Annotated in this window: 47 protein-coding genes, 1 tRNA gene, 2 rRNA genes and 1 pseudogene (2 of these 51 only partly in view); 24 read left to right on the top strand and 27 right to left on the bottom strand. The window is 72.1% G+C overall.

Annotation, left to right across the window (positions count from 1 at the left end; genetic code table 11):
* A 23S ribosomal RNA gene (locus BR98_RS11190) occupies positions 1-2619 on the top strand (it extends 497 nt beyond the left edge of the window).
* A gap of 86 nt (positions 2620-2705) precedes the next feature.
* Positions 2706-2822 (top strand): 5S ribosomal RNA (gene rrf, locus BR98_RS11185).
* Between the two features lie 83 nt (positions 2823-2905).
* On the opposite strand, the gene BR98_RS11180 is transcribed toward rrf, so the two are convergent.
* Together BR98_RS11180 and BR98_RS11175 are read right to left on the bottom strand one after the other, a co-directional pair.
* Positions 2906-3358, bottom strand: coding sequence for a GNAT family N-acetyltransferase (locus BR98_RS11180; protein WP_035842248.1), 453 nt, complete (start codon positions 3356-3358; stop codon positions 2906-2908).
* Positions 3359-3386: 28 nt separating this feature from the next.
* A complete protein-coding gene (locus tag BR98_RS11175; RefSeq protein ID WP_035842245.1) occupies positions 3387-4178 on the bottom strand; it encodes a VOC family protein in 792 nt (263 codons plus the stop codon).
* A 140-nt stretch (positions 4179-4318) separates the two neighbouring features.
* On the opposite strand from BR98_RS11175, the gene recD2 reads away from it, so the two are divergent.
* The 3 genes from recD2 (at position 4319) to BR98_RS11160 (ending at position 9265) form a co-directional block, all read left to right on the top strand.
* On the top strand, positions 4319-6574 hold the full coding sequence (gene recD2 / locus BR98_RS11170; protein WP_051969565.1) for an SF1B family DNA helicase RecD2: 2256 nt from the start codon (positions 4319-4321) through the stop codon (positions 6572-6574).
* A 196-nt stretch (positions 6575-6770) separates the two neighbouring features.
* A complete protein-coding gene (locus BR98_RS11165; protein ID WP_035842242.1) occupies positions 6771-8060 on the top strand; it encodes a citrate synthase in 1290 nt (429 codons plus the stop codon).
* A 485-nt stretch (positions 8061-8545) separates the two neighbouring features.
* A complete protein-coding gene (locus tag BR98_RS11160; protein ID WP_051969564.1) occupies positions 8546-9265 on the top strand; it encodes an SDR family NAD(P)-dependent oxidoreductase in 720 nt (239 codons plus the stop codon).
* 34 nt (positions 9266-9299) lie between these two features.
* On the opposite strand, the gene BR98_RS11155 is transcribed toward BR98_RS11160, so the two are convergent.
* Positions 9300-11600: a heavy metal translocating P-type ATPase gene (locus tag BR98_RS11155; protein WP_051969563.1), complete on the bottom strand. Its 2301-nt coding sequence runs from the start codon at positions 11598-11600 to the stop codon at positions 9300-9302.
* 68 nt (positions 11601-11668) lie between these two features.
* Positions 11669-11887 carry a heavy-metal-associated domain-containing protein gene (locus BR98_RS11150; RefSeq protein WP_035842236.1) on the bottom strand — a complete coding sequence of 73 codons (219 nt, stop codon included), beginning with the start codon at positions 11885-11887 and terminating at the stop codon, positions 11669-11671.
* A gap of 214 nt (positions 11888-12101) precedes the next feature.
* Between BR98_RS11150 and BR98_RS11145 the strand changes: the two genes are divergently transcribed.
* Positions 12102-13271: a PP2C family protein-serine/threonine phosphatase gene (locus tag BR98_RS11145; protein ID WP_232247323.1), complete on the top strand. Its 1170-nt coding sequence runs from the start codon at positions 12102-12104 to the stop codon at positions 13269-13271.
* 31 nt (positions 13272-13302) lie between these two features.
* Here BR98_RS11145 and dhaL read toward each other — a convergent pair whose 3' ends face one another.
* Both dhaL and dhaK read right to left on the bottom strand, forming a co-directional pair.
* A complete protein-coding gene (dhaL, locus tag BR98_RS11140; RefSeq protein WP_198042155.1) occupies positions 13303-13941 on the bottom strand; it encodes a dihydroxyacetone kinase subunit DhaL in 639 nt (212 codons plus the stop codon).
* Between the two features lie 41 nt (positions 13942-13982).
* Positions 13983-14978, bottom strand: coding sequence for a dihydroxyacetone kinase subunit DhaK (dhaK, locus tag BR98_RS11135; protein WP_035842234.1), 996 nt, complete (start codon positions 14976-14978; stop codon positions 13983-13985).
* Positions 14979-15052: 74 nt separating this feature from the next.
* On the opposite strand from dhaK, the gene dhaM reads away from it, so the two are divergent.
* Positions 15053-15448, top strand: a complete 396-nt coding sequence (dhaM, locus tag BR98_RS11130; protein WP_035842231.1) for a dihydroxyacetone kinase phosphoryl donor subunit DhaM — start codon at positions 15053-15055, stop codon at positions 15446-15448.
* 7 nt (positions 15449-15455) lie between these two features.
* On the opposite strand, the gene BR98_RS11125 is transcribed toward dhaM, so the two are convergent.
* Positions 15456-17156 carry a bifunctional 3'-5' exonuclease/DNA polymerase gene (locus BR98_RS11125; RefSeq protein WP_051969561.1) on the bottom strand — a complete coding sequence of 567 codons (1701 nt, stop codon included), beginning with the start codon at positions 17154-17156 and terminating at the stop codon, positions 15456-15458.
* Positions 17157-17260: 104 nt separating this feature from the next.
* Here BR98_RS11125 and BR98_RS11120 point away from each other — a divergent pair, with 104 nt between their 5' ends.
* Both BR98_RS11120 and BR98_RS11115 read left to right on the top strand, forming a co-directional pair.
* Positions 17261-19291, top strand: a complete 2031-nt coding sequence (locus BR98_RS11120) for a M3 family metallopeptidase (RefSeq protein WP_083976276.1) — start codon at positions 17261-17263, stop codon at positions 19289-19291.
* A 127-nt stretch (positions 19292-19418) separates the two neighbouring features.
* A complete protein-coding gene (locus BR98_RS11115) occupies positions 19419-20387 on the top strand; it encodes a LuxR C-terminal-related transcriptional regulator (protein ID WP_035842226.1) in 969 nt (322 codons plus the stop codon).
* On the opposite strand, the gene BR98_RS11110 is transcribed toward BR98_RS11115, so the two are convergent.
* Both BR98_RS11110 and BR98_RS11105 read right to left on the bottom strand, forming a co-directional pair.
* Positions 20384-20923, bottom strand: coding sequence for a hypothetical protein (locus BR98_RS11110; protein ID WP_051969560.1), 540 nt, complete (start codon positions 20921-20923; stop codon positions 20384-20386). The two genes, BR98_RS11115 and BR98_RS11110, sit on opposite strands and share 4 nt — an antisense overlap.
* Before the next feature lie 10 nt (positions 20924-20933).
* Positions 20934-21578: a TetR family transcriptional regulator gene (locus BR98_RS11105; protein ID WP_051969559.1), complete on the bottom strand. Its 645-nt coding sequence runs from the start codon at positions 21576-21578 to the stop codon at positions 20934-20936.
* A 110-nt stretch (positions 21579-21688) separates the two neighbouring features.
* Between BR98_RS11105 and BR98_RS11100 the strand changes: the two genes are divergently transcribed.
* Positions 21689-22930, top strand: coding sequence for an acyl-CoA dehydrogenase family protein (locus BR98_RS11100; protein ID WP_035842224.1), 1242 nt, complete (start codon positions 21689-21691; stop codon positions 22928-22930).
* Positions 22931-22966: 36 nt separating this feature from the next.
* On the opposite strand, the gene BR98_RS11095 is transcribed toward BR98_RS11100, so the two are convergent.
* A complete protein-coding gene (locus BR98_RS11095; RefSeq protein ID WP_035842221.1) occupies positions 22967-23161 on the bottom strand; it encodes a DUF1918 domain-containing protein in 195 nt (64 codons plus the stop codon).
* Positions 23162-23237: 76 nt separating this feature from the next.
* Positions 23238-24107, bottom strand: coding sequence for an enoyl-CoA hydratase/isomerase family protein (locus BR98_RS11090; protein WP_083976274.1), 870 nt, complete (start codon positions 24105-24107; stop codon positions 23238-23240).
* 92 nt (positions 24108-24199) lie between these two features.
* Between BR98_RS11090 and BR98_RS11085 the strand changes: the two genes are divergently transcribed.
* The 3 genes from BR98_RS11085 to BR98_RS11075 are packed head-to-tail and all read left to right on the top strand — an operon-like array spanning position 24200 to position 25779.
* Positions 24200-24691 (top strand): NUDIX domain-containing protein, encoded by a 492-nt coding sequence (locus tag BR98_RS11085; RefSeq protein WP_035842219.1) that lies wholly within the window; start codon positions 24200-24202, stop codon positions 24689-24691.
* 1 nt (position 24692) lies between these two features.
* Positions 24693-25499 carry a 4'-phosphopantetheinyl transferase family protein gene (locus BR98_RS11080; protein ID WP_063774741.1) on the top strand — a complete coding sequence of 269 codons (807 nt, stop codon included), beginning with the start codon at positions 24693-24695 and terminating at the stop codon, positions 25497-25499.
* 55 nt (positions 25500-25554) lie between these two features.
* Positions 25555-25779 carry a hypothetical protein gene (locus tag BR98_RS11075; RefSeq protein WP_035842216.1) on the top strand — a complete coding sequence of 75 codons (225 nt, stop codon included), beginning with the start codon at positions 25555-25557 and terminating at the stop codon, positions 25777-25779.
* Between the two features lie 15 nt (positions 25780-25794).
* On the opposite strand, the gene BR98_RS11070 is transcribed toward BR98_RS11075, so the two are convergent.
* Both BR98_RS11070 and BR98_RS11065 read right to left on the bottom strand, forming a co-directional pair.
* The gene (locus BR98_RS11070) at positions 25795-28146 is read right to left on the bottom strand and encodes an FtsX-like permease family protein (RefSeq protein ID WP_083976271.1); all 2352 of its coding nucleotides are present in this window, start codon (positions 28144-28146) and stop codon (positions 25795-25797) included.
* Positions 28143-28835 (bottom strand): ABC transporter ATP-binding protein, encoded by a 693-nt coding sequence (locus BR98_RS11065; RefSeq protein ID WP_035842214.1) that lies wholly within the window; start codon positions 28833-28835, stop codon positions 28143-28145. Before BR98_RS11065 ends, BR98_RS11070 begins: the two co-directional genes overlap by 4 nt.
* A 142-nt stretch (positions 28836-28977) precedes the next feature.
* On the opposite strand from BR98_RS11065, the gene BR98_RS11060 reads away from it, so the two are divergent.
* The 4 genes from BR98_RS11060 to infA all read left to right on the top strand — a co-directional run bounded on the left by BR98_RS11060 (position 28978) and on the right by infA (position 32320).
* Entirely contained in the window at positions 28978-30186 is a 1209-nt protein-coding gene (locus BR98_RS11060; RefSeq protein ID WP_051969558.1) for a sensor histidine kinase, read from the top strand.
* A gap of 68 nt (positions 30187-30254) precedes the next feature.
* Positions 30255-30965, top strand: coding sequence for a response regulator (locus BR98_RS11055; RefSeq protein ID WP_232247322.1), 711 nt, complete (start codon positions 30255-30257; stop codon positions 30963-30965).
* Between the two features lie 237 nt (positions 30966-31202).
* A complete protein-coding gene (locus BR98_RS11050) occupies positions 31203-32000 on the top strand; it encodes a GNAT family N-acetyltransferase (RefSeq protein ID WP_035842212.1) in 798 nt (265 codons plus the stop codon).
* A gap of 95 nt (positions 32001-32095) precedes the next feature.
* Entirely contained in the window at positions 32096-32320 is a 225-nt protein-coding gene (infA, locus tag BR98_RS11045; RefSeq protein ID WP_035842209.1) for a translation initiation factor IF-1, read from the top strand.
* Positions 32321-32501: 181 nt separating this feature from the next.
* Here the strand turns inward: infA and BR98_RS11040 are convergent, their stop codons facing one another.
* The 6 genes and pseudogenes from BR98_RS11040 to BR98_RS11015 form a co-directional block, all read right to left on the bottom strand.
* Positions 32502-33353, bottom strand: coding sequence for an STM4011 family radical SAM protein (locus tag BR98_RS11040; protein ID WP_035843982.1), 852 nt, complete (start codon positions 33351-33353; stop codon positions 32502-32504).
* A gap of 79 nt (positions 33354-33432) precedes the next feature.
* Complete coding sequence (locus BR98_RS11035) at positions 33433-34794, bottom strand: STM4012 family radical SAM protein (protein ID WP_035842206.1); 1362 nt, start codon at positions 34792-34794, stop codon at positions 33433-33435.
* Positions 34791-35615 carry an STM4013/SEN3800 family hydrolase gene (locus BR98_RS11030; protein ID WP_035842203.1) on the bottom strand — a complete coding sequence of 275 codons (825 nt, stop codon included), beginning with the start codon at positions 35613-35615 and terminating at the stop codon, positions 34791-34793. The genes BR98_RS11035 and BR98_RS11030 overlap by 4 nt, the downstream gene beginning before the upstream one ends.
* 20 nt (positions 35616-35635) lie before the next feature.
* Positions 35636-36754 (bottom strand): STM4014 family protein, encoded by a 1119-nt coding sequence (locus BR98_RS11025; protein ID WP_035842200.1) that lies wholly within the window; start codon positions 36752-36754, stop codon positions 35636-35638.
* Positions 36755-36761: 7 nt separating this feature from the next.
* Positions 36762-37730: an STM4015 family protein gene (locus BR98_RS11020; RefSeq protein ID WP_035842198.1), complete on the bottom strand. Its 969-nt coding sequence runs from the start codon at positions 37728-37730 to the stop codon at positions 36762-36764.
* A 91-nt stretch (positions 37731-37821) separates the two neighbouring features.
* A pseudogene (locus tag BR98_RS11015) lies at positions 37822-38133 on the bottom strand (STM4015 family protein); the annotation flags it as partial.
* 220 nt (positions 38134-38353) lie between these two features.
* Between BR98_RS11015 and BR98_RS11010 the strand changes: the two are divergent.
* Together BR98_RS11010 and BR98_RS11005 are read left to right on the top strand one after the other, a co-directional pair.
* Entirely contained in the window at positions 38354-38680 is a 327-nt protein-coding gene (locus BR98_RS11010) for a hypothetical protein (RefSeq protein ID WP_035842194.1), read from the top strand.
* 59 nt (positions 38681-38739) lie between these two features.
* Positions 38740-39972, top strand: a complete 1233-nt coding sequence (locus BR98_RS11005; protein WP_051969557.1) for a DUF6745 domain-containing protein — start codon at positions 38740-38742, stop codon at positions 39970-39972.
* 63 nt (positions 39973-40035) lie between these two features.
* Here BR98_RS11005 and BR98_RS11000 read toward each other — a convergent pair whose 3' ends face one another.
* The 5 genes from BR98_RS11000 to BR98_RS10980 all read right to left on the bottom strand — a co-directional run bounded on the left by BR98_RS11000 (position 40036) and on the right by BR98_RS10980 (position 44836).
* Positions 40036-41436 carry a hypothetical protein gene (locus BR98_RS11000; protein ID WP_035842192.1) on the bottom strand — a complete coding sequence of 467 codons (1401 nt, stop codon included), beginning with the start codon at positions 41434-41436 and terminating at the stop codon, positions 40036-40038.
* A 356-nt stretch (positions 41437-41792) separates the two neighbouring features.
* The gene (locus tag BR98_RS10995; RefSeq protein WP_035842191.1) at positions 41793-42812 is read right to left on the bottom strand and encodes an NADPH:quinone reductase; all 1020 of its coding nucleotides are present in this window, start codon (positions 42810-42812) and stop codon (positions 41793-41795) included.
* Positions 42813-42838: 26 nt separating this feature from the next.
* A complete protein-coding gene (locus BR98_RS10990; protein ID WP_035842190.1) occupies positions 42839-43732 on the bottom strand; it encodes an aldo/keto reductase in 894 nt (297 codons plus the stop codon).
* A complete protein-coding gene (locus BR98_RS10985; protein ID WP_051969556.1) occupies positions 43729-44286 on the bottom strand; it encodes a TetR/AcrR family transcriptional regulator in 558 nt (185 codons plus the stop codon). The genes BR98_RS10990 and BR98_RS10985 overlap by 4 nt, the downstream gene beginning before the upstream one ends.
* A gap of 474 nt (positions 44287-44760) precedes the next feature.
* Positions 44761-44836, bottom strand: a tRNA-Arg gene (locus BR98_RS10980).
* Positions 44837-45424: 588 nt separating this feature from the next.
* Here BR98_RS10980 and BR98_RS39180 point away from each other — a divergent pair.
* From BR98_RS39180 to BR98_RS10955, 5 genes are all read left to right on the top strand, one after another.
* Positions 45425-46231, top strand: coding sequence for a single-stranded DNA-binding protein (locus BR98_RS39180; RefSeq protein WP_063774739.1), 807 nt, complete (start codon positions 45425-45427; stop codon positions 46229-46231).
* A gap of 425 nt (positions 46232-46656) precedes the next feature.
* Positions 46657-48099, top strand: coding sequence for a thioester domain-containing protein (locus BR98_RS10970; RefSeq protein ID WP_035842188.1), 1443 nt, complete (start codon positions 46657-46659; stop codon positions 48097-48099).
* 440 nt (positions 48100-48539) lie between these two features.
* Positions 48540-50204, top strand: coding sequence for an energy-dependent translational throttle protein EttA (gene ettA, locus BR98_RS10965; protein WP_035842186.1), 1665 nt, complete (start codon positions 48540-48542; stop codon positions 50202-50204).
* A 159-nt stretch (positions 50205-50363) separates the two neighbouring features.
* A complete protein-coding gene (locus BR98_RS10960; RefSeq protein WP_035842184.1) occupies positions 50364-50810 on the top strand; it encodes an acyl-CoA thioesterase in 447 nt (148 codons plus the stop codon).
* The gene (locus BR98_RS10955; RefSeq protein ID WP_051969554.1) at positions 50807-51628 is read left to right on the top strand and encodes a hypothetical protein; all 822 of its coding nucleotides are present in this window, start codon (positions 50807-50809) and stop codon (positions 51626-51628) included. Before BR98_RS10960 ends, BR98_RS10955 begins: the two co-directional genes overlap by 4 nt.
* A 103-nt stretch (positions 51629-51731) precedes the next feature.
* Here the strand turns inward: BR98_RS10955 and BR98_RS10950 are convergent, their stop codons facing one another.
* From BR98_RS10950 to BR98_RS10940, 3 genes are all read right to left on the bottom strand, one after another.
* Positions 51732-52667, bottom strand: coding sequence for an ABC transporter ATP-binding protein (locus tag BR98_RS10950; RefSeq protein ID WP_035843972.1), 936 nt, complete (start codon positions 52665-52667; stop codon positions 51732-51734).
* Positions 52668-52756: 89 nt separating this feature from the next.
* Complete coding sequence (locus BR98_RS10945) at positions 52757-55729, bottom strand: hypothetical protein (RefSeq protein WP_035842181.1); 2973 nt, start codon at positions 55727-55729, stop codon at positions 52757-52759.
* 125 nt (positions 55730-55854) lie between these two features.
* Positions 55855-57520, bottom strand: partial view of an FtsX-like permease family protein gene (locus BR98_RS10940; protein WP_035842178.1) — the 3' end only. Its footprint extends 1799 nt past the window's final position; the window shows 1666 of its 3465 coding nt (coding positions 1800-3465); the start codon falls outside the window, past its right edge — the gene reads right to left on this strand; its stop codon occupies positions 55855-55857.

Here is a 57520-nt window from a genome sequence, read left to right as displayed (position 1 = left end):
GGACCACCCGCTAAGCCTAAATATTCCCTGGTGACCGATAGCGGATAGTACCGTGAGGGAATGGTGAAAAGTACCGCGGGAGCGGAGTGAAATAGTACCTGAAACCGTGTGCCTACAAGCCGTGGGAGCGTCGTTGGTCTTCGGACCAGCCGTGACTGCGTGCCTTTTGAAGAATGAGCCTGCGAGTTTGCGGTGTGTAGCGAGGTTAACCCGTGTGGGGTAGCCGTAGCGAAAGCGAGTCCGAATAGGGCGTTTGAGTTGCATGCCCAAGACCCGAAGCGGAGTGATCTAGCCATGGGCAGGTTGAAGCGCGGGTAAGACCGTGTGGAGGACCGAACCCACCAGGGTTGAAAACCTGGGGGATGACCTGTGGTTAGGGGTGAAAGGCCAATCAAACTCCGTGATAGCTGGTTCTCCCCGAAATGCATTTAGGTGCAGCGTCACGTGTTTCTTGCCGGAGGTAGAGCACTGGATAGGCGATGGGCCTCACCGGGTTACTGACCTTAGCCAAACTCCGAATGCCGGTAAGTGAGAGCGTGGCAGTGAGACTGTGGGGGATAAGCTCCATGGTCGAGAGGGAAACAGCCCAGAACACCGACTAAGGTCCCTAAGCGTGTGCTAAGTGGGAAAGGATGTGGAGTCGCAGAGACAACCAGGAGGTTGGCTTAGAAGCAGCCACCCTTGAAAGAGTGCGTAATAGCTCACTGGTCAAGTGATTCCGCGCCGACAATGTAGCGGGGCTCAAGCACACCACCGAAGTCGTGTCATTCACAGAATACGTCCAACGACGCTGTGGATGGGTAGGGGAGCGTCGTGTTCCGGGTGAAGCGGCCGAGGAATCGAGTCGTGGACGGGATACGAGTGAGAATGCAGGCATGAGTAGCGATACAAGAGTGGGAAACTCTTGCGCCGATTGACCAAGGGTTCCTGGGTCAAGCTGATCTGCCCAGGGTAAGTCGGGACCTAAGGCGAGGCCGACAGGCGTAGTCGATGGACAACGGGTTGATATTCCCGTACCCGCTTTGAAGCGCCAACGCTGAACCTCTGAATGCTAAGGCCGTGAAGCCGGCCCGGAGTCTTCGGACAAAGGGACGTGGTGGAGCCGCTGATCCGACAGGGTATTAGGTGAGCGATGGGGTGACGCAGGAAGGTAGTCCAGCCCGGGCGGTGGTTGTCCCGGGGTAAGGGTGTAGGCCGAGTGGTAGGCAAATCCGCCACTCTTTAAGGCTGAGACCTGATGCCGAGCCGATTGTGGTGAAGTGGATGATCCTATGCTGTCGAGAAAAGCCTCTAGCGAGTTTCATGGCGGCCCGTACCCCAAACCGACTCAGGTGGTCAGGTAGAGAATACCGAGGCGTTCGGGTGAACTATGGTTAAGGAACTCGGCAAAATGCCCCCGTAACTTCGGGAGAAGGGGGGCCGGAACTGGTGGAGGCACTTGCTGCCCGAGCTGGGGCCGGCCGCAGAGACCAGCGAGAAGCGACTGTTTACTAAAAACACAGGTCCGTGCGAAGCCGTAAGGCGATGTATACGGACTGACGCCTGCCCGGTGCTGGAACGTTAAGGGGACCGGTTAGCTCCATTTCGGTGGGGCGAAGCTGAGAACTTAAGCGCCAGTAAACGGCGGTGGTAACTATAACCATCCTAAGGTAGCGAAATTCCTTGTCGGGTAAGTTCCGACCTGCACGAATGGCGTAACGACTTCTCGACTGTCTCAACCATAGGCCCGGTGAAATTGCATTACGAGTAAAGATGCTCGTTTCGCGCAGCAGGACGGAAAGACCCCGGGACCTTTACTATAGCTTGATATTGGTGTTCGGTTCGGCTTGTGTAGGATAGGTGGGAGACTTTGAAGCCTTGACGCCAGTCTTGGTGGAGTCGTCGTTGAAATACCACTCTGGTCGTGCTGGATGTCTAACCTGGGTCCGTGATCCGGATCAGGGACAGTGTCTGGTGGGTAGTTTAACTGGGGCGGTTGCCTCCTAAAGGGTAACGGAGGCGCCCAAAGGTTCCCTCAGCCTGGTTGGCAATCAGGTGTTGAGTGTAAGTGCACAAGGGAGCTTGACTGTGAGACCGACGGGTCGAGCAGGTGCGAAAGCAGGGACTAGTGATCCGGCGGTGGCTTGTGGAAGCGCCGTCGCTCAACGGATAAAAGGTACCCCGGGGATAACAGGCTGATCTTCCCCAAGAGTCCATATCGACGGGATGGTTTGGCACCTCGATGTCGGCTCGTCGCATCCTGGGGCTGGAGTAGGTCCCAAGGGTTGGGCTGTTCGCCCATTAAAGCGGTACGCGAGCTGGGTTTAGAACGTCGTGAGACAGTTCGGTCCCTATCCGCTGTGCGCGTAGGAGTGTTGAGAAGGGCTGTCCCTAGTACGAGAGGACCGGGACGGACGAACCTCTGGTGTGCCAGTTGTCCTGCCAAGGGCATGGCTGGTTGGCTACGTTCGGGAGGGATAACCGCTGAAAGCATCTAAGCGGGAAGCCTGCTTCGAGATGAGCACTCCCACCTCCTTGAGAGGGTAAGGCTCCCAGTAGACGACTGGGTTGATAGGCCGGATGTGGAAGCCCAGTAATGGGTGGAGCTGACCGGTACTAATAGGCCGAGGGCTTGTCCTCAGTTGCTCGCGTCCACTGTGTTGTTCTGAAACAACGACCCCATCCCGTTTGGTCACGGGGATGGTGCGGCGACAGTTTCATAGTGTTTCGGTGGTCATAGCGTGAGGGAAACGCCCGGTTACATTCCGAACCCGGAAGCTAAGCCTTACAGCGCCGATGGTACTGCAGGGGGGACCCTGTGGGAGAGTAGGACGCCGCCGAACAATCATTCAGAAGAAGCCCCCACCGTACTGTGTTTAATTAAACGCAGTCGGTGGGGGCTTCTTCGCGTTTGCACGTCATCTGTTCACAGCGTCATCTTGAATCCGATGTGGGACCCCACGAAGCCCAGCCGCTCGTAGAACCGGTGGGCGTCCGTCCGCACGCTGTCGGAGGTCAGCTGGACCAGGCCGGCGCCGAGTTCACGCGACCGGTTGATCGCCCACTCCATCAGCAGCGTGCCGAGGCCCTGGCCCCGCTCGCCGGCGTGCACCCGTACGGCCTCGACGATGACGCGGGTGGTGCCGGCCCGGGAGAGCCCCGGGATCACGCTGAGCTGGAGCGTGCCGACCACTCGTCCGTCGCGGACCGCGACGGTGGGGTGCTGGTGGGGGTCGGCGGCGATCCGCTCGAAGGCGGCGTAATAGGGCGTCAGATCGTCGGGGGACTCCCGCGAGACGGCCACCGAGTCGGCGACGAGCAGGGCCACGATGGCCGGGATGTCCTCCGGGGTGGCCGGCCGGATCACAAGATCGTTCATGCCGGCCACCCTACTGACGCTGCCGGCCCTACTCCCCGGCCGGGGCGCTGGCGATCACCGCGAAGACGGCGCCCTGCGGGTCGGTGAGCTGCACGAACCGCCCGACCCCGGGGGCGTCGACCACGTCGCCGCGCCGGCCACCGCCGAGCTCCGCGGCCCGGGCGACGGCGGCGTCCACGTCGGCGACCTCGAAGTAGGGCAGCCAGAACGGGCCGGAGTGGGCCGCCTTGTCCTCCTCGATCAGGGTGACGATGCCGCCCTGACTGGAGTCGGTGCCGCCGGCGGTCGGGGTGATCACGGTGTAGGTGAAGTCGCCGAACGGGACGTCCTGCTCCATCCAGTTGAAGACCGCCCGGTAGAACGGCTTGGCCGACTCCGGATCGCTGGTGTGCAGCTCGGTCCAGCAGAGCGTGCCGACCGAGGTGACGGCGTCCAGCCCCTTGGTGGTGCCGGGCTGCCAGACGGCGAACTGCGCGCCGGTCGGGTCGGTGTATCCGGCCATCCGGCCGGCGGTGAAGACGTCGAACGGGCCGAACCGGACCACGCCGCCGGCCTGCTCGACCAGCTTGCTGGTCTGGTCGGCGTCGTCGGTGCGGAAGTAGACCGTCCAGGCGGACCTGGCGCCCTCCTCGGTCAGTGGGCCGACGGCCGCCACGGTCTTGTCACCCTGACGGAAGAAGCCGTAGCCGCCGGCCTCCGGCCCGGCCGAGGTGAAGGTCCAACCGAAGAGTCCGCCGTAGAAGGCCTGGGCCGCCTCGGTGTCGGGGCTGCCGAGGTCGATCCAGTTCGGGGCGCCGGGGATGAAGTCGGTGGTCAACATAGTGTTCTTCCGCTTCTGTCGAACGGGGGTCTCCACTTGCCATCGTCAGCCTTGCACCGAGTGGTGACAATCGCGTCCCGGCCTGTCAGTACGGAGCGGTACGGTTCATCACGCAGGGAGTACCGTCGAGGGGGTTCCGGATGACCGGACAGCAGGCCCAGGCCCAGGCCGCCGTACCGCGCCAGCTCGCCCAGGTGGAGGGGGTGCTGGAGCGGATCACCTATGCCAACGAGGAGACGGGCTACACCGTCGCCCGGGTGGACACCGGGCGCGGCAGCAACGACCTGCTGACGGTGGTCGGCGCGCTGCTCGGCGCCCAGGTCGGCGAGTCGCTGCGGCTGCACGGCCGCTGGGGCTCGCATCCGCAGTACGGCCGCCAGTTCACCGTCGAGAACTACACCACCGTGCTGCCGGCCACGATCCAGGGGATCCAGCGCTATCTGGGCTCGGGGCTGATCAAGGGGATCGGGCCGCGGTTCGCCGAGCGGATCGTGGAGCACTTCGGGGTCGACACGCTGACCGTGATCGAGGAGCAGCCGTCCCGGCTGGTGGAGGTCCCGGGGCTCGGTCCGAAGCGGACCAAGATGATCGCCGCGGCCTGGGAGGAGCAGAAGGCGATCAAGGAGGTGATGGTCTTCCTCCAGGGGGTCGGCGTCTCCACCTCGCTCGCCGTGCGGATCTACAAGAAGTACCAGGACGCCTCGATCGGCGTGGTGAAGAACGAGCCCTACCGGCTGGCCTCCGACGTCTGGGGCATCGGCTTCCTGACCGCCGACCGGATCGCGCAGTCCGTCGGCATTCCGCACGACAGCCCGGAACGGGTGAAGGCCGGTCTGCAGTACGCGCTCTCGCAGAGCAGCGACCAGGGCCACTGCTACCTGCCCGAGGAGCGGCTGATCGCCGACGGGGTGAAGCTCCTCCAGGTGGACATCGGCCTGGTGATCGAGAGCCTGGCCGCGCTGATCGCCGAGGAGGGGGTGGTGCGCGAGCTGCTGCCCAGCCCGGACGGACCCGGCGGTGACCCGGTGTCGGCGATCTATCTGGTCCCGTTCCACCGGGCCGAGGTCTCACTGGCCAACCAGCTGCTGCGGCTGCTGCGCTCCGACACCGACCGGATGCCGGCCTTCGCCGACGTGGACTGGCCCAGGGCCCTGGCCTGGCTGGCCGAGCGGACCGGGGCCGAGCTGGCACCCGAGCAGGAGCAGTCGGTCCGGCTCGCGCTCACCGAGAAGGTCGCGGTGCTGACGGGCGGTCCGGGCTGCGGCAAGTCCTTCACCGTCAAGTCGATCGTCACCCTCGCGCTGGCGAAGCGGGCCAAGGTGCTGCTGGCCGCGCCGACCGGACGGGCGGCCAAGCGGCTGGCCGAGCTCACGGGTCATCAGGCCGCCACCGTGCACCGGCTGCTCGAGCTGCGGCCGGGCGGCGAGGCGGCCTTCGACCGGGACCGGCCGCTGGACGCCGACCTGGTGGTGGTGGACGAGGCCTCGATGCTGGACCTGATCCTGGCCAACAAGCTGGTCAAGGCGGTGGCGCCGGGGGCCCACCTGCTCTTCGTCGGGGATGTGGACCAGCTGCCCTCGGTGGGGGCCGGCGAGGTGCTGCGGGACCTGCTGGCGGACCGCGGCCCGATTCCGTCGGTCCGGCTGACCAGGATCTTCCGGCAGGCCCAGCAGTCCGGCGTGGTGGTCAACGCGCACCGGATCAACGAGGGGCAGCCGCCGCTGACGGACGGCCTGCCCGACTTCTTCCTCTTCGTGGAGGACGACACCGAGCGCGCGGCCGGCCTGGTGGTGGACGTGGTGGCCCGCCGGATCCCGCAGCGGTTCCGGTTGGACGCCCGGCGGGACGTGCAGGTGCTGGCCCCGATGCACCGCGGTCCGGCGGGCGCCGGCAATCTCAACACGCTGCTCCAGGCGGCCGTCACCCCCGGTCGGGAGGGGCTGGCCGAGAAGCGGTTCGGCGGGCGGACCTTCCGGGTCGGCGACAAGGTCACCCAGATCCGGAACAACTACGAGAAGGGTCAGAACGGCGTCTTCAACGGGACGGTCGGCGTGGTGACCGCGCTCAGCGTGGAGGACCAGCGACTCACCGTGGTCACCGACGAGGACGAGGAGGTGCCGTACGACTTCGACGAGTTGGACGAGCTGCAGCACGCCTACGCGGTGACCATCCACCGCTCCCAGGGCAGCGAGTACCCGGCGGTGGTGATTCCGGTCACCACCTCGGCCTGGACCATGCTGCAGCGCAATCTGCTCTACACGGCGGTCACCCGGGCGAAGAGGCTGGTGGTGCTGGTCGGCTCGCGCAAGGCGATCGGCCAGGCGGTGCGGACGGTCAGCGCGGGTAGGCGGCACTCCGCGCTCGATCATCGCCTCGGCGGGGGTATCTTGACGTGAAGAAATTGATGGACCAGCCTAGTCTTGCCGTGATCTTGTCCGGTTCGTACCGGCTGGAGCATCGGGTTTTGTAGGGCAGGGCTCTAGGGCAAGGTCCTTTTGGGCCACCCCGGGTGCGCGGCCGTCCTCCGCATGGGGGAGGGTGGACGAGTCAGGGCACTCGGAAGAGGATTTTCATTTCGTCGGTGAGGAAGACGTGAGCGACAAATCGGTAGTACTGCGGTACCAGGACGGCGAGTACGAGTACCCCGTCGTCGAGAGCACTGCGGGTAACTCCGGCTTCGACATCTCGAAGCTGCTCCCGCAGACCGGCCTGGTCACCCTGGACAACGGCTTCGGCAACACCGCTGCCTACAAGTCCGCGATCACCTTCGTGGACGGCGACAACGGCATCCTCCGCTACCGCGGCTACCCGATCGAGCAGCTGGCCGAGCAGGGCAGCTTCATCGAGACCGCGTACCTCCTGATCAACGGTGAGCTCCCCACCGCCGACCAGCTCGCGGAGTTCAGCAACGAGATCACCCAGCACACCCTGCTGCACGAGGACGTCAAGCGCTTCTACCAGGGCTTCCCCCGGGACGCGCACCCGATGGCGATGCTCTCCTCGGTGGTCGGCGCGCTGTCCACCTTCTACCAGGACAGCCACAACCCCTTCGACGCCGGCCAGCGCCACCTGTCGACGGTCCGACTGCTGGCCAAGCTGCCGACCATCGCGGCCTACGCCTACAAGAAGTCGGTCGGCCAGCCGTTCGTCTACCCGCGCAACGACCTCAGCTACGTCGAGAACTTCCTGCGGATGACCTTCGCCGTCCCGGCGCAGGACTACGAGCTCAACCCGGTCATCGTCAACGCGCTGGACAAGCTGCTCATCCTGCACGCGGACCACGAGCAGAACTGCTCCACCTCCACCGTGCGCCTGGTCGGCTCCAGCCACGCCAACCAGTTCGCCTCCATCTCGGCCGGTATCTCGGCGCTCTGGGGCCCGCTGCACGGCGGCGCCAACCAGGCGGTGCTGGAGATGCTGGAGCAGATCCAGAAGGACGGCGGCGACGTCGACGCCTTCATCCGCAAGGTGAAGAACCGCGAGGACGGCGTCAAGCTGATGGGCTTCGGCCACCGCGTGTACAAGGCCTTCGACCCGCGCGCCGCGCTGGTCAAGGGCCTGGCGCACGATGTGCTGGCCCAGCTGGGCAAGTCGGACGAGCTGCTGGAGATCGCGCTCAAGCTCGAGGAGCACGCGCTCAGCGACGACTTCTTCGTCTCGCGCAAGCTCTACCCGAACGTCGACTTCTACACCGGCCTGATCTACCGCGCGATGGGCTTCCCGACCAGCATGTTCACCGTGCTGTTCGCGCTGGGCCGGCTGCCGGGCTGGATCGCCCACTGGCACGAGATGATCAACGACCCGACCAGCCGGATCGGCCGCCCGCGGCAGATCTACACCGGGACCGCGATCCGCGACTACGTCGAGCTCGACAAGCGCTGACCCTCCCGCCTGACACGTCGAAGGCCCCGCGTGTGCTGCGGGGCCTTCGACGTGTCGGAGCGACAGCGCACGGCGTCCGGGGAGCGGGTGAGCCCGGGAACGGCCGCTCAAAGCGTTCCCGATCCACACCACTGCCCGGCGCCGTGCGCGAGGGCCGTCGCCGCAGCGACAGCCGTCCCGGGGCCCGCCGGAGCCCCGTCGGCGGCCGGCTGACCGCGGGTGCCCGGGCCACCCCAGGGGGGAAGGGGTGGCACGCACACGCCGTTCCGCAGTCGATCGGCCGCACCTACAAGGTAAGACGTACGGGGGCCGGCAAAGTTACGTCGGGAGGGTGTGAGTTGGCTCTCGCTACGGTGCGCGTATCGGCTTTCACCCGCCCATACCACATGATCCCCGGCAGGCTACGTCACCCTCCCCGCAGCGATGGCAACCCAGCGTGATAGGAATCGTGTCAATCCGGTACGGACAGGGCGGGAGTGACACAGATGGCCAGGAACGTTGTCGTCACCGGTGGTGGCACCGGGATCGGCCTGGAGATCGCCCGACGGTTCGTCGAGGTGGGCGAGCAGGTGGTCATCGTGGGCCGCCGCCGCGCCGTGCTGGAGTCGGCCGTCGAGCAGCTCGGCCACTCGGTCACCCCGCTGGTCTGCGACCTCGCCGACCCCGACGAGGTGGAGGCGGCGCTGCGGGTGCTGCCGGCCCGGATCGATGTGCTGGTCAACAACGCGGGCAGCCGGGAGACCGGCTTCGGGGTCGGCCCGCACGCGCTGCTGGCCCGCTGGCGCGGCGACTTCGAGCGCAATGTGCTGACCGCGGTGCTGCTCACCGAGTCGGTCCGGGACCGGATCACCCCGGGCGAGGGCCGGGTGGTCACGATCAGTTCGATCGCCGCGCTGCGCGGGGCCGGCTCGTTCGGGGCGGCAAAGGCGTCCCTGCACGCCTGGAACCACTTCCTGGCCGCGCAGCTGGGCCCGTCCGGGATCACCGCGAACATCGTGGCGCCCGGCACGGTGGCCGGCACCGAGTTCTTCGGCCCCCGGCTGGACGAGGCGGAGGTCTCGCGCCGCGCCGCCCGCACCCTGCTGGGCCGGATCGGCGAGACCGGCGAGGTGGCGGCCGCGGTGTACTTCCTGGCCTCGCCGGAGGCCGGGTTCATCACCGGCGAGATCCTGCACTGCAACGGCGGGGAGCTCCTCGGACGGTAGCCGGCGGTCCGAGGAGCTCTGGGCCGACGGACCGTCAGGCGCCGAAGCGGCGCAGCCGCAGGCTGTTGCTGACCACGAAGACCGAGGAGAAGGCCATCGTGGCGCCGGCCACCACCGGGTTGAGCAGGCCCGCCGCGGCCAGCGGGATCGCGGCCACGTTGTAGGCGAAGGCCCAGAACAGGTTGCCCTTGATGGTGCCCAGGGTCCGCCGGGAGAGCCGGATCGCGTCGGCCGCCACCCGCAGGTCCCCGCGGACCAGGGTCAGGTCGCCGGCCTCGATCGCCGCGTCGGTCCCGGTGCCCATCGCCAGACCCAGGTCGGCCTGGGCCAGTGCGGCCGCGTCGTTGACGCCGTCGCCGACCATCGCCACCGAGTGGCCCTGCTCCTGCAGCCGCCGGACCTGGGCGACCTTCTCCTCGGGCAGCACCTCGGCGATCACGTCCTCGGGGGCGATGCCGACCTCGGCCGCCACCGACTCGGCCACCGCCCGGTGGTCGCCGGTCAGCAGCACCGGCCGCAGGCCCAGGGCTCGCAGCTCGCGCACCGCGTCCGCGCTGGTGGGCTTGACGGTGTCGGCGACCACCAGGACCGCGCGGGCCGCGCCGTCCCAGCCGACCGTGATGGCGGTCTGCCCGGCGGCCTCGGCCGCGGCCTTGGCGGCGGCGAGCGAGGCGTCCAACGGCTGCGCCCAGTCGGCCAGCAGGCTCTCCCGCCCGGCCAGCACCGCGTGGCCGTCCACCACGCCCTGCACGCCGCGGCCCGGGATGTTCTCGAAGCCCTCGACGGCGGGCAGGGCGCCGAGCCGCTCGGTGGCGGCGGCCGCGACGGCCCGGGCGATCGGGTGCTCGGAGGCGTCCTCCAGGGCGCCGGCCAGGCGCAGCGCCTGCTGCTCCGACACGCCGTCAGCGGTGTGCACGGCGGTCAGCGCCATCCGGCCGGTGGTCACGGTGCCGGTCTTGTCCAGCACGATGGTGTCCACCCTGCGGGTGCTCTCCAGCACCTCGGGGCCCTTGATCAGGATGCCCAGCTGGGCGCCGCGCCCGGTGCCGACCATCAGCGCGGTCGGGGTGGCCAGGCCCAGGGCGCACGGGCAGGCGATGATCAGCACGGCGACGGCCGCGGTGAACGCCTCGGTGCTGCTGTTGCTGACCAGCAGCCAGCCGACCAGGGTGCCCAGGGCGATCAGGATCACCACGGGGACGAATATCGAGGAGATCCGGTCGGCCAGCCGCTGGGCCGCGGCCTTGCCGTTCTGTGCCTGCTCGACCAGTTGGGCCATCCGGGCCAGCTGGGTGTCGGTGCCGACCCGGCGGGCCTCCACCACCAGGCGGCCGCCCGCGTTCACGGTGGCGCCGGTGACCGGGTCGCCGACCGCGACCTCGACCGGGACCGACTCGCCGGTCAGCATCGAGGCGTCCACCGCGGAGGCGCCCTCGACCACCACCCCGTCGGTGGCGATCTTCTCGCCGGGGCGGACCACGAAGCGGGTGCCCACGGTCAGCTCGCCGACCGGGACCCGCAGCTCGCGCCCGTCGCGCAGCACCGCGACCTCCTTGGCGCCGAGGTCGAGCAGGGCGTGCAGGGCGGCGCCGGCCCGGCGCTTGGAGCGGGCCTCCAGCCAGCGGCCGAGCAGGATCAGCGTGGTGACGGCGGCCGCGGTCTCCAGGTAGAGGGTCGAGGCGGCGTCACCACGGCCGATCGACAGCGAGAACTCGTGCTTCATGCCCGGCATCCCGGCATCGCCGAGGAAGAGCGCCCAGACGGACCAGCCGAAGGCGGCCAGGGTGCCCAGCGAGACCAGGGTGTCCATGGTGGCTGCGCCGTGCCGGAGATTGGTCCAGGCGGCCTGGTGGAACGGGCGGCCGCCGTACAGCACCACCGGGCCGGTGAGCGCGAAGGCGAGCCACTGCCAGTTGGTGAACTGCAGCGCGGGCACCATGGAGAGCAGCACCACGGGGACGGTCAGCACGGCGCTGAGCGTCAGGCGCTCGCGGTTGGGGTCTCCCTGGCCGAAGGCTGGGGAAGGGTCGGTGGTGGGTTCGCCGGCGGCCCGGGCCGGTGCGCCGGGGGCGGCCGGCGGCGGGGGCGGCTCGGCGGTGTAGCCGGTGCGCTCGACGGTGGCGATCAGGTCCGCGACGCTGACGCCGGGGCCGAAGTCGACCCGGGCCTTCTCGGTGGCGAAGTTGACCGTGGCCTCGACGCCGTCCATCCGGTTGAGCTTCTTCTCGATCCGGGCGGCGCAGGAGGCGCAGGTCATGCCGCCGATCGAGAGCTCCACCCGGTCGACGGACCCGGTGCTGACGGCGTCGCCGGCCGTGCTGCTGGCAGGACTCATGGCTTCCGCTCCTTGACGAGAAGTGGGGACGGGGGGCGGTGGCGGGGGCGCGCCCCCCGTGGCCGCGCTCAGGCCGACCGGCCGACCAGTTCGTAGCCCGCCTCGTCGATGGCGGCGCGCACGGCCGAGTCGTCCAGCGGCTGCTCGGAGGAGACCGTGACGGTGCCCGCCTTGGCGTCCGCGGCCACCTTGAGCACGCCCTGCAGCGCGGCCAGTTCTGAGCTGACCGACTTCTCGCAGTGGCCGCAGCTCATGCCGGTGACGGTGTAGGTGATGGTGCTGGACATCGGGGCCTCCGGGAAGTCGGTGGGCGCCGGGGTCGGCGCCGCGCTGTTGAGAACACCATACCCCCTAGGGGTATTCCATGGGGGGTGCGGACCCCTGACGCGATGAGACGGCGGTCACAGTCCGCCCACAGACAGTAGTCGCACGCGCACCAGCGGTACGACTGCGGCACTCCAATACGGGCGCAGCGCGCTCATTGTCCGTAATGTTCGGCAGGTGTTCCGACGCCACCGCAGCAGCAGACCGGTGGCCGCCGAGCTGTCCGGACTCTCCCGGGGGCGCCGGCGGCGCGTGCTGGCCGCCGTCGACCTGCGCGACCTGTCCTGGCGGCGGCGGGCCGCGCCCGCCGGGCTGGCGATCCTCGCGGTCACCATCGCCGACCTCTCCACCGGCAAGGAGCGCTACCTGGCGCCGCTGATGACCGTGGTCCCCTCGATCGCCGCACTCACCCTCTCCGCCGTCGGCGTGCTCTCGGTCTGCACCTTCGGCCTGGCCGTCCTGCTCGGCCTCAACCGGTACGACAACGTCACCGCCGTGCACGACCAGCGGTTCCTGTTCGGCTCGATCATCACCTACGCCGCGCTGAGCCTGTTCAGCGCCTACGTCGCCGAGGTCCGGATGCGCCGGGCCGCCGCCTTCGCGGCCGTCAGCTCGGTGGCCGAGGCGGCCCAGCGGGCGCTGCTGCAGCGGCCCGGTCCCGAGGTCGGACCGCTGCGGCTCGCCGTCCGCTACGCCTCGGCCGCCGACGAGGCGCGGATCGGCGGGGACCTCTACTCGGTGCTGGACACCCCGCACGGCACCCGGGTCCTGGTCGGCGACGTCCAGGGCAAGGGGCTGGAGGCGGTGCAGACGGCCGCCGTGGTGCTCGGCGCCTTCCGCGAGGCCGCCTACGACGAGGCCGGGCTGCGCGGCGTGGCGGCCCGGATCGAGGCCAGCGTGGAGCGGCACGTGGTGGACGGTCAGTTCACCACCGCGCTCTTCGCCGAGCTGCGCACGCCGGGGGCCGTCGAGCTGCTCCAGTACGGGCACGTGCCGCCGATCCGGGTGGCGCCGGACGGCACCGCGACGCTGCTGGAGGCGCCCGACCCCTGGGTGCCGCTGGGCCTGGGGCGGCTCGCGCCCGGGCAGCCGCAGAGCTGGGACCTGCCGTTCGAGCGCGGCGATGTGCTGGTGCTCTGCACCGACGGGGTGGTGGAGGCCCGCGAGTACGGCAGCGGGGAGTTCTACCCGCTGGAGCGGCGGGTCGGGAAGCTGGTCGCCGGTGCGGGCTCCTCGGTGGCCGAACTGGACGCCGCGGTCGGGCGGCTCTACGCCGACCTGCTCGGGCACACCGGCGGCGAACTGAACGACGACGCGCTGCTGCTGCTGGTCAGCCGCACCGACTGAACAGCAGCAGCCGTCCGCCGCCGATCACGGGTCAGCGCGGCGCGGCCTCGGCCAGCGCCCGGAAGAGCAGCGCCGTCGAGGTGGCCCCCGGGTCCTGGTGGCCGACGCTGCGCGGGCCCAGATAGGAGGCGCGGCCCTTGCGGGCCTCCAGCGGAACGGTCGCGCGGGCCCCCGCCTCCGCCGCCTCGGCGGCCAGCGCGGTGGCCTCGCGCAGCGAGAAGCCGTCGAAGGCGGCTCGCTCCAGGGCGGCGACGGCCGGTTCGAAGGCGTCGACCATGGTCTTGTCACCGACGGTGGCGCCACCCAGCTTCTGCACCGCCGTCAGGCCGGCCCGCAGCCCCTCGGCCAGCGCGGTCAGGTCGGCGGTGGGCGCCGGCAGCGCCCTGCCGGCGGTGCGCAGCGCGCTGCCGTAGAGCGGTCCGGAAGCGCCGCCGACCTTGGAGATCAGGGTGCTGCCGGCCTTGCTGAGCAGCTCACCGGGCGGGGTGTCGGCGGGCAGCGCGTCGACCACGGCGAGGACCGCCGCGAAGCCGCGCCTGAGGTTGGTCCCGTGGTCGCCGTCGCCGATCGCGGCGTCCAGCTCGGTCAGCCGCTGGTGCTGCTGCTCGACGGCCGCAGCGGTGGCGCGCAGCCAGGCGAGCGCGAAGTCGTGGTCCAGGGCGTAGGGCATGGTGATGCTCCGTCGGCTGAGAGGGTCCCTCTGAGGGGGGATCAGGACCAGTGCAGGGCCGGGGTGGCGACGGGCGCGTCCCAGAGCTCCAGCAGCTCGGGGTCGGCCTTGGTCAGGGTGAGCGAGAAGCCGGCCATGTCCAGGCTGGTCACGTAGTTGCCGACCAGGTTGCGGGCGATCGCGATGCCGCGCTCGGCGAGGCGGGCGGCGACCTCGCCGTAGACCAGGTAGAGCTCGTGCAGCGGGGTCCCGCCCAGGCCGTTGACCAGGGCGATCACCTGGTCGCCCGGGGTCAGGGTGTGCTCGGCCAGAACGGTCTCCACCACCTCGGCGACCAGCTCGTGGGCCGGGCGGAGCTTCTCCCGGCGGCGGCCCGGCTCGCCGTGGATGCCGACGCCCACCTCGATCTCGTCGGCCGGCAGGTCGAAGCCGGGCTTGCCCGCCGCCGGGACGGTCGCGGCGGTCAGCGCCACCGCGAAGGACCGCGAGGCGGCGTTGGCCCGCTCGCCGATCGAGGCCACCTCGCGGGCGCCGGCGCCGCGTTCGGCGAGCGCGCCCGCGACCTTCTCCACCACCACGGTGGCGCCGGTGCCGCGCCGCCCGGCGGTCCAGGTGGAGTCCTTGACCGCGACATCGTCGTCCACCAGCACCGTGCGGACCTCGATGCCCTCCTCGGCGGCCAGTTCGGCGGCCAGCTCGAAGTTGAGCACGTCGCCGGTGTAGTTCTTGACCACGAAGACCACGCCCGCGCCGCCGTCGGTGGCCCGGACGGCGGCCAGCATCTGGTCCGGGACGGGGGAGGTGAACACCTCGCCCGGGCAGGCCGCGTCCAGCATCCCGGGGCCGACGAAGCCGGCGTGCAGCGGCTCGTGGCCGGAGCCGCCGCCGGAGATCAGCGCGACCTTGCCGGGCCGCGGTGCGCCGGCCCGGTGGATCACCCGGGCCGCCCGGTCCACCGTCAACTCCGGGTGGGCGGCGGCGATTCCGGCGAGAGTGTCGTCGAGCACGGTCTCGGGGGTGTTGATCAGCTTCTTCATGCCGGCTCCCGGGTTGGTGGTCGGACGGATCTCCTGCGAACCTACGCCACCCGGGCGGGCTACGCTCGGAGGCCATGAGGACTTCAGTGGGAATCGTCCTGGTGTCGCACAGCCCGCTGCTCGGGGCGGGGGTGGCCGAGCTGACCGAGCAACTCGGCGGCGGGGGCGTGGCGGTGGCGGTGGCCGCCGGAACCGAGGCGGGCGAGATCGGGACCAGCTACGAGCTGATCGAGGCCGCGGTGCGGCAGGTCGACTCGGGCGCGGGGGTGGTGGTGCTGCCGGACCTGGGCAGCGCGGTGCTCACCGCGCGGGCGGTACTGGCGGACCTGGCCCGCGAGGACGAGGTGGTGCTGGTGGACGCGCCGTTCGTGGAGGGCGCGGTGGCCGCGGTGGTGACCGCCTCGACCGGGGCGGGCCTGGCCGAGGTGGCCCGCTCGGCCCGGGAGGCCTGGCAGTCGCGGAAGTTCTGACGGACCGTCACTTGGCGTCCCCGTAGCACTCGACCACGGCGGTGCTCATCGGGAACTGCACCGGGGTGTCGCCGAACACCAGCCGGGTGGCCTCCTCGGCGGCCTCGGCGACCGCGGTGGTGACCTTGTCGGCGAGGTCGGCGGGGGTGTGCACGACCACCTCGTCGTGCTGGAAGAAGACCAGGTGCGGCTCGGCCGACAGCTCGGCGAGCCGGCGTCTGAGCGCGGCCAGCAGCGCCAACGCCCAGTCCGCGGCGCTGGCCTGGATCACGAAGTTGCGGGTGAACCGGCCGCGGGCCCTGGTGGAGCGGCCGCCCTGGGTGTCGTCCGGGGCGGTCGACTCGGCGAGGTCGAGCCAGGCGTCCGAGGGCGGCGGGCAGGGCCGGCCGAGCTGGGAGCGGACGATCCCGCCGTCCTCCCCGGTGCGGGCGGCCGCCTCGACGAAGCCCATCGCGGCCGGGTACCGCTGGCGCAGGGTGGCCAGCAGCGGGCCGATGTCCCCGCTGGTCTGCCCGTACATCGCGCCGAGCAGGCCGAGCTTGGCCTTGTCCCGATCGCCGTGGAAGGCGGTGGCGGCCAGCGCCTGGTAGAGGTCGCCGCCGGCCGCGCTGCGGGCCAGCGCCGCGTCACCGGAGAGCGCGGCCAGCACCCGGGGCTCCAGCTGGGCGGCGTCGGCCACCACCAGCAGCCAGCCGGGATCGGCCACCACGGCCCGGCGCAGGATCCGCGGGATCTGCAGTGCGCCGCCGCCCCGGCTGGCCCAGCGGCCGGAGACCACGCCGCCCACCACGTACTCCGGACGGAACCGGCCGCCCTTGGCCCAGGCGTCCTGCCAGGCCCAGCCGTGCGCGGTGTGGATCCGGGACAGCTCCTTGTAACGGATCATCAGCTCGGCGGCCGGATGGTCGATCCCGCGCAGCTCCCAGACTCGGGTGGAGCCGAGCCGGATGCCCTGCTCGGCGAAGGCCTTCAGCACCTGGGTGTGCGAGTCGGGATTGAACGGCTTGCCGCCGAGCGCCTGCTGCAGCCCCGCCGACAGCTCGGCCAACCGGGCGGGCTGGGTGCCGGGGATGTGCGGGCGCGGACCGAGCAGCTCGGTGAGCAGCGCGTCGTGCACCTCGGCACGCCAGGGCAGGCCGTCCTCCGCCATCTCGGCGGCGGCCAGCGCGCCGGCCGACTCGGCGGCGACCAGCAGCCGGAACCGGGACCGCTCGACCGGGCCCTCGATCGCGGCCAGCCGGCGCTGCTGCTCGGCGTGCACCGCGATCACGGCGGTCAGCGGGTCGGTGCCGGGCGGCAGTTGCAGGCGGTCGGGGGCGAACAGGGTGTCCTGCGCCTCGTTGGGACCGGAGTCGGGCAGGTCCTCCGGGACCGGCAGGCCGCGCAGCCGGGACCAGGCGGCGCCGAGCGAGCGCGGCGCGCCCCAGCGGCCCTCCTGCGCCAGCAGCAGCGCCTCGACCAGTCGCAGATCGTGGCAGCGGCCGAGCCGGCCGGGCAGCGCGGGCAGCAGCGGGGCGTAGCCGGACTCGGCGGCGGCCCAGACCCAGCGGGGCCGCTCGGCGGCCTCCAGCTCGGCGACCGTGACGGCCAGCTCGGGGGCGTGCAGCGGTGCGCCGAGCGCCGTGCCGTCCTCGGCGAGGCGGTGCAGGCGGCCGCCACGCCCGTGGGCGTCGGGCACCAGGGCGATCCTGGCGTTCCTGGCGGTCATCAGTGGCCTCCGGTCCGGCGATTTCAGGCTATTTGCGGAGTGCGATCCCGCTCATCCCGACGGTAGCGCGGTGCACTGACAACTTGACGCGTATGGTCTGCGGAATGACGGAAAATCCCTTCCTCTCTCCGAGCCCGCTGCCCTACCAGCTCCCGCAGTTCGGCGAGATCCGTGAGGCGCACTACCGGCCGGCCCTCGAACAGGGCATGGCCGAGCAGCTGGCCGAGATCGCGCGGATCACCGCGAACCCCGAGCCCGCGACCTTCGAGAACACCGTGGTCGCGCTGGAGCGCACCGGAGAGCTGCTGCGCCGGGTGCTGGCGGTCTTCGACAACCAGACCTCCGCGGTCACCAACCCGGCCGTGCAGGAACTGGACGCCGAGTTCCGCCCCCGGCTCGCGGCCCACGGCGACGCGATCCACCTGGACCGGGCGCTCTTCGCCCGGCTCGACGCGGTGCACGCCCAGCGGGCCGAGCTCGGCCTGGACGCCGAGTCGCTGCGGCTGCTGGAGCGCCGCCACACCCGGTTCGTCCGGGCCGGCGCCGAGCTGCCCGAGGCGCAGCAGCAGCGGCTGCGCGAGCTCAACGCCGAGCTGGCCACCGCCGCCGGCGTCTTCGAGCAGAACGTCTTCGCCGCCAACGCGGCCGGCGCGCTGGTGCTGGACAGCGCCGACCAGCTGGCCGGCCTGTCCGAGGGCGCGATCGAGGCGGCCGCCGCCAACGCCCGCGAGCTCGGCCACCAGGGCAAGTACGTGCTCAGCCTGCTCAACTTCTCCAACCAGCCGGCGCTGGCCCAGCTGACCGACCGTGCGGTCCGCCGCCGCCTGCTGACCGCCGCACTGGACCGGGCCGCCGAGACCAACGGCCCGGTGGCCGCCCGGATGGCCGCGCTGCGCGCCGAGCGGGCCGCGCTGTTCGGCTACCCGAGCCACGCCGCCTACGTGGTGGCCGACGAGACCGCCGGCACCGTGGACGCCGTCGCCGAGCTGCTGGCCAAGCTGGTCCCGCCGGCGATGGCCAACGCCGAGCGCGAGCTGAGCCGCCTGGTCGAGGCCGCCGCGGCCGACGGCGTCACCGACTTCGGCCCGCACGACCTGGCGTACTACACCGAGCGGGTCCGCAAGGCCGAGTACGACCTGGACACCGCCGAGCTGCGCCCCTACTACGAGCTGGAGCGGGTGCTGCAGGACGGCGTCTTCCACGCCGCCCAGCTGGTCTACGGGCTGAGCTTCACCGAGCGCACCGACCTGGCCGGCTACCACCCCGACACCCGGGTCTTCGAGGTGTTCGAGCAGGACGGCACCGCACTGGGTCTCTTCCTGGCCGACTTCTTCGCCCGCCCGTCCAAGCGCGGTGGCGCCTGGATGGACGAACTGGTCCCGCAGGCCCACCTGTTCGACCGCAAGCCGGTGGTCTTCAACAACCTCAACATCGCCAAGCCGGCCCCCGGCCGCCCGGTGCTGCTCAGCGTGGACGAAGTCCGCACCCTGTTCCACGAGTTCGGGCACGCGCTGCACGGCCTCTTCTCCGCGGTGCGCTACCCCTCGCTGGCCGGCACCCAGGTGCCGCGCGACTTCGTGGAGTTCCCCTCGCAGGTCAACGAGATGTGGGGGACCTGGCCCGAGGTGCAGCTCAACTACGCCAAGCACCACGAGACCGGCGAGCCGATCCCGGCCGACCTGCTGGAGCGGCTGGCCGCGGCCGAGAACTTCGGCCAGGGCGTGAAGACCGTGGAGTACCTGGCCGCCGCGCTGCTCGACTGGGCCTGGCACACCCGACCGGCCGGCGAAGCCGTGCTGGACGCGGTGGAGTTCGAGGCGCAGGCGCTCAAGGAGGCGGGCCTGTCGCTGGCCGCGGTACCGCCGCGCTACCGCACCGGCTACTTCACCCACCTGTTCGTGAACGGCTACAGCGCGGGCTACTACGCCTACATCTGGTCCGAGGTGCTGGACGCCGACACGGTGGACTGGTTCAAGGGCAACGGGCGCACGGTGCGCGAGAGCGGCGAGGTGTTCCGGCGGGAGCTGCTGTCGCGCGGCGACAGCCGGCCGGCGCTGGACGCGTTCCGGGCCGTGGTCGGGCGCGACCCGCGGATCGAGCCGCTGCTGCTGCGCCGCGGACTGGCGGTCCAGTAGCGCGAAGGTGCGCCACGGGGATCAGCACCCGTGGCGCACCCGGTTGCCCCCTCTCTTGACTCTTCATGGCTTGATTTCCGCGCTGGCATGGCCCAAAGTCGGGTCGAGACCAGGGAGGGGCGGCTCGGTGGCGGAGCAGTGGACCACGCGCTTCGGTGGCCTCGGGCTGGCCCCCGACCAGGAGCGGCTCTACCTGCAGCTGCTGACCACCGCCGGCCAGACCGCGGCCCAACTGTCCCTGGCCACCGGCGTCGGCGCCGACCGCACGGCGGCCGCGCTCGGTCTGCTGGCCGACCTCGGGCTGGTCGAACGCCCGCCTCCCGACGGCTTCCTGTGGACCGCGGCGGCGCCCGACGTGGCGCTGGAGGAACTGCTGCTCCGCCGCGAGCTGGAGCTGCGCCGCACCCGGGGCCGGATCAACGAGCTGCTGCGCACCTACCGCCGATCGCGGATCGACACCGTGGCGGGCGAGTTGGTCGAGATCGTCAGCGGGCGGGACTCGATCGCCGAACTCTGGCGCAGCCTCCAGCTGGGCGCGCGCGAGGAGTTGCGGGTGCTGGACAAGCCGCCGTACATTCGGCGGGCCGACCCCGAGTGCGAACTCGCCGCGCTCGGGCGGGGCGTGCGGATGCGCGTGGTGTACGAGAGCCGGGTGCTGTGCGAGCCCGAGCGGTTGGCCGAGATCCAGCTGTTCACCGGGGCCGGCGAGCAGGCCCGGGTGCTGCCCGAACTGCCGCTCAAGCTGGCCCTGGTGGACGACCGGTGGGCGCTGCTGCCGGTCAGCTCGGGCACCGAGCTGCAGAGCGTGCTGCTGGTCCGCCCGTCCTCCCTGCTGGACGCGCTGGCCGGACTCTTCGAGCTCTACTGGACCCGCGCCATGCTGATGGGCCCGCCGGACTCCGCCGAACTGCCGCAGGACCGGCACCGCCAGTTGCTCGCGCTGCTGGCCGCCGGGCTGACCGACGAGAGCATCGCCCGCCAGATGAGCGTCTCGACCCGGACGGTGCAGCGCTGGGTGCGCGAGCTGATGGACCGCTTCGGCGCCCGCACCAGGTTCCAGGCGGGCATCCAGGCGGCCCGGGCGGATCTGCTCTAGACGGTGACGGTGAGCGTGGCCTGGGCGCCCTGGGGGAGCCTGACCCGCAGCCGGCCGGGGTGGCTGCGATCGACGAGCACCGGAACCGTGGTGGTGACCTGCGCCGTTGGCTGTGCGGCGAGTTCGGTCCAGGAGCCGTTCGGCGTGAAGGTCACCTGGTAGCGGCCGGCCGCCCAGCTCTCCCGGGCCGGCAGCCCGGCCAGCGCCAGGGCGTACGGTCCGAAGGCCGGCTCCTCGCCCGGCGCGGTCTGCCCGTCCGGGCCCAACACGCAGTAGCCGCCGCTCCCCCGGCACCAGTACCAGGCGGTCCAGGCGCTCGCGAAGCCCGCCATCGCGGCCACCTGCCGGCGGACCAGCTCGGTGTTGCCCGGGGTGCGGGAGTTCGGCGGGCCCCACTCGCCGACCAGCACCGGCAGCCGGTGTGCGGTGGGATAGGCGGTGATCGCTGCGGTGTAGTTCTCGACGAAGCCGTCAGCCGGGTCCCAGTCCGCGCCGTTCTCCACCGCGGTGTCGTAGAAGTGCGGCGCCGAGCGCAAGAGGTGAGTACTACTCAGGTTCTGTCGCTTCGGTTGCACCGCCGTTGTTGCCGGGCAGCGGCACGGCCGGCAGGGGGGCCGCCGCCGCCAGCCGTCCCCAGAGCAGGTCGGCCAGCGCCTGCACCATCTTGGCCCGTGGGCAGGGCTTGGCGTCCAGCCACCAGTCGCCGGCCGCCAGCACCATCCCGGTGATCGCCCGCCCCCAGGCCTCGGAGAGCAGCGGCGCGTCCGGACCGAGGTCCACCTGCGCCGTCACCGCCCGGGTGATCTCCTCGGCGATCTGCCGCAGCGCCGGCGCCAGCGCGTTGCCGACCCCGTTCGGGTCGCCGGCCTCCGGGTGGGTGAGCAGCTGGTAGACCTGCGGCCGGGCCTCGATCCCGGCCAGGTAGGTGTCCAGCACGTGCTCCACCCGCTCGCGCCGCTCCAGCGGTTCGGCCAGTGCCTCGCGCACCGCGGCCAGCAGACCCGAGGTGTGACGGTCCGTCAGGGCCTGGAAGAGGCCGCTGCGGTCGCCGAAGTGGCGGTAGAGGATCGGTTTGGTGATGCCCGCCTCGGCGGCGATCGCGTTCATGCTGGCGCCGGGGCCGTCCCGGCGGACCACCCGGTCGGCGGCGTTGAGCAGTTGCTCCCGGCGCGGCTCCTCCAGCGCGGTCACCGGCCCCTCCTTCTCGTTGACATCCGTTACCTATCAGTAGCAGACTCCCTCGATGTTACCCCCGGTAACCCCCGGGCGGCGCGATCTTGATCCTGAAGGGATGACGAGACATGAGCGGATTCTCGATGGCACTCGGCGAGGACCAGCTCGCCGTCCGCGACTGGCTGCACGGCTTCGCCGCCGACGTGATGCGCCCGGCCGCCGCCGAGTGGGACGAGCGCGAGGAGACGCCCTGGCCGATCATCCAGGAGGCCGCCAAGCTCGGGATCTACTCCCTCGACTTCTACGCCCAGCAGTACTTCGACCCCTCCGGCGTCGGCATCCCGGTCGCGATGGAGGAGCTGTTCTGGGGCGACGCGGGCATCGGCCTGTCCATCGTCGGCACCACACTGGCCGCCGTCGCCGTGCTGGCCAACGGCACCGACGAGCAGATCGGCACCTGGGCCCCGCAGATGTTCGGCACCCCCGACGACGTCAAGGTCGCCGCCTTCTGCTCCTCCGAGCCCGACGCCGGCTCGGACGTCTCCGCCCTGCGCACCCGCGCCGTCTACGACGAGGCCAAGGACGAGTGGGTGCTCAACGGCACCAAGACCTGGGCCACCAACGGCGGCATCGCCGCCGTGCACGTGGTGGTCGCCACCGTCGACCCCGCGCTCGGCGCCCGCGGCCAGGCCTCCTTCGTGGTGCCGCCGGGCACCGAGGGCCTCGCCCAGGGGCAGAAGTTCAAGAAGCACGGCATCCGCGCCTCGCACACCGCCGAGGTGGTGCTGGACAACGTCCGGATCCCCGGCCACTGCCTGCTCGGCGGCAAGGAGAAGCTGGACGAGCGGCTGGCCCGGGCCCGGGAGCGGGCCAGGGAGCAGGCCGCCGGCTCGGCCAAGGGCAAGGGCAAGAACGCGGCGATGGCGACCTTCGAGGCCTCCCGGCCGGCCGTCGGGGCGCAGGCCGTCGGCATCGCCCGGGCCGCGTACGAGGTGGCGCTGGACTACGCCAAGACCCGGGTGCAGTTCGGCCGCCCGATCATCGACAACCAGGGCGTCGCCTTCACCCTGGCCGACATGCGCACCCGGATCGACGCGGCCCGGCTGCTGGTCTGGCGGGCCTCCTGGATGGCCGCCAACCAGCAGCCGTTCACCGCGGCCGAGGGCTCGATGTCCAAGCTCTACGCCGGCGAGACCGCCAAGTGGGTGACCTCGCAGGCGATGCAGCTGCTCGGCGGCAACGGCTTCACCCGCGAGTACCCGGTGGAGCGGATGCACCGGGACAGTGCGATCTACACCATCTTCGAGGGGACCAGCGAGATCCAGCGGCTGGTGATCGCCCGGACGATCTCGGGGCTGCCGATCCGCTGACCCGCCCGATCGGGGGACGGGGGCTCGGGCTCGGGGCTAGTTCGAGGCGGGCCGGTGTTCGACGGTGCAGTCCGGCCCCGGGAAGATCAGCGTCTCGTGGCCGTCCTCGAACCGGACCAGGTACGGCGGCTCACCGTCGTCGCCGTGCACCTCGACGACCTCGCCCTCACGGTCGATGATGCCGACCGCGCGGCTGTGGATGTGCAGGTGGTCGCCCACTTCTGCGCGCATGGGTCTGTGCTCCTTACTGGTGGGGGACTGCTCCTGAGGGAATCTCACCAGAGAGTGACCGACCGCACGTCCCACGTTACTCCGTCGGGCCTAGCAGCCGTCGGGCCTGGAAGACGGGCTCGCGGCGTTCCAGGAACGCCGCGAGCCCCTCGCGGACGTCGGGTGCCTCGCGCGAGCGGCGCTCCCAGGGCGCCAGCGCCTCGGGGAGGGCCTGCGGACCGTGCGTGGCCAGGGCCGTCAGCGCCGCCTTCACCGCGCCGATGGTCTGCGGCGAGCGGCGCGCCAGCAGCCGGGCGAACTCCAGCGCCCGGGCGTCCAGCCGCTCCGCCGGGTGCACCTCGTCCAGCAGCCCGAACCGCTCGGCCCGCGCCGCGTCGACCAGCTCGCCGGAGAAGAGCAGGTACTTCGCCCGGGCCGGTCCGACCACCTGCGCCAGCCGCGCCGTCGGCACCGCCGGGTAGACCACACCGAGCTTGGCCGGGGTGATCCCCAGCCGGGCGTCCGCCGCCCCGAACCGCAGGTCGCAGGCGAGCGCCAACTGGCAGCCGCCGCCCACACAGGAGCCGTGCACCACCGCGAGCGTCGGATGCGGGAACCCCGCCAGCGCCTGCTCGGCCTCGACGTTGCGCGCGTGGTACGCGTCGGCGGCGGCCGGATCGCCGTACACCTCGGAGAGCTCCGCGATGTCCGCCCCCGCGCTGAACGTCCGCTCGGCGCCGGTCACCAGCAGCGCCCGCACCCCCGGGTGCCGCGCCAGCGCGCCCAGCAGCCCCGGCAGCGCCTGCCACATGGCGAGGGTGACGGCGTTGCGGCGGTGCGGGCGGTCCAGCAGCAGCACCGCGACGCCGTCCTCGCCGAGGAAGGTCCGCAGGCCGTCGACGGGGCCGGGGAGTTCGGCGGGGAGCGGGATCTCGGTGCGGTCGGCGAGCAGGATCTGGTCGGTCATGGCGCCCACTCTCCCAGGTGGGACCGCCGACACCCGCGTCGGGCACGGGTGACGTGCTTGAATCGGCGGGATCCCGACGAGAGGACTTCCGCATGGACCAGGAGCAGTTGCTGCCCCGAGACGCCTGGCTCGCCTCGCTGCCGCGTTCGTACACCGCTGCCGGCACCCTGCTGACCGACGAGGCCGGGCGGGTGCTCATCCTCAAGCCCAACTACCGCCCCGGCTGGCAGTTCGCGGGCGGCACCATCGATGTCGGCGAGGACGCCCTGGAGTGCGCCCGACGCGAACTGCTGGAGGAGACCGGCCTCGACCGCGAGATCGGCCGCCTGCTGGTGGTCTCCTGGACCCACCCCTCCGAGGCGCTCAACCACCCCGCCGTGCACTTCATCTTCGACGCCGGGGTGCTGCCGGTCGGCACGCCGATCTCGGTGCAGGAGGCCGAGTTGGAGGAGTACCGGTGGGCGCCCCTGGAGGAGGCCTACGAACTGCTCGGCCCCGCACGCGAACCGCGGCTGCGGGCGGCCCTGGCCGCGCGCGAGGACGGGGTGGTTCGAGTGGTGTCCGGCACGGTGACGGGGATCTGACGTGGCACCGGAGGCAGCGGGAGCGGCGGACGCGGTCGCCGCGGTGGAGCCCGGGGAGGTCCGGGTCTGGCGGGTCGCCGTCGCGCCCGGCAACGCCGCCGCGGCTCGCGCGGCCGCGCCCGTGCTGCTGGACCGGGCCGAACGCGCCCGGGCCGCCGCCTTCCGCCGCGAGCAGGACCGGCAGCTCTACGAGGTCGCGCACGTCGGCCTGCGCACCGTGCTCGCCGAGCGGCTCGGCCGGCGCCCCGCCGAGCTGACCTTCCGTCAGGCGCCCTGCCCGGGCTGCGGTGAGCCGCACGGACGGCCCGAGGTCGACGGACCGGTGGAGTTCTCGCTCTCGCACGCCGCCGGCCTCGCGGTGATCGCACTGGCCGCGGACCCGCTCGGAGTGGACGTCGAGGGGCACGGCGCCTTCGAACGCGAAGCCGGCGAGGACGTGGCGGGCCTGCTGCACCCGGCGGAGCGGGCCGAGCTGGCCGCGGTCGAGCCCGAGCGGTGGGCGGCCGCCGCACTGCGCTGCTGGGTGCGCAAGGAGGCCTACCTGAAAGGCACCGGGATGGGTCTCGGGCGCGGAGTCGGCATCGACTACGTGGGCGTGGGCCCCGAGTTCCTGCCGGAGGGCGGGAAGGCGGCTGGGGTCGAGCCGGCGGGGTGGGAGCTGCACGCCGTCGAGGTGCCGGAGGGGTACGACGCGGCGGTGGCGGTGCGGGTGGCCGAACGGGAGGCTGTACAGGGGGCTGCAGTGCGGGCGGTACCGGGGGTGACGGGGGGCGTGCGGCTCAGCGTGCGGGATCTGGTGCTGGGCTGAGCGGCGCGACGGGCTGCCGATCCGCCTTGTCACCCCCCTGAGGCACCCTTGTGCTATGCGCGCGCCCCGAGTCCAGTGCCCCGCCTGCGGCCGTCTGGTGGCCCTGATGCCGACCCGCCGGGCCGGCTACGGCATCGTCCACGACCACAAGAAGGACCGCCGCTCGCTGCAACTGTGCGAGGCGAGCATGCAGCAACTGCCGCTGAGCGACGCGGCCGTGTGGCAGGACAGCCTCCCCGGGCTGCCGGATGCGGCAGCGGAGGCGGCGAGGCTGTTCTGACGCCCGGCCCATCCGTCACTCGGTGCGCAGCGCCACCGCCGTCCGGGTCCGAGCCGCCCAGCCGGCCGGCAGCAGGGCGCCGAGGACGGCGAGCAGCAGGCCGCCGAGGGCGAGCGGCAGCAGGTTGGCGGGGTGGTAGACGTTGAGGATCTCGGCGGGCAGGCGCAGCCCCGCGCTGCGTCCCATCGCGGGCACCACCAGGCGCTGCAGCCACACCCCGAGCGGTACGCCGACCGCGCCGCCGAGCGCGCCGATCAGCGCCACCGAGGCGAGCACCATGGCGATGGTCTGACGCGGCGTCATGCCGAGCGCCTTGGCCACCCCGAGGTCGCGGATCCGCTCGCGGGTGTCCAGCACCACGGCGTTGAGCACGCCGAGCCCGGCGACCGCGGTCAGCATCAGGGTCAGCAGCGCGGTCAGCGCGTCGAGCACGATCAGCAGTTGGCTGCTGCCGCCGTCCTCGCCGGCCTGGGCGTGCGCGCCGGTGGACTGCAGTGCGGTGTTCAGCGCGTTGGTGTAACCGTTGCGGTCGGTACCGGACTTGAGCGACACGTAGTAGAGGTCGGGGTGCAGGTCGGGCTCGGCGGCGGCCAGCGTGCCGGCGTCGGTGAGCAGGGAGCGGCCCTGGTTCTGGCCGCTGAAGACCTCGCCGGTGATCCGGACCGGGATGCTCCGGCCGTGGTCGGTGAGGGTCACGGTGTCGCCGACCCGGGTACCGGTGGCGGTGAGGAATCCGGTCGGGGCCACCGCCTCGCCCACACCGTGGAACCAGCTGCCGGCGACCATCCGGTAGCCGGCCCGGGAGGCGTCGCCCTGGAAGGCGGTGACGGCGACCGTACCGGTGGTGCCGGCGGCGGTGACCTGGGCGTGGGCCGACCCGAAGACCGATGCGGTGCCGGGCTGGGCGGTGATCGCGGCGAGCATCGCGGCGGTGTCCGGGCTGCCGGACCGGGCGGCGGAGGCGTCGCCGGTCGGCGGTGCGACGGTGAAGACCGTGACGTCCGCGCGGATCTTCTTCGCGTCCTGGATCCGCTGCAGCGAGCTGCCCAGGCCGACGGCGAAGGTGACCGCGGTGGCGCCCAGCAGGATCGCGCTGACCATCGCGAGTGAGCGCGCGGGCCGGGCGAACGGACGGGCCAGGCCCAGGGTGACCGGGCGGGGCAGCGGCAGTCGGGCGGCGATCCGGGCCGCGGCCCGACCGCGGCCCGGGCGCGGGGTGCGGCCGACGGCGAGCGCGTCCACGGTGCGCAGCCGCCCGGCCCGCAGCGCACTGGCCAGCGCGGTGGCCGAGACCAGCAGCAGCGCGCCGGCGATAACCGCGGCGTCCACCCACGGGGCGACCGCGAGCGAGCCGGTGCCGTACACCTGCTCCGCGCTGGCCAGCACCGAGGACGCGGCCAGGTTGCCGAGCACCGCCCCGAGCAGCGTGCCCACCCCCGCCGGGACCAGCGCCTGCGCCACATAGGCCCGGACCACCTGGCCGGGAGTGAAGCCGATCGCCTTGAGCACGCCGATCCGCCGGGTGCCGGTGCCGACCGCGCCGGCCACCACATTGCCGACGATCAGCACCGACATGCCGACCCCGAGCAGGCCGAAGGCGGTCAGGAACGGGAGGAAGATCCCGGTGCTGCTGGTGTTGCCCGCCTTCACGTCGAGCCAGCCGCGGGTGCCGGACAGCGCGCCGGCGGGTGCGGCGGCAGCGACGGCGGAGCGGTCGGCGTCCAGCTGCGCCGTGCTGTCGGCGCTGCCGAAGCGGTAGAGCACCTGCAGACCGGCCGAGCCGCCGGGGGCGGTCAGCGCGGTGACCTCGGCGGGTGCCACCCAGCCGTCGCCGGTGGCGCTGACCGAGCGGCCCACGCCGACCACCTGCAGGGTGGCGCCGGAGACGTCCAGTTGCTGACCCACTGTCAGGGGCGGACCGGAGTAGTCGGCGGAGACCACCAGCTGCCCGGGCCCGGTCACCCAGTGGCCGGAGAGCAGTGCGACATCGTCCACCGGGCCGCCGGCGCCGGCCCGACCCACCAGGGTCATCGGCGGCATCCGCATCCCGGCGGGCAGCTGCACGCCGGTCGCGCCGGACGGGTCGACCGAGACGGTCGGGAACGGTCCCGCCGTGACGGTCACCCCGGCGGCGTGCGCGGTGGCCGCGAGCTGCTCGGCGGTGGTCTTGGCCGCGTCGTACTGGGCGGTGAGGTGCGCTCCGTGCTGGCGGGCGAAGGCGTGGTCGAAGGGGGCGTTGGAGGCGACCAGCAGCGAGCCGCCGAGCACCGAGGCGGTCACCGCCATCATCGAGGCGAGCCCGGTGACCAGGGTCTGCACCCGACGCCGGCCGACGCCCGCGCGAACCACTCTGCCGATCGCGCTCATCGGGCCACCGCCAGGGCGGAGTCGGCGGCGATCCGGCCGTCGACGATGCGGACCGTGCGGGTGGCGCAGGCCTGGGCCAGCGAGAGGTCGTGGGTGACCAGGACGATCGTCTGGCCCTCCTGGTGCAGCTCGTTCAGCAGGCCCTTGACCTCCTCGCCGGAGGCGGAGTCCAGCGCGCCGGTCGGCTCGTCGGCCAGCAGCAGCGCCGGACGGTTCATCAACGCCCGGGCCACCGCCACCCGCTGGCGCTCACCGCCGGAGAGCCGACCCGGGTAGGCCCGGGCGTGCTTGGCGATGCCGAGCGTGTCCAGCAGTTCCGCCGCCCGCCGGCGGGCCGCGCCGCGCGCCAGACCGGTCATCTCGGCGGGCAGCACCACGTTGTCCAGCACGGTCAGGTCGTCCAGCAGGTTGAAGAACTGGAAGACCATGCCGATCTTCGCCCGGCGGAACCTGGCCGCACCGGCCTCGCCGAGGGTGTCCACCCGGGTGCCGGCCACCGTGACCGTGCCCGCACTGGGCCGGTCCAGGCCCGCGACCAGGTTCAGCAGAGTGGACTTGCCGCTGCCGGAGGGACCGAGCACGGCCACCGCCTCACCGGCCCCGACGGTCAGCGAGATCCCCCGCAGCGCGGCCTGCCCGTCCTCGAACTCCCGGCTCACGCCGCTCAGTTGGATCACCGGTTCGCTCATCGTCCACTCCCTGGAAGCACCCTGTTCCGACCTGAACGAAACTAGGCGTGGGAGCCCTGCGGGCACGTCGCTCGACCGGGCCATATCCCGTCCCTCGGACGGATCATGGCTCTGGGCATCATCCTTGTGATGTAGTCGCCGGATGTACTGGACGGACCCGCGTCGGTGGACGGCGCACAGCGCACTGCGGCGACCACCGGCCCGGCGGCAGGCCCTGCTGGACGTAGCGCTGGCGGCGACCTTCGCGCTGGTCGGCGTCCGTTACGCCGTCAACACCCCTGACCAGCAGTTCAGTCCGGTCCTGACCCCGCTGTCGGTGGCGCTGGCCGCGGCGCCGCTGGCGGTCCGCCGCCGCTACCCGCTGGCCACCCTCTGGCTGCTGATGGCGGGCGCCTTCATGCTCCGCGACGCCTTCGCCGACGTGGTCTTCTACGCCTGCCTGCTCACCCTGGTCGCGGTCTACAACGCGGTCGCCCACGGCCCCTACCGGGAACCGACCCTGGCCAGCCTGCCGGTGGCCGCGGCGCTGCTGGTCCTGCTCTTCGAGCATGCCGCGCTGCCGCACTTCCCCAACGCGGTGGTGGGCCTGCTGGTGGTCTTCCCGGTGGTCATGGCGGCGGTCGGGCATCGGGTCTGGGCCGGCCGCGCCGAGCAGGGCCGGGCCCGGCTGGCCGCGCTGGAAGGCGAGCAGGCCGAGGCGCTGCGCCACGCGGTGGAGGAGGAACGCGCCCGGATCGCGCGGGAGTTGCACGATGTGGTCACCCACAACGTCAGCGTGATGGTGATCCAGGCCGGCGCCGGCCGGATGATGCTGGACGCCGACCCCGAGCAGACCCGCGAGGCACTGCTCGCCATCGAGACCGGCGGACGCGCCGCGATGGGCGAACTGCGCCATGTGATGGGCCTGCTGACGATGGACAGCGCGGGCGACCGGCCCGCCGCCACCGCCGAGACCCTGCCGCAGCCCGGACTCGACGGACTGGAGGGCCTGGTCGGCCGGATCCGCGCCGCCGGACTCCCGGTCGAACTCTCCGTCACCGGCGAGCGCCGCCCGCTGCCGCCCGGCGTGGAACTGGCCGCCTACCGGGTGGTGCAGGAGGCGCTGACCAACGCGGTCAAACACGCGCAGGGAGCTAATGCCGTGGTCCGAGTCGCTTACGGCGCCCACCAGTTGACGGTGGAGGTGACCAACACCGAGGGCACGCCCGGCGAGGCCGCCGGCACCGGGAACGGCCGCGGGCTGATCGGTCTGCGCGAGCGGGTCGCGGTCTACGGCGGCACCCTGCAGACCGGTCGGCGGCTGACCGGCGGCTACCGTGTCAAGGCCCTGATCCCCCTGGAGGCGCTGTGAACGCTGGAGGCGCTGTGACTGCTGGAGGCCACGTGAACGCCGGAGGCGCTGCGAGTCTTGGCGGCCAGGTGAACGCCGGAGGCGCCGCGAGCCCGCTGCGCGTGGTGATCGCCGACGACCAGGCGCTGGTCCGCACCGGCTTCCGGATGATCCTGGCCTCCCAGGGCATCGAGGTGGTCGCCGAGGCCGGCGACGGGCTGCAGACCATCGCGGCGGTCCGCCGGACCCGGCCGGACGTGGTGCTGATGGACATCCGGATGCCGGAGTTGGACGGACTGGAGGCCACCCGGCGGATCCTGGCCGGCGGCGACGACCCACCCCGGGTGATCGTGCTGACCACCTTCGACCTGGACCACTACGTCTACGCGGCGCTGGCCGCCGGAGCCAGCGGCTTCCTGCTCAAGGACGTCAGCCCCGAACACCTGGTGGCCGCCGTCCGGATGGTCCAGGCCGGCGACGCGCTGCTGGCGCCCGCCATCACCCGCCGACTGGTCGCCCGGTTCGCCCCGCGCGAGAGCGCCCCCGAGGTGGTCGCGGACCTCTCGGCCCACCACCGCGACCTCGCGACCCTGACCGCCCGTGAGGCCGAGGTGTTGCAGCAGCTCGCCCGTGGTCTGAGCAACGCCGAGCTGGCCGCCCAACTGCACCTCTCCGAGGCCACCGTGAAGACCCACGTGGCCCGGATCCTCGCCAAGCTCGGCCTGCGCGACCGGGTCCAGGCCGTGGTGCTGGCCTACGAGACCGGCCTGGTCAGCCCGGGTGGACGGGCGGAGGACTGAGGCCCGCGGGCGTCGCCGGTGGCCAGCGGTCCCGGCACGGTTGCACACGCTGGAAAACCGGTTGGGCGGGGTGACCCCGGCTGGTAGCGTTCGCGTCACCGTGACGGACCGCGAGGAGGTGAGACCCATGAACGTTGTAGCGATATGGGTGCTCCCCTTGTCGTCACGGTCGGGCGATTGACATAGGTGTCGCCAGGAGCGCCTCGACGACAAGGCACTCCCGAAAGGCAACAACCTATGAATTCTGTGCATTTCACTTCGGGCACGGGCGAGCCCACGGTAGTGATCACCCGGGTCGCGGAGACGCAGTGGCACGCTGTGGAGGACGACCAGGTGGTCGGCTGCGGCGACGCCTCGCTCCGGCCCGACGGGCGGCTCTTCCTCAGCATCGACGCGTGGCACCGAACGGTCTTCGACCAGCTCGCCGAGGCGATGCTGGCGGACCTGCCGAGGCCGCTCTACACGCTGGTCGACGAGGCTGACCCCGACCTGACGACCAGTTGGAAGCAACTCGGCTTCACGGTCCGGCACCGCGAGTGGGAGTACCTGGTGCCCACCGACCCTCAGATCACCGGGCTCGACTCGGTGCAACCGCCGTCGGACGTGACGATCGTGCCCGCCGGTGAGGCGCAGGAGGGTCCGCTGCGAGCGTTGGACCGCGAGATTCGCGAGGAGGTCGAGGCCACCGTCGGATGGCAGACGATGCCGGCCGAGGTGTTGCCCCGCCCGAACGGGACCACGGTGCTGTACCCGTCGAAGTACGCGGTGGCAGCACAGTCCGACCGGTACGTGGGACTGGTCCGGGTGGCACCGGTGACCCGGCAGCCGCGGATCGGGCTGATCGCAGTCCGGGCCGACCAGCACCGCCGTGGCATCGCCCGGGCGCTGCTGGCCCAGGTGCTGGGTTCGCTGCACCGCGGCGGGATCGAAACGGCAACGGCCGAGGTGAACGAGTCCAACCGGGCGGCCCTGGCGCTGTTCGAGGGCGTGGGCGCCCGGCGGGTGGCCAGCCACCTGGAGTTGGTGCGCCGCTGAGGCGGAATGCGCTTCGTCACCGGCCTCACCGTCACCGGCCTCCGCCACCGACGTACGTCACCGAGCTACGTCACCGACCAGAGAAGTGAGAGAACTTGCCAAGAACAGCAGGAAGCATTGAAGTCGAGGGCGTCGTCCTCGAGTGTCTGCGCAGCGCCAGCTTCACGGTGGAGCTCCAGAACGGGCACAAGGTGCTGGCACACATCAGCGGGAAGATCCGGAAGAACCACATCAAGATCCTTCCGTATGACCGCGTGCTCGTGGAGCTCAGCCCCTATGACCTCACCCGCGGCCGGATCCTCTTCCGCTACCGGACGTAGTGGTCGGCGTTCTGTGGGTTCCCGAGGTGGCTGCACGGGACAGACCTAGGAACGCTCCTTCGCCCGGAAGGCGCCAGGCGTCATGCCCGCCTCCCGGGTGAAGAACCCCGGATCGCCCCCACCGGAACGACGGCCAACGTCGCCCGCCGTGCCGCCGACGGGTCCTGGCGGTTCACCGTCCTCAACCCGTTGTCGGGATCCGCTCCAGGACGCCCCCTGCGAAGAGTTCGTAGAGCGGCAGGGTTTCCAGGTGGACGTAGCCGATGTGGCAGTCGCAGGTGCTGAGTGGGCAGGGGCGTGGGGCGAGGGCGGCGCGGTAGGAGTCGTCGTAGAGGTTGCCCAGGACCTCGGGGACGAAGTGGCAGCGGCGGACCGTGCCGGCGCCGTCGACCGAGATCACCGAGGCGCCGGTGCGGCACGGGAGGCCGGCGCTGGGGTGCGGGTGGCGGCTGTAGGCGAAGAGCGGGTCGAGGGCGGTCCACTCGGCGGCCTCGTGGTCCTGGTAGGAGAGGCCCTCGGCCGCGTTGATCCAGAGGTAGACGTCGGGCGGGAGTTCGGCGCGCAACCGGCGGGCGGCGGCGAGGTGTTCGGGCTGGCCGACCACGCCCACGCTGTAGCGGACGCCGAGGGCGGTGAGTTCGCGGCACTTGGCCAGGAAGCGTTCGTGCGTCACCTGCCCGGGGTGGTAGGTGGTCCACAGGGCGAGCGAGTCCAGGTCGGCCTCGGCCAGCCAGTCGGTGCGGCAGCTGAGATTGGTCTGGATCGCCACCCGGCGCACGTGCGGAAGCCGGCTGAGCCGGACCAGGGTGTCGCGGTACCAGGAGCGGACCAGGCCCTCGCCCCACGGGGTGAAGAGCACGGAGAGCGTGTCGCCGCCCGCTCCGGCCGCCGCGGCCCAGTCGGCGAACCGGGCGAGTGCGGCGCGGTCGGTGCGCAGTTGGTCGGGTGTGTCGCGCCGCTTGGCGAAGGGGCAGTAGGGGCAGTCGTAGTCGCAGGAGGCGAGCGGACCGCGGTAGAGGACGGTGAGGTCCAGCGGCTCCGCGCCCGGCGGGTGGGATCCGCCCGGCGGATGGAAGCCGGGCAGACCGAGGTGATGGGCGGTCACGGCGGGCCTACCGAGGCCGGTACGAGGCCATGTCGGCCCGCACCGCGTCGGAGAAGAGCGCCGGCCCGATCGCGTCCGAGTGCGCCAGGCCTTCGGGGCTCAGCCGGAGCCGGTCCTGGCTGACGAGCAGTCGCCCGCGCAGCGCGGGGCCGGCCAGGTCCGCGGCGAAGTCCTCGGCCGCCTCGGTGCCGAAGCGGTTCCGGTAGTCGGCCAGGTCGAGGCCGTCCGCCTGGAGCAGGGACTGGATCAGGTGACGGCGCCTGGACTCCTCCGGCGCGAGCGGCCGCCCCCACTCGGCCCGGGTGAAGTCTGCGGTGGCCACGTAGTCGTCGATGATCGTGCGGACGTCGGTGGCGGAGACCGCGTAGTCGAAGGAGTAGTGCAGTGCGGCGGTGTAGGAGCGGGCGCCGCAGCCGAGGCCGACCATGCCGTCGGTCTGGCAGCTGTACTCGCTGCTGTGCTCGGTGCCGGCGGCCTCGGGCGAGCCGGTCCGGCGGAACATCCGCATGGAGACCTGCTGGTAGCCGTGGGCGAGCAGGTGGTCGCGCCCGGCCCGGTAGAGGCGCAGCCGCTGGTCGTCCCAGCCCGCCGGGGACTCCTCGGTGGCGCGCCGGGCCAGTCCGGTGAGCGGGCGCACGTAGAGCGGGTAGAGGTAGAGCTCCTCCGGCTCCCAGGCGAGCGCCGCGTCCAGCGAGCGCAGCCAACTGGCCTCGGTCTGGCCGTCGATGCCGTAGATCAGGTCGATGTTCAGCACCGGAAAGCCGGCCTCGCGGATCCGGCCGAGGGCGGCTTCGACGGCGGCGCGCTTCTGCGGTCGCACGGCGGAGCGGGCCTCCTCGTCCAGGAAGGACTGCACGCCCAGGCTGAGCCGGGTGGTCCCGCGCTCGGCCAGCACCCGCAGCCGGTCGGCGGTCGCGGTCTCGGGGGAGGCCTCCACGGAGAGCGGCACGGCGCGCAGGTCGGCGCCCATCCGCTGTTCGGCGATGTCGCAGAGCCGCTCCAGCTCGCCGGCGGTCAGATAGGTGGGGGTGCCGCCGCCGAAGGCCGCCAGCGCGAAGCGCGCGTCCTCGGCCAGGGCCTCGCGGACGGCGGCGGCCTGCCGGTCGAGGGCGTCCAGGTAGGCGGTGGTCAGGCCCTCGGGGCTGCCGATCCGGGTGAACAGGTTGCAGAACCCGCAGCGCACCTCGCAGAACGGGATGTGCAGGTAGAGCGAGAGCGCGTGCTGCGGCTCATCCGCCCAGACCTCGCGCAGCGCGGGGCGCGGCAGCAGCGGGCGGTAGGCGGTCTTGTGCGGATAGGCGTAGACGTAGGACTGGTAGGGCGATTCGGCCGCCGGGATCTCGGCGGCCGGCGGCAGGACGGTGGTCATGGCGTGGTGCTCTCCTGGGCTGCCGGGATGGTGAAATGCGCGTACGGCACGGTCCAGACCGTCTCGTGGCCGATCCGGTGGCCGGTGTAGCCGTCCTCGCCGTAGGCGGTGCCGTGGTCGGAGCAGACGATCGCGAAGCAGGGCCGGTGCCGGCTCATCGCGCGCAGCAGCCGGGGAACGTGCCGGTCGACGTACTCCAGCGCCGCCGCGTGGCTGGCCCGGCTGTCGCCGTCCTCGCGGGTGGCGCCCGGCAGGTGGAACCAGTTGGGCTGGTGCAGAGCCGAGACGTTCAGCAGCAGGAAGAGCGGCTGCTCGGCGCCGTGGCCGGCGGCCACCTGCTCGGCGCGGGTGACCTGGGCCTCGAAGGAGGTCGGTGACGGGACCCCGAACTCGGGCTCCCAGTGGCTCTCCTGGAACAGGTCGGGCAGCACCGAGCCGAGCGGGCCCTGCTTGTTGAAGAAGCCGACGCCGCCGATGCAGACCGTCCGGTAGCCGGCCGTGGCCAGCGCCGAGGGCAGCTCCGGCTTGTCGAAGACCCAGGTGTGCGGCTCGGTGGTCTCCGAGCCGGCGAAGCGCGCGGCGAACAGCCGCGGGTGCGGACCGTCGGGGTCGGCCGGGGTGGGCAGGAAGCCCGCCAGCATCGCCTGGTGGGCGGCGTAGGTGAAACTGCCGGGCGTGTGCCGCCGCTCCCACCGGCCGCCGGGCAGGTGGGCCGCGAGGTGCGGGAGGCGGCCGGCCTCGGCCAGCTCCTGGGCGACGTCGTGGCGCAGCGTGTCCAGCGTGAGCAGCAGCAGGTTGTGGCTGCCGACGACGGCGTTCATGTCGGGTATCCGGTGGTGCGTCATGGTGCGGTGGTCCAGGGGGAGTGGTGGATGAGTGCGGCGACCTGCGCCGCGTAGGTGTCCAGGCCCTCGGCGGGCCCGCCGGTCAGGCCGGTCAGCCCGGGCAGCAGATCGCCGAAGGCGTTGACCTCGCCGATGCGGAACCGCTGCCACCCGATGGCCGGCAGCAGGTCCACGCCGACCATGGGGGAGCGGGGGAAGCAGGCGGCCGCCTGTTCGCAGACGGCCAGCAGCTCCGGCCAGCGCGGGCCGACCGCCTCGGCCGCGAGCCGCAGGTCGCCTCGCGTGCCGCCCAGGTGCAGGTTGGTCATCGGGCTCCTGCTGGTCCGCACCACCGCGTGGGTGGCCCGGCCGGCGATCACGACCACCCGCAGGTCGGCGGCACGTCCGTGCTGCGCGGCCTTGGGGATCCAGCATTCCACCTGCAGCCGGTCGGGCGCGAGGCGGTCGACGATGGCGGCGATCTCGCGCTCGTCCCGGTAGCGGCGCACCCGCAGCGAGTTGTGCAGGGCACCCGCCACCAGCTCCACCGAGGTGCTGGCCTGGACCTGGCCGCGCGGGCCGAACTCCAGCGCGAGCACACCGCTGGCCGAGGAGGCGTGCGCCGGTTTGACGAAGACCCGGCGCAGCCCGGCCGCCGCCAACCGGTCCTTGAGGTCGGCCCAGCCGAGCACCGGCCCGGTGGACTGGTCCAGCGCGGCCGGCACCGGAACCCCGGCGGCCGAGAGGATCCGGTGCGTGGAACGCTTGTCGAACATGGCGGCGATCTCGGCCGGATCGCCGAGCAGTGCCGCTCCCGGCGTCTCACGGACGGCGTCCGCGAGCCGGGCGAGCGCGGCGGTCACCCCCTGGTACCAGGCAGCGGTGCCCTCCACCCGGGTGGGCGCGTAGCCCGCGCCCAGGGCAGGGCCGCGCAGCAGCCGGTCGACGGCCTCGTCCTCGCCGGGGGAGTCGATCCGTACCAGCGTGCCGGGCGTCAGCCGGAACGAGCCGCGCAGCAGGTCCAGCCAGGGCAGCACGGCCGGTTCGGGCAACGCGGCGGCCCGGGCGGCGGCGGTGAACAGTGCCAGGCGCCGGTGGCCCGGGATACCGAGCACCGTGAGGTGACGGGGGGTCATGGAGGACCTACTCGGCATTGGCGACATAGCGCCAGTCGCCGTGCGGCTTCTCGTGCTCCGACAGATCGACCGCCACGCCGGCTGCGCCCAGGGTGTCCCGAAGCCGCTGCTGGAGCTCCTCGCTGACGAAGTGATGGTGCAGGTCGAGCGCCCGCAGATGGGTGAGCGGCTGGCCGGCCAGCAGCGCGCCCGCCCCCTGGTCGGTGAGGATGCCCATCGCCAGACTGAGGCTCTCCAGCCGGGCCACCACCGGCGCGCCCGCCACGGCCGCGGCGATCTCGTCCTGCAACTCGCTGTTCTCCAGGCCGAGGTGACGCAGGACCGGCAGCCGGGCCCCGTCCAGGAACGGCGCGAGGTCGGCGACCGTGGCGTCCCCGCCGTACTCGGAGACCCCGAGCCAGAGCTCCAGCCGCTCCAGCGCCGGGAAGTCGGACGCGCCCACCGCCCGTACGACCTCGGCGGGCAGCCCGCCGGCCTCGAAGCGCAGCGCGCGCAGTCGCTCGTGCCGCAGCGGACGCAGCGCCAGCCCCTCCTTGCCCTCGTAGTCGCCGGAGGCGCCGCGCACCACCAGCTCCTCCAGCAGCGGGAACGACTCCAGCGCCGGGGTGACGTCGCTCAGTTGCAGCCAGGAGAGCTCGCACTGCTCGTACGTCACATCGCCGAGGAACAGGGCGCGCAGGCTCGGCAGCTGGTCCGCACTGCCGGTGATCGCGGCCAGCGGCTCGGCGAGGGTGTACTCGTAGTCGTCGCTGAACCAGGGGCCGATGACGACCGCGCGGACCTGCTGGGTGTCCACCAGCGCCAGGAACTCCTCCCAGCACTCGGCGAAGCTCCGCGCCGCCTCGTAGTGCAGGCCCACCCGCCAGGCGACCGCGTCGGCGGCGGGCAGGGCGCTGCTGTCGGCGGTCTCGTCCTCGGGGAACAGGTCGAAGACGGGGAGTCCGTGGAACTCCGTCAGGTGCTCGCTGATCGCCATGGCGCTTCTCCTCGGTGGTGGTCCGCACTCGCAGCGGTACGGACAGAACTGGTGTACCAGCGCCGACTGACAGCGCCGGCGGGTGACTGGGCTACTCCGCGTTGGCGACGTAACGCCAGATCTCGCCTTCGTCCTCCTCCGCCTCCTGCGGATCGTCCAGGTCCACCGCCACGCCGGGCAGCGCCTCGCGCACCCGCTGGGCCGTGGCCTCGCTCAGGAAGTGGTGGTGCAGGTCGAGGGCGTGCAGGTGGGTGAGCGGCTGGCCGGCCAGCAGGGCCGCAGCTCCGTCATCGGTGAGCGTGCCCATCGCCAGGCTCAGGCCGGCCAGCCGGGCCACCACCGGGGCACCGGCCAGGGCAGTGGCGGTCTCGTCCTGCAACTCGCTGTCCTCCAGCCCGAGGTATGGTCCTCGACGCTCATGCCCCGCCCCTGCTGGTTGTTACTGGTGGTGGGCTACTTCCTATCAGCAGCGGCGGACGCTCCGGCGATGCCCCTGCCCGTCGTCCCCGCCCTCGCTCCCCGCCCTGCGGCTGCGCTGTCGGACCCCGGTCCTAGCGTTCCGGGTGTCGGCAGGGCGCGTGGGCTGGGCTACCAGCCCCGCGCCACCAGCGAAGGAGGATGCCGTGTACCGCCAAGGCGATGTGCTGATCGCGCCGGTCCCCGAGAGCGCCGCACCGGGTGCGGAACGCGGGTTGACCAGACAGCCCCGCGATGTCCGGGGCCGACTGGTGCTCGCCCTCGGCGAGGTGACCGGCCATGCCCACGCCGTGGTCGGCCCCGGTGAACTGCTGCGCGAACCGGGCCCGTTCGGCATCTCCTGGCTCCACCTTCCGGAGGGCGGCAGGGTGGTGCACGAGGAGCACGCCCCGATCCCGCTCCCGAAGGGCTGGTACCGGGTGGTGCGCCAGCGGGAGTACGTGCCCGGCGCGGTGCGGATCGTGGCGGACTGACGGTTCCCCGGATGCGGACCGGAGTTGATGTGACGACAGCACTGCGAGAGGACGACGAAGTGACAGCAACCCAACACGCCGGCCCCGCGAGCCCGGCCGAGGCAACGCACCACTGGCGGCGGATCTCGGTCGACACCGACCGGGCCGATCGCGCGGCGGCGGAGCGCGGCGTGCGCGCCGCCTACCGGGCAGCCGGCCTGGCCGAGCCCTCGGCGGTGGTCTGGTTCGACTCGCCACTCCAGGCGACCCTTGCCGCGTTGCTGCTCACCGGCGCCGCCGAGCGGCTGCGCGGCTGCCCGGCCTGGGCGCAGACCGAGCCGCTGCTGGAGCAGGTGGAAGCGCGGCTGGCCGAGCACGGAGTGGCGCCGCAGGCTGCGCAGGCCGGCGCGAGCGTGCGGGAGGCGGTGCGGACGCGGCCGTGGGAGCAGGCCCGGGGCCGTACCCATGAGCGGCTCGGTGCGTTCGGCTGGGCCGAGTTGTGGTCCCTGACCGGCGGTGAGCTCTGGCCAGCCGGTCAGGCGCTGGCCGACCGGATCCGTGCGGCGGTGGCCGAACGGCTGCACGGGGCAGGCCGGTTGGCCTCGGCCGAGGAGGACCTGAAGGAAGCCGGCGAGCACGAGCTCGCCGAGGAACTGCGTGAGCGGACCGCGGCGGCGGTCAGCGCCATCCGCCTGGCGCTGCTCGATGCGGTGCTCGGGCAGCACGACGCGGCCTGGCTGGCGGCCTTCGATGCCGCGGGCGAGCTGGAAGCGGGGCTGGCCCCGTTGGCCGAGCTGGCGCGCAGCGCCGGCTGGTGGTGGCCCTACGAACGAGTCGCGCTGCTCGCCGAGCGCCCCGCCGAGCTGCACCGCGACGAGGCCGGCCGACTGGACCGGGCCGACGGCCCGGCCCTTGCCTACCCGGACGGCTTCGCCCTGCACGCCTGGCACGGTATGCCGGTGCCCGCCGACTTCCTCGCCGGGCTGGGCGGTCTCACCCCCGAGCGGATCCGCGAGGAGGAGAACGCCGAACTGCGCCGCGTCATGCTGGAGCACTACGGCTACGACCGCTACCTCGCCGACTCCGGCGCCGAACCACTGCACCGGGACCCGACCGGTGTCCTGTGGCGGATCCAACTACCGGACGACGAGCCGGTGGTGATGGTGGAGGTGGTCAACTCCACACCCGAGCCGGACGGCACGCTGCGTACCTACTGGCTGCGTGTCCCGCCGACCATCCGAACCGCCCGGGCCGGCGTGGCGTGGACCTTCGGGCTGACGGAGGAGCAGTACCACCCGCAGCGGGAGACCTGAGCGGGCTGGACGGCCCGGCCGGGTTCAGCGCTGGTGGTCGGCACTGCTGGTCAGCCCTGTTGGTCAGTCCTGGCCGGCACCCCGGCCCGGCACCCCGGCCCGGTCGAGGAGCCGGTGCATGTCCTCGACGGGGAGGCTGGGGTTGCCGGCGGCGGCACTGGCCGTCACCGGGTCGGCCAGCAGCTCACGGATGCGTGGCAGGGGGAGCAGCGGGTGCCTGGCCGCTTCGTGCTGCGTCTCGGGGTCGCGGCTGAGCCGGTCCAGAAGTTCCAGCCCCAGGGCGGGATCGCGCAGCGCCAACCGGCGGCGGTCCGGATCCGGCGACTGCGCGAAACGGGCCGCCAGGCCCGCCGTGGGGAACCGGGGGTTGGCGATCAGCATCCTCACGGCGCGGTGTCGGCCGTTGAGGTACAGGTCGAGCAGCAACTCGGGCGGCGGCTGCGGGTGCCACTCGCACAGCAGCAGCCGCACCGCGAAGTCCTCGTCCCGCGCGAGCAGTTCGACCAGGTCCGGCGGAAGGGCCGGACAGACGGCCGCGCTGCGCCGCAGCCACGGATGCGCGGAGGTCGCGCACTGCCGCAGGACCTCGACGTCCTCGCGGGCGTCCCACACCCAGTCCAGCACGCCGAGACGCGCCTCGGGCCCGACGGTGTAGTCGATGGCTGCACGCTCTTGCTCGGTCAGTTCAGCCCGGGCGGAGACGACCAGCCGCACCCGGGGGGCCGGATGGACGGCCAACTGCCGTACCAGGTGCGGCGGAAGGGACGGGTTCGCGGCGACCGCCGGCAGCTGCTCGCCCTCGGCGACCAGCCGCTCCGCGAGGTCACGATCGAGGAGCCCGACCCGGAGAACCTCGTCGCGCCGCCAGGAGTTCGCGGTGTTCTCGAGCAGCCAGCCGGTCCACCCCTCGACCTGGTGGCACACCCGCACCCCGGCGGCCCACCGCACGTCGAGGTCGTCGTCCTGGAGCAGCGCCTGTCGCGCGGAGCCGGACAGTTCGTCCCAAGCGAGGCAGGACGCCCGGCGGAAGACGGGGTCAGGATGGTCCGCCAGGCCGGCCAGCACATGGGCGGGGATGCTCGGCGAGGCCACGGTTTCGTGGCGGACCATCTCGCGCGGATGCGTGAGCAGCCGCTGGTACGCCCAGTCGGGCAGCGGCTCCACCCGGGTCCGGTACGGCATCGGCCCCATCGCGAGCAGCAGGCTGAGCTTTCCGGACGGGTCGTCGAGCAGCCGGGCGCGCTGGGCGGGGTCGGCCGTCCAGCTCTCGGCGAACGCCGCCCGCACCTCCCGCTCGGGGTGGGCCAGGATCGCCTCGACCACCTCCGCCGGCAGGCCCCCGCGCTTGGCGACATTCGTCCGGACAGACCGGCCGTCGTGCTGGAGCAACCGCAGCAGCACACTGCTCGGCGCCGCCGCGTTCGAGGACAGCGCCTCGAGCGTGTCCTCATGGTGGTCGCCCATGCCGCCCCCAGCCAGTGATCAAAGAACGCGCAGCCTACCGCGCCCCGCTCCGAGGGCGCTCCCACGCATCGAACCCGCGGCTGGGAAGGCCAACAGGTTCCCACCCGCCATCGTCGCCCAGCACTGACCCACCTCCACAGCGGGCGCGTGGCCCGAACCGGAACCTGGGCCACCCGCCCCGTCCTTCCGGCCCGGCGCGTGGCTGCGCAAGCAGGCGAAGGCCCGCACCGAAGGGAAAGCTGACCGAGCAACAGACCGCGCTCCTGGACGACTTCACGCTGCCGGGGCCGCCGCCGGCTGACGGCGCCGGTCCGGGGCGGATCTGCCGTCACGGCGAGGTAGGGCGCACTGCGGCGTCAGGACGTGATGTCCACCAGGACCTTGCCGACTGTGCCGCTCTCCACCGCGCGGTGCGCGTCGGCGGTGCGGTGGAGCGGAAAGCGGGTCAGTGGCAGACCGTGTTCCTCGCCGACCGGCAGGGCGCCGTCGCGGACCGCGGCGGCGACGTCCTCGGCGGCCGCGGCGCGCGCCTGCGGACCGGCCGTGTAGAGCACCAGGAACTGGAGGCGCGCGTTGAGCACCATGTTGTGCCGCACGTCCAATTCGACCGGCTTGCCGCCGTCGTTGGCGTAGGTCGCGATCGTGCCGCGCGCCCGCAGCACGGCCAGGTCCAGTGCGATGTTCGCGCCGAGCGCCACTTCGGCGACGATGTCGACGCCGTCCGGGGCGATCCCGCAGATCTCGGCGGCCGGATCCCCCTCTCGATAGTTGACCACGTGGTGGGCGCCGGCGGCGGTGGCCAGCCGGGCCTTCTGCGGCCCGCTGACCGTGCTGATCACGGTCGCGCCGGCCCAGCGGGCGAGCTGGATCACGGCGTGCCCGACCGCCCCGGCCCCGCCGGCGGCGAGTACGACCGCGCCGTCCAGCGCCCCCGGCCGCAGGCGGCGCGGGCCGTCCTCGGCGACGGTGAGTGCGCGGTGCGCGGTCAGCGCGGGGACGCCGAGTGCGGCGCCGACGTCGAAGCCGGCCTCGTCGGGCAGCGGCACGGTCCGCTCGGCCGGTACGACGGTGAACTCGGCGGCGGTGCCGGTGGGCCGTCCGGCGGCAGCCATGAACAGCCAGACCCGCTGACCGACCCGGCTCCGGTCGACTCCCGCACCGACGCCGTCGATCACGCCGGCGCCGTCCAGGTGCGGGGTGACCTCGGAGAACTGCTTGGTATGGGCGGGGCCGGAGCGGGCCTGCCAGTCGGTCGGGTTGATCCCGGACACGGCGACCCGGACGCGGACCTCGCCGGGGCCGGGCACGGGCAGGTCGCGGTCGACGAGCCGAAGAACGTCGGGGCCGCCGTTGTCGCGGTAGACGATGGCTTTCATGATCCGTCCTTACAAGGGGGCGCCGGTCAGCCGATGGGGACTTCGGCGGAGCGGGACTCGATGGCGTCGAGGGTGGCCAGGGTGGCGGCGTCGAGAGTGATCCCGCCGGCCGCCGTGTTGGCCTCGAGGTGAGCGGAGTTGGCGGTGCCGGGGATGAGCAGCACGTTGGGGGCGCGGTGCAGTAGCCAGGCGAGGCCGACCTGGGAGGGTGTGACGCCCAGGGATTCGGCCACGGCGTGCACCGCCGGCTCGTCGGTCGCCTTGGGCAGGCCCGGGAAGGACCCGCCGAGTGGGAAGAACGGCACCCAGGCGATGCCCTCGGCCGCGCACAGCCGCAGCAGGTCCTCGTCGTCGCGCGAGACGAGGCTGTACGCGTTCTGCACGCAGGCGATGCCCGCCGGCAGGGCGCGGCGAAGGCCGTCGAGGGTGACGCAGCTCAGACCGATCGCGCCGATCTTGCCCTCGTCGCGCAGGGCGGTCATCACTTCGAGCTGGTCGTCGAGGTCGACCACCTGGTCGCCGTCGGGGCGCAGGCCGGGGCCGGAGTCGAGCCGGCGGAGGTTGACCACCGGGAGCCGGTCGACGCCCAGGCTGCGCAGGTTGTCCTCGACGCTGGCGCGAAGCTGTTCGGGGCGCTGCGCGAGACGCAGTGGCAGAGGCCCGCCCGGGTCGGGGTCGGCCCCCACCTTCGTGACGACCAGGACGCCGTCCTCGGGGCGCAGCGCCTCGCGGATGACCTGGTTCGCGAACCCGAAGCCGTAGAACTGGGCGGTGTCCACGTGGTCGACGCCCAGCTCGACCGCGCGGCGCAGCAGGGCGACGGCCTCGCCGCGCCTGCGGTGCAGGCGTTCGAGTTGCAGGGCGCCGTAGCCGACCCGGAAAACGGTGCGGCCGGCGAACGGAGCGGTCAGGGTGGTCATGGCGCGGTCTCCTCGGCCGGTGACTGCAGGGCGGTGTACAGCAGTTGGGCCAGGTAGAGGCTCTGCACGCGGTGGGCGATCGGGGTGGCGCGCTCCTGGGCCTCGGCCGGCTCGAGGTGTTCGACCTTGACCAGCCAGGCGGTCACGCTGTCGTGCACCATGGCGCGCATCCGGTCGATCGTGTCGACGACGATGTCGTGGATGGCCGGGTTGTTGGTCGCCTCGCCCCAGGTCTGCACGCCGACCCGGGCTTCGACCGGGTCGATGCCGGCGATCAGGCGGGCGAGCAGTTCGTCGGGGTCGGGCGGGGTGTCGCTCCCGGCGTACTCGCCGAGGGCCTCCGCGCGTTTGGCGAGCACCGCGTGGGCGGAGGCCTGAACCAGGTCGGCCTTGTTGCGGTAGTGGGCGTAGATCGAGCCCGTCGACAGGCCGGACTCGGCCGTGATGTCGGCGATCGAGGTCCGCTCCAGGCCGTTGCGGCTGAAGCAGCGTACGGCGGCCTCGGTGATCTGGGCGCGCCGGAGTTCCTTGCGTGCGTCGGTGAGTCGAGGCACCGCACCTCCCACAAAAAGAATCATAGTTCTGCTTGTTGGGCTCACTATACAGAACGGCGCTTCTGTTTGCCGCGCGGGTGGATGTGGCGGGGATCAGGTTTCGAGAGGGCCTGCGGCTCGGCCCGGGCGTCCAGGAGGGCTGGGGCGCGGATGCGATCCTCGATCCGAGTCATGCGTCGGATGCCCCCATGGTTCGCACCCGGCGGTCGAGTTCGAGGAGCCCGCGGTGGAGCTCCGCCCTGCCCTTGGGGCGGTCGGCGAGAGGGTGGGGCGGGCCCAGTAGCGGCGCCTCGCCCAGGACTGAGGTTTGCCGCGTATACGCCGCAGCTGGCCGCAGAAGGCCGTCTGACGCCGGAGGCGGTCGGACGGGAGTTCGAGCCAGGGTGTGGGCGGGAGGCCTGGAGGGCTACCTCACTTCAGGCCGCTGACCTGCGAAAACGCCCCGCTGATCCGGCTCGGATCGGCGGGGCGTGCTGGCGCCCCCGGCAGGACTCGAACCTGCGGCCAAGTGCTTAGAAGGCACCTGCTCTATCCGCTGAGCTACGGGGGCGGGTGGGGTGGGGCCTGAAGGGGTCCGGTGGCCTTATCCCTGGGTGGGGGTTAGGTGCGGCCCTTGCCCTGCCGGGGACAGGATAAGGGGGTGTCGCTGCCTTGCTCGGCTTTCCACGGGTGGAGTGGGTGTGTCGGCCGCGCGATAGCGGTCTGATAATCGCAGGTGGACTGCCTGTGTGCAGCGCCGTGAGCTGTGTTGCCGCCGGACGTTGTGCAGTCGTTACGGCGATGTCTCCTCACCCGTTATGGACTTGCGGCGCTGGTAGCGGGGTGTGCCGGGAGAGTGACAGTTGAGCACGGGCGCCGGGGTGGGATTTCGGTTCCTCCGGTCGGATGACGTGGACAGAACTCCTTGCGGCCACTCGTTCAGGGGTGGGTCGGCGAGCGGGGCCGGCGATTTTTGTCATGCACGCTGATGCTTGGCGGGGTCTGAAAATCGTACCGCCATAAGACGGCAAAGTTATCCACAAGGGCCAGTTATCCACAGAATTCAGATCGCGATGGATCGATGGATATCGGAACGGCACCATCGTCATCGACCGGTGATTCCCAAGTACGAGGAACACGAGAAATGTGAGGGTGTGCGGTGAACGAGACCATGGTGACGATGATCGGAAATGTCGCCTCCCCGGTGAACTACGCGCAGACCGCCGCCGGAGTGCCGATGGCGAACTTCCGCCTGGCGGCCACTGAGCGCCGCTATGACAGGGCGCGTGGCGAGTGGGTCGACGGTGAGACCAACTGGGTCACGGTGGTGGCCTGGCGCTGGCTCGCGACGAACGTGGTGAGCTCGCTGGGCAAGGGGGATCCGGTGGTGGTGAGCGGCCGACTGCGGGTCAAGGAGTGGGAGGACGAGGGGAAGCGACGCTCGTCGGTGGAGATCGACGCCCGGGTGGTGGGCCATGACCTCGGGCGCGGGACGTCCGCCTTCCGGTGGACGGTGCGCGGGCGGCCGGAGCCGATCGGGCCGCAGTCGACGGGGCTGCAGTCCGCGGGTGAGGCGGTCCCGGAGTGGATCGCGAAGGCGGTTCGTGAGCACCGGCTCGCCGAGGCCCAGCGAGACACGCAGAGTGTGCTTGTGGGAAGGGAGTTGGAGGGAGTGGCGGAGGCCGCTGGGTCGGCGGGGATCCCCGAGGTGGCGGGGGTTGCTGGGGCGGTGGGGGCGCCCGGGATGGTCGAACTCGCCGAGGCTGCGGCGGGCGCGAAGCAAGTGCGTGCGACGGCGGCGCCGCCGGACGACGCCAAGCGGCGTACGACGCGCAGCACCCGCACCGTCCGGTCGGCGCGCTCGACGCGGTCGGAGGTCGCGGTCCCGGCCGCCGAGCCGATGTCGCGGCGGGTCGATGGCGGCGAGCTGGAGGAGGTGGTCGCGGGCGAGGTGGTCACGGTCTGAACGTCGCTTCGTTCGCGACCCGTTGCACCTGCTGGGAGGAGAAGGTGGCGGCCCGGGGACGGCTGGTCGTCACCTTTTCACATCTGGGGCGCTGCTTGAGTGTCAGTTGAGCTTTCAGGGACACTTCTCGCGCCCGCCGGTGCAATGGGCGAGTGGATAGTCGATAAAGTGACGAATATCTGTCGACCCGTCAGGTCGCCGAGTGGGCCCGCTCCTTGATAACAATTCTGATACGGAACCGGCTCCTGGGGGCGGGGCGGTTTACGCGCCAGTAGTTATCAATATGATGCGTCTGGTTCACACAAGTGCGGCGGCGCCACAGGGAGCGCGGCATTGCGCGGCGGGCCGCCCAGGGGCGTGGCTCTGCCTAGAGGGGTCTTCATATGTTCATGCAACGGCGGGGTCTGTCCCGCATAGCCGCTGTCATGCTCGCGTCGAGTGTCGCGGTCGGTGGCGGGTTCGCGATGGCGGGTGCGGCTGCTGCCGCCGGCGGTGACGGTGGGTCAGGCGTGACCGCCACGCTGGAGAGCGGGAACGTCAAGCCGGGCGGCTTCGTCAAGATCAACGACAGTGACTGGCTCGCCGATGGCGGTCTGATGAAGCTGAAGACCAGTGATGGCTCGACGCTGCTGACGTACTGCATCGACATCAAGACCGAGGCGCAGGACAACGCGGTCTACCAGGAGACCGGCTGGGCCTCGAGCTCGCTCGCGACCAACTCGGACAAGACGGCGCCCGGCAAGATCAACTGGATCCTGCAGAACTCCTACCCGAAGGTCTCCGACCTGGCCGTCCTCGCCAAGGAGGCTGGTGCCGGGTCGCTCACCGAGGATCAGGCCGCCGCCGCCACGCAGGCCGCCATCTGGCACTTCTCGGACCACGTCAAGGCGGTCCCGAAGGATGAGGACGCGGCCAAGCTCACCGACTACCTGGAGTCGCACGCGGTCAGTGTCGACGAGCCGGCCCCGTCGCTGACCCTCACGCCGCCGGCGGTGTCCGGTAAGAGCGGTGCGCTGCTCGGCCCGATCGGCGTCTCCACCACGGGCACCTCGGTGGCCGCCTCGCTCGACGCGACCTCCAGCGCGGCCGGCGTCGTTCTCACCGACAAGAACGGCACCGTCCTCTCCGACAAGAACGGCAAGCTGACCGCGCCCGCCAAGAACGGCGACTCGTTCTTCGTGAAGGCCCCGGTCGGTGCGAACGCGGGCACCGCGACCATCTCGGCCTCCACCTCGGCCCAGGTCCAGGCCGGTCGGGCGTTCACCAGCCCGGGCAGCCAGACCCTGATCCTCGCGGGCGCGCAGACCGTCACCGCGACCGCCAACGCCAAGGCCAGCTGGGTCCCGAACGGGCCGGCCCCGGCGATCTCGGCTGCCCTGGTCTGCCAGCAGAACTCGGTCGTCGTGACCATCACCAACAGTGGTGACCAGGACTTCAAGACCACCGTGTCGGAGAAGTCCTTCACCAAGCCGGTCACGGTGAAGCCCGGCGCCACCGAGACCGTCGCGGTCCCCGAGGCCCAGGGCGCGCAGTACAGCATCACTGTCACCCCCGGCCAGAACGGCAAGTCGCAGACCTTCACCGGTACCGTCGACTGCCACGTCGCGACCTCCGGTGGCGGTACCGGTGGGACCACTCCCACCCCGAGCGCCTCGCCGAGCCCGAGCAGCTCCCCGAGCCACCCGGCCAGCTCCGCCCCGGCCACCCCGGCCGCCGGTAACACCACGGGCGGCGGGAGCCTGGCCTCCACCGGTGGTGGCGGCGCGACCCCGCTGATCGCGGGCATCGCCGGCGCGCTGGTCCTGGTCGGTGCCGGCGCGGTCTACACGATGCGCCGCCGCGGCCGCCACGGGCGCACCGCCGCCTGAAGCACGCGGTAGTGCGGTGGGTGCGGCAGGTAGCGCACCAGCGCACAGCAGCGCCAGTAACAACGAAGAACGCGTGAAACAACGCGAGTGACAACGCAAGACCGCGAGTGACAACGCAAGAAGCAGCGCAGCGCAGCAGCCAGGCGCGAAGCCGGTGGCCCGGTCCCTGTCGAGGGGCTGGGCCACCGGCCGTTCGCCGGCGCCGGCGGTCGAACCCGCCGTGGGATCCGCCGCGATAACCCGCTGCCAGGCGCGCCCTCCAGGGCCGTCCTCACGTACGCCCCCAGGGCGGTCCTCAAGCGCGCCCCCGCACCCTCCAGCGCACCTCTCGAAGGCGGGCGCGGCTGGGCGCGGGTTCGGGATGTGCCCCCCAGTGCGGCACAATGGAACGCTGATACGCGGTAACCCCAAACTCCTCGACGACGCCGGAGCGATCTCACGTGGCGGAATTCATCTACACCATGCGCAAGGTGCGCAAGGCGCACGGCGACAAGGTCATCCTTGACGACGTGACGCTCAGCTTCCTTCCCGGGGCGAAGATCGGCGTTGTCGGCCCCAACGGCGCCGGTAAGTCCACCGTGCTGAAGATGATGGCCGGCCTGGAGCAGCCCTCCAACGGCGAGGCGTTCCTGTCGCCGGGCTTCACCGTCGGCATGCTCCTTCAGGAGCCGCCGCTGGACGAGTCCAAGACGGTCCTGGAGAACGTCCAGGACGGCGTCAAGGAGACCAAGGGCCAGCTCGACCGCTTCAACGAGATCGCCGAGCTGATGGCGACCGACTACTCGGACGCGCTGCTCGACGAGATGGGCCAGCTGCAGGAGAAGTTGGACCACGCCAACGCGTGGGACCTCGACGCCCAGCTGGAGCAGGCCATGGACGCGCTGGGCTGCCCGCCCGGCGACTGGCCGGTCACCAGCCTCTCCGGTGGTGAGCGCCGCCGGGTCGCGCTCTGCAAGCTGCTGCTCGAGGCCCCCGACCTGCTGCTGCTCGACGAGCCCACCAACCACCTTGACGCCGAGTCGGTGAACTGGCTGGAGCAGCACCTGGCCAAGTACGCCGGCACCGTCGTCGCCGTCACCCACGACCGGTACTTCCTGGACCACGTCGCGGAGTGGATCCTGGAGCTCGACCGCGGTCGCGCCTACCCGTACGAGGGCAACTACTCCACCTACCTCGAGACCAAGCAGACCCGTCTCAAGGTCGAGGGCCAGAAGGACGCCAAGCGCGCCAAGCGGCTCAAGGAGGAGCTGGAGTGGGTCCGCTCCAACGCCAAGGGTCGTCAGGCGAAGTCCAAGGCCCGCCTCGCCCGGTACGAGGAGATGGCGGCCGAGGCCGACAAGATGCGGAAGCTGGACTTCGAGGAGATCCAGATCCCGCCGGGCCCGCGCCTGGGCAGCATCGTGGTCGAGGTGGACAAGCTGTCCAAGGCCTTCGGCGAGAAGGTGCTGATCGACGGCCTGTCCTTCACCCTCCCGCGCAACGGCATCGTCGGCGTGATCGGCCCGAACGGTGCCGGTAAGACCACGCTCTTCAAGATGCTGCAGGGCCTGGAGACGCCGGACGGCGGCAACGTCAAGGTCGGCGAGACGGTCAAGATCAGCTACGTCGACCAGGGCCGCTCCAACATCGACCCGAAGAAGACCCTGTGGGAGGTCGTCTCCGACGGCCTCGACTGGATCAACGTCGGCCAGGTCGAGATGCCGTCCCGCGCCTACGTCTCGGCGTTCGGTTTCAAGGGTCCGGACCAGCAGAAGCCGGCCGGTGTGCTCTCCGGTGGTGAGCGCAACCGTCTGAACCTGGCGCTCACCCTCAAGCAGGGCGGCAACCTGCTGCTCCTCGACGAGCCGACCAACGACCTCGACGTCGAGACCCTCTCCTCGCTGGAGAACGCGCTGCTGGAGTTCCCGGGCTGCGCCGTGGTCATCTCCCACGACCGCTGGTTCCTGGACCGAGTGGCCACCCACATCCTCGCCTACGAGGGCGAGAGCAAGTGGTTCTGGTTCGAGGGCAACTTCGAGTCCTACGAGAAGAACAAGATCGAGCGGCTGGGTGCTGACGCGGCCCGTCCGCACCGGGCGACCTACAAGAAGCTGACCCGCGGCTGACCCGCGGCTGACCAGCCGTCAGGCGGCCCGGTGGGGAGCCCGGACAGGGCACCCCACCGGGCCGTCGCGCGAGACGCGGTCCCGCGCAAGACGCGGTCGGTCCGGCGCGCGGGACGCCGTCCCGCAAGCAGCTGACGCACGAGAAGGAGAAACGACCTCGTGGCACGCCACATCTACGCCTGCCCCCTGCGGTGGTCCGACATGGACGCCTTCGGCCACGTCAACAACGTGGTCTTCCTGCGCTACCTGGAGGAGGCCCGGATCGACTTCATGTTCACCCAGGCCGCCGAGGCCGGTGCGGGTGAGTTCGCGGGCGGTTCGGTGGTGGCCCGGCACGAGATCGACTACAAGTTCCCGCTGGTGCACCGGCCCGCACCGGTGACCATCGAGACCTGGGTGACCAAGATCGGCGCTGCCTCGGTCACGGTCTCCTACGAGATCAAGGACACCGCCGAGGACGGCACCGAGACGGTCTACGTCCGGGCCTCCAGCGTGGTGGTCCCGTTCGACCTGCAGGTCGGCCGCCCGCGTCGGATCAGCAAGGTGGAGCACGCGTTCCTCAGCCGCTTCATCGAGGACAGCGATCGGGCGAAGGTCGCCGCGTGATCAGTACTGCGCGGTTGGGCCTGGACGATCCGCGTGAGGTGGCCGACCTGGCCGCCTTCCTCGGGCGGCTGCTGCGCTTCGACCGCGCGGCGGCGGTCCGGCTGCAGGTGGTCGGCGGGGTCGGCGGGGCTGGCGGGGTCGGACACGGTGTGCTCGCGCTCTACGGCCGCCTCCCGCTCGGCAGCGCGGGCGTGCTCGCCCTGCGCACGGCGCGGTTGGCCGCGTCCACGGACGAGGGCGAGAGCGCGGGCGCGGGCGAGCTCACGGACGAGGGCGCGGACGCCGGTGGGAACGACCGGCCCGACGCGGCCGCGGAGGGCACTCGGCCCGCCATCGACACCACGGTCTCGATCGATGCGACCGTCTCGGCCGGTCAGCTGCTGGAGGGACTGGACGAGGAGCACGGTACCGTCGCCCTGCCCGCACCGGTCACCGGACCGGCCTGGGCCGGCCTGCTGCCGCCGCGCGCCGGCTGGCAGCGGATCGGGACCGCCACGGCCGATCTGGTGATGCCTCAACTGCTGGCCGCCATCGCGGAGTTCAAGGAGCGCACGGCCGAGGTGCCGGAGCCCCACCGCACCCGTGAGGTGCTGGACCGCCTTGCCGACGAGATCTGGTCCCGTCCGCTGGCCGCTCTCCCCGAACTGCCGCTGCGCGCCGTCCACGCCGCCTACCGGATCGGCTTCCTGCACCCGGGCGCCCAGCTCACCGCGCACCGCGCGGGTGGTTGGCTGCGTTTGACCGCCCCGCACGGCACCGTCGCCCTGCGTGCGACCGCCGCGCCGGGCAGCGGCCTGGGCCTCACCCCGCTCGGCTAGCCCGCAACGCCGCGAGGTCCACACGCCCCAGGCACCCCGCGTGCCCAGGCACCCGCGCGCCCGCGTGCCCAGGCACCCGGCGCCCGCGCGCAGCGAGACCCGCTCACCCCTCCGGATGGTCGTCCGGCCACACCGCGATGTGGTCGGCGGCCAGGTCGATCGCCACCCGGTGCTCCATCCCCAGCGCGGCCAGGAACTCGCGCGGCAGCTGCACCCGGCCGGTGCGGTCCAGCATCACGTACTCCCGCTCGCTGACCGACTCCGTGCCGTCCTCGCCGGTCAGCGTGTGCCGCAGCACCTCGGAGCTGGTGCGCCCGTCCCGGATCGCCACCGTGCGGCGGACTTCGCCCGCCACCATCGGGTCATGGGTCACGATCACCACGGTCGCGCCCAGTTCGCGGTTGACGGTGCGGAAGGCCTCGAAGATCGAGGCGGCGGTCTCCGAGTCGAGTTCACCGGTCGGCTCGTCGGCCAGCAGCACCGAGGGGTTGTTCGCCATCGCCACCGCGATCGCCACCCGCTGCTGCTCGCCGCCGGAGAGCTGGGCCGGCCGCCGGTCGCCGAGGTGGGCGATGCCGAGGGCTTCCAGCAGTTCGGCGGCCCGTGCCGCCCGCCGCTTGGTCCGACCGGCCGACCAGCGCTCGCCGTTCAGCTGCATCGGCAGCGTGACGTTCTGCGCGGCGGTCAGGAAGGGCATCAGGTTGCGGGCCGTCTGCTGCCAGACGAAGCCCACCACCTCGCGCCGGTAGCGCAGCCGCTCCTTGGGCGTCATGGTCAGCAGGTCGCAGTCGGCGACGGTGGCCGAACCGGCCGACGGCACGTCGAGCCCGGCCAGGATGTTGAGCAGGGTGGACTTTCCGCTGCCCGAGGCGCCGACCAGGGCGATCAGGTCGCCCTTGCGGACCAGCAGGTCGAGGCCCTGCAGGGCCTGCACCTCGACCCGGTCGGCGGTGAAGATGCGGACCACCCGGTCGCAGGCGATCACCGAGTCGTGCCCGTAGGCGGGGGTGTCTCGAGCCGCCTTGGCCCGCTGTTGCAGCTCCGTGAAGCTGGGGCTTCCGGTGCCCCCGCCGGGGCCGGAATCGGGGCCGCCTCCGGTGCCCCCGCCCTCCAGGATGTCCGGTGTGCTCACCGCTGGTCACCCGCTCTCAACTCGGTATTGATCTGCCGTCGTCCGGCCAGCACCGTCTCAACGAACACCACCAGCGCGGAGAGCGCCGCCAGTGCGCCCGCCAGCCAGGCCACCGGACCGGGCGCCACCCGCAGACCGCCGGGCACGGCCGTACCGACCATGACCGACAGGTCGACCGAGGAGCCGAGCAGCGGCGCGGTCAGGCAGGCGATGCCCGCCCCGGCGGCCGCGGCCAGCAGCGCCTGGGGCAGTGCCTCGACCAGGATCAGAATCAGGCCCTGGCGCGGCCGTAGACCCATGGTGCGAAGTCGGGCCAGCAGCGCCGCGCGTTCGGGGCCGGCGCGCAGCAGGGTCAGCAGCAGCGAGAGCAGGCTGTACCCGGCAGCCGCGGCCACCGCGTACCAGAAGAGCCGCGCTGCCGACTGCTGAAGCGGGTTGCTGCCGAGCCCGCGGGCGACGTCGGCGCGGGTGGCGATCGAGTAGAAGTCGTCCACGGTGCCGGACGCCGTACCTGAGGCCGCAGTCGAAGCGCCCGAAGCCCCCGAAGCCCCCGCCCCCGTACCGGATCCCGTGCCCGCCGCCCCTGTGCTGTTGGCGACCCCCTGTGCGAGCAGTGCGCGCAGCGCCACGCTGCTGATCCCGTCGCCGCTGCCGAACCAGGCGTTGGGCTTGTCGATCAGCCCCTGGGTGCGCGGCAGTTGACGCAGCACGGCCGCGCTGGACACCACCACCACCGGACGACTGCCGCCGGCGGGCAGGGCGGGGGAGCCGTTCGTCGTCCCGACCGCGGCGAAGTGCAGGGTGCCGTAGACGTCCGGTAGTTGGGTGGAGTTGACGCCGGTGCCGAGCCGGTCGGCGATGTCGGCGGTGACGATGGCGGGCACCGGGTCGCCGGGCCCGGCACCGGGCCGGTCGAGCCGTGCCGGGTCCAACTGGCCGTAGCCGACGCTGCGGGCGAGTGCCGCGTAGCCCTGCGGGTCGACGATCAGCAGCACCGACCCGCCCACCAGGGCGCCGTCGGCGGTGCCGATGGAGGCGCTGCCGTCGAGCACCATCGCGGTGCCGGAGCGTACCCCGGGCAGTTTGGCGGCGGCCGCGACGAAGCCGGGCGGCAGGGTGCCGGCGTCGTTGGCCAGCACGCGGGCGTCGGCGCCGACGGCCTTGCGGATCGCCAGCTGACGGGCGGTGTCGGTGGAGGTCAGCATGGTGACCCCGAAACCGGCGGTGGTGACCGCGAGCAGCAGCGCCAGCAGCGGCAGTACGGTCGGCGCCGGTCGCCCCACGCCCGTGTCGGTGGGCGTCGAGCCGCCGGCCCGGGTGGCCCGGGCGAGGCCGAGGAACCCGATCGCGCCGGGCCGCCCGGCGGCCCAGCGCAGTCCGGGCGCCAGCAGCAGTGGGAAGAGCCGGGCCAGCAGGACGCCGCCCGCCACGGCGAGCAGCAGGGGGGCCGAGCTCAGCAGCAGGTCCAGCGAGCTGCCGGGTGGCGTCACGCCGCGTCGGCGCACCGCCAGCACGGCGGCAGCGGCCAGGGCCAGCACGGCCAGTTCGGCTGCCACCCGGCGCGGATCGCCGAGCAGCCGGGCCGGCGAGAACCGCCGGGCGCCGGGAGCCCGGCGGTTCTGCGCGCCGCCGGTCTTGTTGCGCGGTCCGGTGCTGCGCAGCAGCAGCACTGCCCGCAGCGGGAACGGCAGCAGCGCGAGCGCCGCAGTCCCGATCCCCACCAGCACCGCCGTGGCGAAGCGCGGTGTGGGCAGCAGGAGCAGCGCGAGCGCGGTGCCGAGCGCGGCGGTCGGCAGCACCAGCACCGCCGTCTCCGCGAGCAGCCGGCCGCCGATCGCGCCCAGTGAGCCGCCGCGAGCCCGCAGCAGCGTCAGTTCGGCCTGCCGTCGGTCCACCGCGAGACCGGCCGCCAGCAGCAGGACCACCAGGGCGACCGCCCCGGCTCCGATCGGGCCGATGGCGTACAGCGGTGCGGCGGCGGACTGCTGGCGCTGGGCCTGGGTGAGCAGGGCGGACAGCGTGGCGGTGGGGCGCAGCCCGGGGATCCCGGCGTCCTTCGAGACCCTGGCGGCCAGCGGTCCGTCCTGGATCGAGGCGAGCAGCCGCTGTGCGTCGCCCAGTTGGGAGGCGTGCAGGCGGTGCGGGTCGACCGGGATCTGCCAGAACAGCTCGGCCTTGGCGAAGTCGGGGATGGTGGCCATCGCGTTGTTGCCGATCAGCGCGCCGACGTTCCAGTACTGCTGGGGCGGGATGTCGTCGGTGAAGGCCAGGCAGGGGGTGGTCACGCAGGGGGTGGCGGACCAGAACGCCTCGTTCGGGTCGGTCGGCTCGAACAGGCCGACCACGATTACTGTCAGCCCGCCAGGATTCATGCCGGCCGGGACCCTGTCGTTGCGGAACCCGCTGGCGGTGAGGCCGCTTCCGACCCCGACGCCGAGCCGGTCGGCCACCGCCTTGGCGAGCACCACGGGGAAGACCGGGTTGCCGTTCGTGTCGGTGCCGCCCGAGCCGGCGGGCAGACGGCCGGCCAGCATCCGGATGTGCTGTTGCTGATTGGTCAGGCTGACCAGGCTGAGCGCCGGGTCGAGGCCGTCCGGGCGGGGAAGGCTCGGGTCGCTGAGCCAGCGCGGGTTGGTGTTGCGGGCACCGTAGGCCGATTCGGCGACGGAGGGGGCCAGCGGAGCGCTGAGCTCGTGCTGCAGGGCGAGGGCGCCGGCGGAGGAGAGCTCGGGATCGAAGAGGGTGGCGTCGCTGCTGGGGACCGGGACGCCGACCGAACGTGGGGCGCTGCTCAGCACGGCGACCAGACTGCGGGCCCGCGGCGGGGCGTCGGTGAGCAGCTTGGTGACCGCCGCGTCGGCCTGCCGGTCGAGCACCCGGGGGAGCGCGGCGGCGAGGAAGGTGGTGCTGAGGACCAGGACGGCCAGCAGCAGCGCGGCGCCGCGACTGGTTCGCAGCCGGGTGCGCACCCAGGGTGCGACGGTTCGTCGGGCGGCCCGGTCGCGCGGTGCGGGGTTGGCAGTGTCTGCGACATCCGGCGTCGGTCTGGCCGTTGAACGTTCGTCCGGGCCGTCGGAGGCCTTCCGATCGGGGCTCACATCTCCTCCGAGTGGCGCAGGCGGGCGACGGTCTCGGCGGCTCGGGCCGGCCGCAGCACCCGGTGGACGGTCAGCAGGGCGGGCAGTGCGGCGACCGCCGGCAGCAGTATCAGCACCTGCCAGAGCGGCAGCACCACCTGCACCGACGGGACCGGCCGGTGCGCCGCGGGGGTGAGCACGGTGAGCGGTACCACCAGGTGCACCAGCGCGATGCCCAGCAGCGTCCCGACGCCGAGCCCGAGGGCGATCAGGATGCCCTGCTCGGCGGCGGCGGTGCGGGCCAGCTGCCGCTGCGGGGTGCCGAGCGCGCGCAGTACGGCGAACTCGGCGGCCCGCTCCCCGGCGGCTCCGACGGCCGCCGCAGCGAAGCCGATCGCGGCCAGCACGGCGGCGGCGATGGTGAGCGCCAGCAGCCCGGACTGGGGGGCGGCGCCCAGCGGGTCTTCGCGGAAGTCGGTCACCAACTGCCGGTCGAGCCGGATCTGGGCCGGGAAGATGCTGTTCTTCAGGGCGGTGGCCATGGTGGCCGGCACCTGGTCGCCGCGGCCCCGACTGGGCAGCCACCACTCGGTGGGCGCGAGCGGGTTGTCGCCGGTGGCGGCGATCACCCGGTCGATGGTGGCGAGGTCGGCCAGCACCGCGGCGCTGGGCCCGCCGCCGGGACTGCCCGCGGTGGGCAGCGCCGGCACCACGCCGATGATCTTGAAGGTCAGGTTGTTGGTGCCGAGCTGGATCGGCAGCTCGGCTCCGACGGTGGTGCCGGTGGCGGTCAGGAAGTCCTGGGTGGCGATCGCGTCGATCGTGCTGGGGACGGCGCCGCCGGGGCCGGGGAAGGCCACACGTGCGAGGTTGGTCTGGCTGCCCCGCCCGGTGAAGTAGTGCATGGTCAACAGGTCCTGACCGGCCGCCGGGTCCAGTACGGCGTCCGGCGATTCGGCGTTCTTGGCCCGGTCGGCCGCTGCGGTGGTCTTCGCCTGCCACTTCAGGTCGGCCGAGTGGGTGGCCGGTTGCACGGCGGCGCCCGGTGAGTCGACGGAGCCGATCCGGTGCACGGTCAGCTGCTGGTGCACATTGCCGGCCGGGGTCTCGTCGTAGCTGACCTCGATGCCGGTCAGGGTCAGCGGGTAGGCCGGCCGGCCGGCGGGGGCCGCGAAGAGCGCGGACATGTCGGCGGTGACGGTGCGGTCACCCTGGTCGGGCAGGTTGATCACCTCCACGCTGAAGGTGAGCCCGAACCGGTCGTGCAGGTCGAGCCGTAGCCGCGGCGCGTGGGCGTCCGGCGGATCGCCGGGGCCGTCGCCGAGCCGGGGGCCGCCGTAGCGGGGGTCGAGCTGCGACGGGGGCTGCAGTTCGGGGTCGAAGGTGGTCCGTACCGAGAGGTCCAGGCTGAGCTGGATCGGTGCGCCCGGCAGCACGATCCCGTCGGTGCTCTGCGCGGTCGCGGTGCTCTGCACGGTGGTGTTCTGCGCGGTGGTGTTCTGCAAGGTGGTGCTGGGCGAGGTCGGGTCGGCCAGCTGGCCGAGCAGCCGGGCGAGGTTCTGCCCGCCTGTGAGGTCGGGACGCATCGTCACGCCGTCGGCCGCGCGCTTGCTGTCGACGGCCAGCAGCTGGCCGAAACTGCCGCCGCGCAGCGGGAGTTCCTGCCGCGAGACGGGCAGGAAC

Source organism: Kitasatospora azatica KCTC 9699 (assembly GCF_000744785.1).
GTDB classification, from domain to species: domain Bacteria; phylum Actinomycetota; class Actinomycetes; order Streptomycetales; family Streptomycetaceae; genus Kitasatospora; species Kitasatospora azatica.
The sequence above is the reverse complement of the archived record's forward strand: the minus strand, read 5'-3'. Positions and strand labels throughout refer to the sequence as shown.

Excerpts from the sequence above, each read along its gene's own strand:
- BR98_RS11095 (WP_035842221.1), bottom strand. The coding sequence starts at position 23,161 with ATGCGCGCAGAAGTGGGCGACCACCTGCACATCCACAGCCGCGCGGTC.
- BR98_RS11180 (WP_035842248.1), bottom strand. The coding sequence starts at position 3,358 with ATGAACGATCTTGTGATCCGGCCGGCCACCCCGGAGGACATCCCGGCC.
- BR98_RS11035 (WP_035842206.1), bottom strand. The coding sequence starts at position 34,794 with ATGACCACCGTCCTGCCGCCGGCCGCCGAGATCCCGGCGGCCGAATCG.
- dhaK (WP_035842234.1), bottom strand. The coding sequence starts at position 14,978 with ATGAAGAAGCTGATCAACACCCCCGAGACCGTGCTCGACGACACTCTC.
- BR98_RS11120 (WP_083976276.1), top strand. The coding sequence starts at position 17,261 with ATGACGGAAAATCCCTTCCTCTCTCCGAGCCCGCTGCCCTACCAGCTC.
- BR98_RS10995 (WP_035842191.1), bottom strand. The coding sequence starts at position 42,812 with ATGAAAGCCATCGTCTACCGCGACAACGGCGGCCCCGACGTTCTTCGG.
- BR98_RS11125 (WP_051969561.1), bottom strand. The coding sequence starts at position 17,156 with ATGACCGCCAGGAACGCCAGGATCGCCCTGGTGCCCGACGCCCACGGG.
- BR98_RS11020 (WP_035842198.1), bottom strand. The coding sequence starts at position 37,730 with ATGGCGATCAGCGAGCACCTGACGGAGTTCCACGGACTCCCCGTCTTC.
- dhaL (WP_198042155.1), bottom strand. The coding sequence starts at position 13,941 with ATGCCCTACGCCCTGGACCACGACTTCGCGCTCGCCTGGCTGCGCGCC.
- BR98_RS10990 (WP_035842190.1), bottom strand. The coding sequence starts at position 43,732 with ATGACCACCCTGACCGCTCCGTTCGCCGGCCGCACCGTTTTCCGGGTC.
- BR98_RS11175 (WP_035842245.1), bottom strand. The coding sequence starts at position 4,178 with ATGTTGACCACCGACTTCATCCCCGGCGCCCCGAACTGGATCGACCTC.
- BR98_RS11050 (WP_035842212.1), top strand. The coding sequence starts at position 31,203 with ATGAATTCTGTGCATTTCACTTCGGGCACGGGCGAGCCCACGGTAGTG.
- BR98_RS11025 (WP_035842200.1), bottom strand. The coding sequence starts at position 36,754 with ATGACCCCCCGTCACCTCACGGTGCTCGGTATCCCGGGCCACCGGCGC.
- recD2 (WP_051969565.1), top strand. The coding sequence starts at position 4,319 with ATGACCGGACAGCAGGCCCAGGCCCAGGCCGCCGTACCGCGCCAGCTC.
- dhaM (WP_035842231.1), top strand. The coding sequence starts at position 15,053 with ATGAGGACTTCAGTGGGAATCGTCCTGGTGTCGCACAGCCCGCTGCTC.
- BR98_RS11085 (WP_035842219.1), top strand. The coding sequence starts at position 24,200 with ATGGACCAGGAGCAGTTGCTGCCCCGAGACGCCTGGCTCGCCTCGCTG.
- BR98_RS11155 (WP_051969563.1), bottom strand. The coding sequence starts at position 11,600 with ATGAGTCCTGCCAGCAGCACGGCCGGCGACGCCGTCAGCACCGGGTCC.
- BR98_RS11150 (WP_035842236.1), bottom strand. The coding sequence starts at position 11,887 with ATGTCCAGCACCATCACCTACACCGTCACCGGCATGAGCTGCGGCCAC.
- BR98_RS11060 (WP_051969558.1), top strand. The coding sequence starts at position 28,978 with ATGTACTGGACGGACCCGCGTCGGTGGACGGCGCACAGCGCACTGCGG.
- BR98_RS11030 (WP_035842203.1), bottom strand. The coding sequence starts at position 35,615 with ATGAACGCCGTCGTCGGCAGCCACAACCTGCTGCTGCTCACGCTGGAC.
- BR98_RS11090 (WP_083976274.1), bottom strand. The coding sequence starts at position 24,107 with ATGACCGACCAGATCCTGCTCGCCGACCGCACCGAGATCCCGCTCCCC.
- BR98_RS11075 (WP_035842216.1), top strand. The coding sequence starts at position 25,555 with ATGCGCGCGCCCCGAGTCCAGTGCCCCGCCTGCGGCCGTCTGGTGGCC.
- BR98_RS11100 (WP_035842224.1), top strand. The coding sequence starts at position 21,689 with ATGAGCGGATTCTCGATGGCACTCGGCGAGGACCAGCTCGCCGTCCGC.
- BR98_RS11070 (WP_083976271.1), bottom strand. The coding sequence starts at position 28,146 with ATGAGCGCGATCGGCAGAGTGGTTCGCGCGGGCGTCGGCCGGCGTCGG.
- BR98_RS11000 (WP_035842192.1), bottom strand. The coding sequence starts at position 41,436 with ATGGGCGACCACCATGAGGACACGCTCGAGGCGCTGTCCTCGAACGCG.
- BR98_RS11160 (WP_051969564.1), top strand. The coding sequence starts at position 8,546 with ATGGCCAGGAACGTTGTCGTCACCGGTGGTGGCACCGGGATCGGCCTG.
- BR98_RS11065 (WP_035842214.1), bottom strand. The coding sequence starts at position 28,835 with ATGAGCGAACCGGTGATCCAACTGAGCGGCGTGAGCCGGGAGTTCGAG.
- BR98_RS10970 (WP_035842188.1), top strand. The coding sequence starts at position 46,657 with ATGCTCGCGTCGAGTGTCGCGGTCGGTGGCGGGTTCGCGATGGCGGGT.